This is a genomic window from Actinomycetota bacterium (genome assembly GCA_019347675.1).
Taxonomy (GTDB): domain Bacteria; phylum Actinomycetota; class Nitriliruptoria; order Nitriliruptorales; family JAHWKO01; genus JAHWKW01.
On sequence record JAHWKW010000007.1, the window covers coordinates 57,672 to 114,664 of the forward strand.

At 70.7% G+C, this 56,993-nt stretch carries 62 protein-coding genes, 1 tRNA gene and 1 pseudogene (2 of these 64 cut by a window edge); 46 read left to right on the forward strand and 18 right to left on the reverse strand.

Features of this window, described 5'->3' with window-relative positions; all coding sequences use genetic code 11:
• The 5 genes from KY462_06000 to KY462_06020 form a co-directional block, all read right to left on the reverse strand.
• A protein-coding gene (locus KY462_06000) for a hypothetical protein (GenBank protein MBW3577281.1) crosses the window boundary here: on the reverse strand, positions 1-148 show its 5' portion. The gene continues 146 nt to the left of window position 1, outside the view; only the first 148 of its 294 coding nucleotides appear in the window; it begins with the start codon at positions 146-148; its stop codon lies beyond the left edge, outside the window.
• Complete coding sequence (locus KY462_06005; protein ID MBW3577282.1) at positions 148-441, reverse strand: hypothetical protein; 294 nt, start codon at positions 439-441, stop codon at positions 148-150. The genes KY462_06000 and KY462_06005 overlap by 1 nt, the downstream gene beginning before the upstream one ends.
• Positions 441-740 carry a hypothetical protein gene (locus KY462_06010; GenBank protein ID MBW3577283.1) on the reverse strand — a complete coding sequence of 100 codons (300 nt, stop codon included), beginning with the start codon at positions 738-740 and terminating at the stop codon, positions 441-443. The genes KY462_06005 and KY462_06010 overlap by 1 nt, the downstream gene beginning before the upstream one ends.
• A gap of 1 nt (position 741) precedes the next feature.
• Positions 742-1,101, reverse strand: coding sequence for a hypothetical protein (locus KY462_06015; protein MBW3577284.1), 360 nt, complete (start codon positions 1,099-1,101; stop codon positions 742-744).
• Between the two features lie 144 nt (positions 1,102-1,245).
• A complete protein-coding gene (locus KY462_06020) occupies positions 1,246-1,755 on the reverse strand; it encodes a DUF2231 domain-containing protein (protein MBW3577285.1) in 510 nt (169 codons plus the stop codon).
• Between the two features lie 399 nt (positions 1,756-2,154).
• Between KY462_06020 and KY462_06025 the strand changes: the two genes are divergently transcribed.
• Positions 2,155-2,523, forward strand: coding sequence for a hypothetical protein (locus KY462_06025; protein MBW3577286.1), 369 nt, complete (start codon positions 2,155-2,157; stop codon positions 2,521-2,523).
• Between the two features lie 160 nt (positions 2,524-2,683).
• Here KY462_06025 and KY462_06030 read toward each other — a convergent pair whose 3' ends face one another.
• Positions 2,684-3,904, reverse strand: a complete 1,221-nt coding sequence (locus KY462_06030; GenBank protein ID MBW3577287.1) for a hypothetical protein — start codon at positions 3,902-3,904, stop codon at positions 2,684-2,686.
• Between the two features lie 143 nt (positions 3,905-4,047).
• On the opposite strand from KY462_06030, the gene KY462_06035 reads away from it, so the two are divergent.
• Entirely contained in the window at positions 4,048-5,364 is a 1,317-nt protein-coding gene (locus tag KY462_06035; protein ID MBW3577288.1) for a DUF2029 domain-containing protein, read from the forward strand.
• Here the strand turns inward: KY462_06035 and KY462_06040 are convergent.
• Positions 5,263-5,835: a hypothetical protein gene (locus KY462_06040; protein ID MBW3577289.1), complete on the reverse strand. Its 573-nt coding sequence runs from the start codon at positions 5,833-5,835 to the stop codon at positions 5,263-5,265. The genes KY462_06035 and KY462_06040 overlap by 102 nt on opposite strands.
• 143 nt (positions 5,836-5,978) lie before the next feature.
• Here KY462_06040 and KY462_06045 point away from each other — a divergent pair, with 143 nt between their 5' ends.
• Positions 5,979-6,704 carry an alanyl-tRNA editing protein gene (locus tag KY462_06045; protein MBW3577290.1) on the forward strand — a complete coding sequence of 242 codons (726 nt, stop codon included), beginning with the start codon at positions 5,979-5,981 and terminating at the stop codon, positions 6,702-6,704.
• Between the two features lie 57 nt (positions 6,705-6,761).
• Positions 6,762-6,929 carry a hypothetical protein gene (locus KY462_06050; GenBank protein MBW3577291.1) on the forward strand — a complete coding sequence of 56 codons (168 nt, stop codon included), beginning with the start codon at positions 6,762-6,764 and terminating at the stop codon, positions 6,927-6,929.
• Between the two features lie 247 nt (positions 6,930-7,176).
• Here KY462_06050 and KY462_06055 read toward each other — a convergent pair whose 3' ends face one another.
• Positions 7,177-7,422, reverse strand: coding sequence for a hypothetical protein (locus tag KY462_06055; GenBank protein ID MBW3577292.1), 246 nt, complete (start codon positions 7,420-7,422; stop codon positions 7,177-7,179).
• 83 nt (positions 7,423-7,505) lie between these two features.
• On the opposite strand from KY462_06055, the gene tyrS reads away from it, so the two are divergent.
• The 13 genes from tyrS (at position 7,506) to KY462_06120 (ending at position 21,652) form a co-directional block, all read left to right on the forward strand.
• Positions 7,506-8,792 carry a tyrosine--tRNA ligase gene (gene tyrS, locus KY462_06060; GenBank protein ID MBW3577293.1) on the forward strand — a complete coding sequence of 429 codons (1,287 nt, stop codon included), beginning with the start codon at positions 7,506-7,508 and terminating at the stop codon, positions 8,790-8,792.
• 107 nt (positions 8,793-8,899) lie between these two features.
• Entirely contained in the window at positions 8,900-9,619 is a 720-nt protein-coding gene (locus tag KY462_06065; GenBank protein ID MBW3577294.1) for a hypothetical protein, read from the forward strand.
• 153 nt (positions 9,620-9,772) lie between these two features.
• Positions 9,773-10,648 carry a hypothetical protein gene (locus tag KY462_06070; GenBank protein MBW3577295.1) on the forward strand — a complete coding sequence of 292 codons (876 nt, stop codon included), beginning with the start codon at positions 9,773-9,775 and terminating at the stop codon, positions 10,646-10,648.
• A gap of 277 nt (positions 10,649-10,925) precedes the next feature.
• Complete coding sequence (rpsF, locus tag KY462_06075; protein ID MBW3577296.1) at positions 10,926-11,255, forward strand: 30S ribosomal protein S6; 330 nt, start codon at positions 10,926-10,928, stop codon at positions 11,253-11,255.
• A 73-nt stretch (positions 11,256-11,328) separates the two neighbouring features.
• On the forward strand, positions 11,329-11,772 hold the full coding sequence (gene ssb / locus KY462_06080) for a single-stranded DNA-binding protein (GenBank protein MBW3577297.1): 444 nt from the start codon (positions 11,329-11,331) through the stop codon (positions 11,770-11,772).
• A gap of 39 nt (positions 11,773-11,811) precedes the next feature.
• A complete protein-coding gene (gene rpsR, locus KY462_06085; protein ID MBW3577298.1) occupies positions 11,812-12,033 on the forward strand; it encodes a 30S ribosomal protein S18 in 222 nt (73 codons plus the stop codon).
• 89 nt (positions 12,034-12,122) lie between these two features.
• Positions 12,123-12,764 (forward strand): 50S ribosomal protein L9, encoded by a 642-nt coding sequence (gene rplI, locus KY462_06090; GenBank protein MBW3577299.1) that lies wholly within the window; start codon positions 12,123-12,125, stop codon positions 12,762-12,764.
• A 383-nt stretch (positions 12,765-13,147) separates the two neighbouring features.
• On the forward strand, positions 13,148-14,944 hold the full coding sequence (gene dnaB, locus KY462_06095) for a replicative DNA helicase (GenBank protein MBW3577300.1): 1,797 nt from the start codon (positions 13,148-13,150) through the stop codon (positions 14,942-14,944).
• A 162-nt stretch (positions 14,945-15,106) separates the two neighbouring features.
• Complete coding sequence (gene typA, locus KY462_06100) at positions 15,107-16,954, forward strand: translational GTPase TypA (GenBank protein ID MBW3577301.1); 1,848 nt, start codon at positions 15,107-15,109, stop codon at positions 16,952-16,954.
• Positions 16,955-17,105: 151 nt separating this feature from the next.
• Positions 17,106-18,095 (forward strand): phosphofructokinase, encoded by a 990-nt coding sequence (locus tag KY462_06105; GenBank protein ID MBW3577302.1) that lies wholly within the window; start codon positions 17,106-17,108, stop codon positions 18,093-18,095.
• Between the two features lie 123 nt (positions 18,096-18,218).
• Positions 18,219-19,043: a hypothetical protein gene (locus KY462_06110; GenBank protein MBW3577303.1), complete on the forward strand. Its 825-nt coding sequence runs from the start codon at positions 18,219-18,221 to the stop codon at positions 19,041-19,043.
• Positions 19,044-19,057: 14 nt separating this feature from the next.
• A complete protein-coding gene (locus tag KY462_06115; protein MBW3577304.1) occupies positions 19,058-20,761 on the forward strand; it encodes a hypothetical protein in 1,704 nt (567 codons plus the stop codon).
• 291 nt (positions 20,762-21,052) lie between these two features.
• Positions 21,053-21,652, forward strand: a complete 600-nt coding sequence (locus KY462_06120) for a hypothetical protein (GenBank protein MBW3577305.1) — start codon at positions 21,053-21,055, stop codon at positions 21,650-21,652.
• A gap of 8 nt (positions 21,653-21,660) precedes the next feature.
• Here the strand turns inward: KY462_06120 and KY462_06125 are convergent, their stop codons facing one another.
• A complete protein-coding gene (locus KY462_06125) occupies positions 21,661-22,734 on the reverse strand; it encodes an ATP-dependent DNA ligase (GenBank protein MBW3577306.1) in 1,074 nt (357 codons plus the stop codon).
• Positions 22,735-22,877: 143 nt separating this feature from the next.
• On the opposite strand from KY462_06125, the gene KY462_06130 reads away from it, so the two are divergent.
• Positions 22,878-23,813 (forward strand): Ku protein, encoded by a 936-nt coding sequence (locus KY462_06130; GenBank protein MBW3577307.1) that lies wholly within the window; start codon positions 22,878-22,880, stop codon positions 23,811-23,813.
• A gap of 33 nt (positions 23,814-23,846) precedes the next feature.
• Here KY462_06130 and KY462_06135 read toward each other — a convergent pair whose 3' ends face one another.
• Positions 23,847-24,644, reverse strand: a complete 798-nt coding sequence (locus tag KY462_06135) for a hypothetical protein (protein MBW3577308.1) — start codon at positions 24,642-24,644, stop codon at positions 23,847-23,849.
• Positions 24,645-24,780: 136 nt separating this feature from the next.
• On the opposite strand from KY462_06135, the gene KY462_06140 reads away from it, so the two are divergent.
• The 7 genes from KY462_06140 to KY462_06170 all read left to right on the forward strand — a co-directional run bounded on the left by KY462_06140 (position 24,781) and on the right by KY462_06170 (position 29,170).
• Positions 24,781-25,332, forward strand: coding sequence for a hypothetical protein (locus tag KY462_06140; protein ID MBW3577309.1), 552 nt, complete (start codon positions 24,781-24,783; stop codon positions 25,330-25,332).
• Positions 25,333-25,334: 2 nt separating this feature from the next.
• Complete coding sequence (locus KY462_06145; protein ID MBW3577310.1) at positions 25,335-26,084, forward strand: DUF2071 domain-containing protein; 750 nt, start codon at positions 25,335-25,337, stop codon at positions 26,082-26,084.
• Between the two features lie 18 nt (positions 26,085-26,102).
• Positions 26,103-26,870: an SDR family oxidoreductase gene (locus KY462_06150; GenBank protein ID MBW3577311.1), complete on the forward strand. Its 768-nt coding sequence runs from the start codon at positions 26,103-26,105 to the stop codon at positions 26,868-26,870.
• A 10-nt stretch (positions 26,871-26,880) separates the two neighbouring features.
• Entirely contained in the window at positions 26,881-27,894 is a 1,014-nt protein-coding gene (locus tag KY462_06155) for a hypothetical protein (GenBank protein ID MBW3577312.1), read from the forward strand.
• A gap of 139 nt (positions 27,895-28,033) precedes the next feature.
• Entirely contained in the window at positions 28,034-28,474 is a 441-nt protein-coding gene (locus KY462_06160; GenBank protein ID MBW3577313.1) for a hypothetical protein, read from the forward strand.
• A gap of 3 nt (positions 28,475-28,477) precedes the next feature.
• Complete coding sequence (locus KY462_06165) at positions 28,478-28,810, forward strand: TfoX/Sxy family protein (protein MBW3577314.1); 333 nt, start codon at positions 28,478-28,480, stop codon at positions 28,808-28,810.
• A 150-nt stretch (positions 28,811-28,960) separates the two neighbouring features.
• Positions 28,961-29,170, forward strand: coding sequence for a ferredoxin (locus KY462_06170; GenBank protein MBW3577315.1), 210 nt, complete (start codon positions 28,961-28,963; stop codon positions 29,168-29,170).
• 59 nt (positions 29,171-29,229) lie between these two features.
• On the opposite strand, the gene KY462_06175 is transcribed toward KY462_06170, so the two are convergent.
• A complete protein-coding gene (locus KY462_06175; GenBank protein ID MBW3577316.1) occupies positions 29,230-29,976 on the reverse strand; it encodes a hypothetical protein in 747 nt (248 codons plus the stop codon).
• 65 nt (positions 29,977-30,041) lie between these two features.
• Positions 30,042-31,818, reverse strand: a pseudogene (locus KY462_06180) (glycosyltransferase).
• Between the two features lie 324 nt (positions 31,819-32,142).
• Here KY462_06180 and KY462_06185 point away from each other — a divergent pair.
• A complete protein-coding gene (locus KY462_06185) occupies positions 32,143-32,649 on the forward strand; it encodes a carbonic anhydrase (protein MBW3577317.1) in 507 nt (168 codons plus the stop codon).
• On the opposite strand, the gene KY462_06190 is transcribed toward KY462_06185, so the two are convergent.
• Positions 32,650-33,042, reverse strand: coding sequence for a hypothetical protein (locus KY462_06190; GenBank protein MBW3577318.1), 393 nt, complete (start codon positions 33,040-33,042; stop codon positions 32,650-32,652).
• Positions 33,043-33,273: 231 nt separating this feature from the next.
• On the opposite strand from KY462_06190, the gene KY462_06195 reads away from it, so the two are divergent.
• The gene (locus KY462_06195; protein MBW3577319.1) at positions 33,274-35,106 is read left to right on the forward strand and encodes a choice-of-anchor B family protein; all 1,833 of its coding nucleotides are present in this window, start codon (positions 33,274-33,276) and stop codon (positions 35,104-35,106) included.
• A gap of 339 nt (positions 35,107-35,445) precedes the next feature.
• On the opposite strand, the gene KY462_06200 is transcribed toward KY462_06195, so the two are convergent.
• Positions 35,446-35,516: transfer RNA gene (locus KY462_06200), tRNA-Gly, on the reverse strand.
• A 79-nt stretch (positions 35,517-35,595) separates the two neighbouring features.
• On the opposite strand from KY462_06200, the gene dcd reads away from it, so the two are divergent.
• From dcd to KY462_06230, 6 genes are all read left to right on the forward strand, one after another.
• The gene (gene dcd, locus KY462_06205) at positions 35,596-36,186 is read left to right on the forward strand and encodes a dCTP deaminase (protein MBW3577320.1); all 591 of its coding nucleotides are present in this window, start codon (positions 35,596-35,598) and stop codon (positions 36,184-36,186) included.
• Positions 36,187-36,422: 236 nt separating this feature from the next.
• Positions 36,423-36,959 (forward strand): transcriptional regulator, encoded by a 537-nt coding sequence (locus tag KY462_06210; protein ID MBW3577321.1) that lies wholly within the window; start codon positions 36,423-36,425, stop codon positions 36,957-36,959.
• Between the two features lie 166 nt (positions 36,960-37,125).
• Positions 37,126-37,593 carry a transcriptional regulator gene (locus KY462_06215; GenBank protein MBW3577322.1) on the forward strand — a complete coding sequence of 156 codons (468 nt, stop codon included), beginning with the start codon at positions 37,126-37,128 and terminating at the stop codon, positions 37,591-37,593.
• Positions 37,594-37,623: 30 nt separating this feature from the next.
• Complete coding sequence (locus tag KY462_06220) at positions 37,624-38,145, forward strand: hypothetical protein (protein MBW3577323.1); 522 nt, start codon at positions 37,624-37,626, stop codon at positions 38,143-38,145.
• Positions 38,146-38,176: 31 nt separating this feature from the next.
• Positions 38,177-39,112, forward strand: coding sequence for an HTTM domain-containing protein (locus tag KY462_06225; protein ID MBW3577324.1), 936 nt, complete (start codon positions 38,177-38,179; stop codon positions 39,110-39,112).
• A 174-nt stretch (positions 39,113-39,286) separates the two neighbouring features.
• Positions 39,287-40,348: a hypothetical protein gene (locus tag KY462_06230; GenBank protein ID MBW3577325.1), complete on the forward strand. Its 1,062-nt coding sequence runs from the start codon at positions 39,287-39,289 to the stop codon at positions 40,346-40,348.
• Positions 40,349-40,414: 66 nt separating this feature from the next.
• Here KY462_06230 and KY462_06235 read toward each other — a convergent pair whose 3' ends face one another.
• The 3 genes from KY462_06235 to KY462_06245 form a co-directional block, all read right to left on the reverse strand.
• A complete protein-coding gene (locus KY462_06235; GenBank protein ID MBW3577326.1) occupies positions 40,415-42,613 on the reverse strand; it encodes a (Fe-S)-binding protein in 2,199 nt (732 codons plus the stop codon).
• A gap of 235 nt (positions 42,614-42,848) precedes the next feature.
• Positions 42,849-43,373: a peptide deformylase gene (gene def / locus KY462_06240; GenBank protein MBW3577327.1), complete on the reverse strand. Its 525-nt coding sequence runs from the start codon at positions 43,371-43,373 to the stop codon at positions 42,849-42,851.
• A gap of 26 nt (positions 43,374-43,399) precedes the next feature.
• Complete coding sequence (locus tag KY462_06245) at positions 43,400-43,924, reverse strand: ACT domain-containing protein (protein ID MBW3577328.1); 525 nt, start codon at positions 43,922-43,924, stop codon at positions 43,400-43,402.
• 194 nt (positions 43,925-44,118) lie between these two features.
• Here KY462_06245 and KY462_06250 point away from each other — a divergent pair, with 194 nt between their 5' ends.
• From KY462_06250 to KY462_06310, 13 genes are all read left to right on the forward strand, one after another.
• On the forward strand, positions 44,119-44,652 hold the full coding sequence (locus tag KY462_06250; protein ID MBW3577329.1) for a DUF421 domain-containing protein: 534 nt from the start codon (positions 44,119-44,121) through the stop codon (positions 44,650-44,652).
• A 376-nt stretch (positions 44,653-45,028) separates the two neighbouring features.
• A complete protein-coding gene (locus KY462_06255; GenBank protein ID MBW3577330.1) occupies positions 45,029-45,550 on the forward strand; it encodes a DUF192 domain-containing protein in 522 nt (173 codons plus the stop codon).
• A gap of 688 nt (positions 45,551-46,238) precedes the next feature.
• Entirely contained in the window at positions 46,239-48,104 is a 1,866-nt protein-coding gene (gene dnaK, locus KY462_06260; protein MBW3577331.1) for a molecular chaperone DnaK, read from the forward strand.
• Positions 48,105-48,178: 74 nt separating this feature from the next.
• On the forward strand, positions 48,179-48,616 hold the full coding sequence (locus KY462_06265) for an Hsp20/alpha crystallin family protein (GenBank protein ID MBW3577332.1): 438 nt from the start codon (positions 48,179-48,181) through the stop codon (positions 48,614-48,616).
• 70 nt (positions 48,617-48,686) lie between these two features.
• Complete coding sequence (gene grpE / locus KY462_06270; protein ID MBW3577333.1) at positions 48,687-49,568, forward strand: nucleotide exchange factor GrpE; 882 nt, start codon at positions 48,687-48,689, stop codon at positions 49,566-49,568.
• A 2-nt stretch (positions 49,569-49,570) separates the two neighbouring features.
• Positions 49,571-50,728 carry a molecular chaperone DnaJ gene (gene dnaJ / locus KY462_06275; protein ID MBW3577334.1) on the forward strand — a complete coding sequence of 386 codons (1,158 nt, stop codon included), beginning with the start codon at positions 49,571-49,573 and terminating at the stop codon, positions 50,726-50,728.
• Between the two features lie 50 nt (positions 50,729-50,778).
• Positions 50,779-51,201, forward strand: coding sequence for a MerR family transcriptional regulator (locus tag KY462_06280; GenBank protein ID MBW3577335.1), 423 nt, complete (start codon positions 50,779-50,781; stop codon positions 51,199-51,201).
• Positions 51,198-53,795 (forward strand): ATP-dependent chaperone ClpB, encoded by a 2,598-nt coding sequence (gene clpB, locus KY462_06285; protein ID MBW3577336.1) that lies wholly within the window; start codon positions 51,198-51,200, stop codon positions 53,793-53,795. The genes KY462_06280 and clpB overlap by 4 nt, the downstream gene beginning before the upstream one ends.
• A gap of 55 nt (positions 53,796-53,850) precedes the next feature.
• The gene (locus KY462_06290; GenBank protein ID MBW3577337.1) at positions 53,851-54,171 is read left to right on the forward strand and encodes a cold shock domain-containing protein; all 321 of its coding nucleotides are present in this window, start codon (positions 53,851-53,853) and stop codon (positions 54,169-54,171) included.
• A gap of 117 nt (positions 54,172-54,288) precedes the next feature.
• On the forward strand, positions 54,289-54,477 hold the full coding sequence (locus tag KY462_06295; protein MBW3577338.1) for an ATP-dependent Clp protease adaptor ClpS: 189 nt from the start codon (positions 54,289-54,291) through the stop codon (positions 54,475-54,477).
• Between the two features lie 37 nt (positions 54,478-54,514).
• Positions 54,515-54,985 (forward strand): DUF2017 domain-containing protein, encoded by a 471-nt coding sequence (locus KY462_06300; protein MBW3577339.1) that lies wholly within the window; start codon positions 54,515-54,517, stop codon positions 54,983-54,985.
• A 1-nt stretch (position 54,986) separates the two neighbouring features.
• Positions 54,987-55,391: an NYN domain-containing protein gene (locus KY462_06305; protein MBW3577340.1), complete on the forward strand. Its 405-nt coding sequence runs from the start codon at positions 54,987-54,989 to the stop codon at positions 55,389-55,391.
• Positions 55,391-56,413 (forward strand): LLM class flavin-dependent oxidoreductase, encoded by a 1,023-nt coding sequence (locus KY462_06310; GenBank protein ID MBW3577341.1) that lies wholly within the window; start codon positions 55,391-55,393, stop codon positions 56,411-56,413. The genes KY462_06305 and KY462_06310 overlap by 1 nt, the downstream gene beginning before the upstream one ends.
• On the opposite strand, the gene murJ is transcribed toward KY462_06310, so the two are convergent.
• Positions 56,400-56,993, reverse strand: partial view of a murein biosynthesis integral membrane protein MurJ gene (gene murJ, locus KY462_06315; GenBank protein MBW3577342.1) — the end only. It continues 1,155 nt past the right edge of the window; the window shows 594 of its 1,749 coding nt (coding positions 1,156-1,749); its start codon lies beyond the right edge, outside the window; its stop codon occupies positions 56,400-56,402. The genes KY462_06310 and murJ overlap by 14 nt on opposite strands.

Below are 56,993 nucleotides of genomic sequence, written 5' to 3' on the forward strand. Positions count from 1 at the left end.
GCTCGACGGCGCGCACGCCCACCACGACCTTCTCGAACCAACCTCGGATGCTCTGCAGGGCTTTCACGATCAGGAGCAGGCCGGTGGCGAGGACGCCGAGCAGGGCCCAAGCGGCCAGCACCGACAGGATCATGAGCACGACGGGCATCACGACCTCCGGGCGCCGGCGGTGGGAGACAGCGACTCGACCGTGCGTTCCACAGCTGCCGCCCGGGAAGCGAGAGTGGTTGCCGCCTGCCCCAGCTCCCCGCCCACCTCCGCCACCGCTGCGAGCATCGGCTCCGCAGCGATGTTCTCGGCCAGGCCCGCCGCGGTCTGGGCGTTCAGCTCGGTGAGCCGGCGGATGTGCTTGAGCACGCGCAGCGTGATGAGCACGAGCTTCAGGACCGCGAGGATGGCGAGCCACGACCCGATCAGCCCGATCCACCACAGCGCTGCCATCACCGCCCCCCGCCGACGTCGGCTGGCTCGGTGAGCTCGGCCAGCCGGTCATCGGCCCGGCCGAGGCTGGCTCGGGCCTCCGCCAGCGCTGTGGCACAGACGGACCAGGCGCCGTGCAGGCGCTCGACGCCGCGGCTCAGGCCTGCTGCGGCGTCGGCCACCGCGGCGAGCGAGAGTCGGACCCGCTCCAGGTTGCGGGTCGTACTCACCAGAAAGACCAGGACGACGACGAGCCCGGCCACCAGGGCGGCGACGAGGACCCCGGCGGAGGCGAGGGTGAGGGTTCGGAGCAGCTGCATATCAGCCCGGTTCTCCCGGGTCGGCCCCGGCGCTCCCCACCCACTCCTTGACCTTGCGCGCGATGCCGGAGCCCTCGCCATCCTCAGCCGCGAGGGCCGCGAGCTTGCCGTTCATCGAGCCGATGGTCTGCTCCAGGGCCCGGGCCGATTCGCGCACTGCCGTGATCTCCTCGTTGGTCTGCTCCAGCAGCCAGAGCGACACCGTGTTCTCCGCGATCTGCTTCGCCTGGCTCCAGACGGCCCCGGCCCGCCGGTCGATGCTCTTGGCCACCGCGATGACCAGGCCCAGCAGGACGGCCACGACCACCACCACGGCAGAGAAGACGGCCAGCGCCAGCCACCACCGCTCGGGGTCGCTCACGGGTACACCTCCGTCGCGGTCTTCGGAGACCGAAGACAGCTCCTCTCGCGCCGCTCCTGCGGAGCGTCGCTCACGGGTACACCTCCGTCGCGGTCTTCGGAGACCGAAGACAGCTCCTCTCGCGCCGCTCCTGTGGAGCGTCGCTCACCGCCGGACCTGAGGCGCCTGGTCCTCGTGGGCGGGGCGCCCCGACAGTGAGTGGGGAGCGTCTGCGTGGGCGCCTTCGTCGATCGCGACGGCGTGCCGGTCGACCAGCTCGCCCCCCAGCCACCCGGTGAACAGGGCCAGGACGAAACCGGCGAAGGACGCAACGTAGGCGACGGCGTCGGGTGACTCGGGCGCCTCCCGTCGCAACACCCAGCTGGTGACGAACAGGACGAGCAGGACCGCGTTCCCGGCGCCGTGGAGCAGCCCGACCTTCTTGGCCCGCGTCCCGCCGGGGATGCCGAGCCAGTCCACGAACCCGGGCAGTGCGGCCGCCACGCCGCCGATGATGCCGGCCGCGATCATCCAGTACGCGACGGTGGCCAGGTCATCCGCGCCGGTGACCAGGTACAGCACGTCGAAGATCACGGCGGTCGCGAGCAGCGCGAAGGGGAACGGGATCAGTTGCTGGTGCAGGGCGTGTCCGAGGAACTTCACCCGGCTCTCCACCGGGCGAGTCTCGACGGCACCGTCGGTCGTCGCTCGATCTGCCGGGGCGGCCGAACCGGGGTTTGCCCACTCTGGCGGCTGTCCAGCCATCTCCGCTCCTTGAGCTCCGTGTGCGACGGCCCCCGGATCGGAGGTCTTGAGGTGGATGGTAGTAACCGGGTCGGCTCCCAACTGACTGCCTCGAAGGACGCCCGGTCACAGTCCGTTCGCACCGCGTCGCCCGTCCGACGCGCCCTCGTCTTCGGGTCAGGGACAGGTGAACCCGACCGATCGCCGTCGCGGACACGGTGATGGGACCAGGATGCGACCACTGGCGGTGGCATCCCTGCCAGGTGGCATGTATGGGGGACCGAGGGGTCGCGACTCGGGGCTCGCGACCAGTGAGCGGAGGGAGAACGGATGGAGTTCCAGTTCTGGCCCGCGGTGGTGGCGGGCGTGGTCGGTGGCGCGGCCATGTCGATGCTCGACTGGATGATGAAGCCCATGGGGATGAGGATGGACCCACACCAGATGTGGGGCACCATGATGAAGCTCCACGGTGGCCTCGGGTACGCGATCGGCTTCGTGGTGCACGTGGTCCTGAGTGCTGCGATCGCGCTGCTGTACGCGCTGTTCTTCGACGTCGTCGGCGTGGAGGCGAATCTGTGGGCCTGGGGGCTGGTCGGAGGTGCACTCCACTGGGCGATCGCCGGGGGGATGGTCTGCCCATGGTCCCGGCGATGCATCCTGAGATCCCGGATCGGCAGCCCGCGCCGGGGATGTTCGTGAAGAACGACGGCGCGCTTGACGCAACCGGCTTCCTGATGAGCCACCTCGTCTACGGGCTGGTCGTCGGGGTCGTCTACGGGATGTCGACGTAGCTGACTGCGTCCCGCGCCAGCGCGGCGTACCAGACGTCCTCACCCGGGCACTTGCGGCGTCATGCGGGTCAGAACACGAAGTACCAGTGGATGAACAGCAGGAACATCACGCCGAGTAGGGCGCTCGACGACGCTCGCCACACCGCACCGACCCACCACGACCGGGTCCACGCGCCGAACGCCCACGGGAGCGGGGCGATCGCCAGGGCGAACCGGTAGGCCGACATCAGTGGCCGCCCGGGGAAGGGATAGGTCAGCCACACCAACACGTGCGCTGCCGCGTACACGCCGTACGGCAGCGGTGTGCGGACGAGGAGCCACACGACCGCCAAAGCCACCGCGACGAAGACGATCAGGTCCACGGAGTGGTATCCGGCCGGGTACTGGCCGGCGAACTGCGTGCCGAACCGCCAGGAGTCGGCCAGGGAGATGGTCGGGAGCGTCCACTGGCGTTCCCATCCCACCTGCGCGTCAACCGGCGCGAACGGCGTGCCGTAACGGACCAGCGCGAACGCTGCCACCGCCGCCAGGCCGGCCGGGGCGCCGGCCACGGCCGCCGCCCACGACCGGATGCCGAGACGGCGACCTGCGCGGTGCTGGCGCCACGCCTCCAACACCATCGGCAGGATCAGTAGGACCCCGACGTTGCGGGTGATGCTCGCGGTGGCAGCGAGCGCCGCCGCCCATCCCCAACGGCCGCGGCGGGCCCACACCAGCGCCCACGCCGACGCGGCCAGGAACATCGCTTCGCTGAACGGCGCGACGAGGAAGAACGCTGCGGGGAAGACCGCCAACGCGACGAGGCTCCGTCCCGCGAGCCGCTCGTCGTCGGTCTCCTCCTCGATCAGGCGGTGCACCCCCGCCAGGGCCGCCACGGCGAAGGCCACCGCGGCCAGGCTGCCCGCCAGGTAGAAGCGGCTGTCCAGCAGCCGTCCCAGTACCGCAACCACCAGCGGGAAACCGGGGAAGAACGCCGCCGCCGACGGGGTCTGGTCCAGGCGGAACGGCAACGGATAGCCGTCACGGGCGATCGCCAGGTACCACAACGCGTCGAAGCGCTCGAGGCTCGCGCCGAGCAGTCCCGTCCCCTGCTCTTCTGCGGAGGCTCCTGCCCAGCCCCGGAACCCCATGCCGTACATCGGCTCAACGTCGACCGCGTCGTTACCTTCCAGGAGACCGCCGAAGGCGAAGCCGAACACGGCCAACACGACCCGCAGCGCGAGGACGGCGATCACCGCCCTCCGCCACGCGGTGGGCAGCCGCGCGAGCGGTGCGGCCAGTGCCGCCAACTGCCCGGTCCACGTCGCGCGCGTGTCGGACGGGCGGGTTCGCGGGGAGCGCTCGGACGATTCTGCATCGACGGCCATCCGGCCGAGGATAACCGCGCGCGACGGGTCGCCGTCGTCGGCGAGCGCCCCGCTACGGTGCCGCCGTGATCGCCGTGCCTGGTCGCGACCGCGCCGCCTTTTGGGTGTCGCTGGCCGTGCTCGCCGGCACGTTCCTACTGGCCTACGGTGGCAAGGCCGTGTGCCTCGACGGGGAGCCGGGGTTCTGGGGCGTCACCCGCTACTGCTACTCGGACGTGCGGGTGCTGTGGGGGTACCGCGGCTTCGATGTGGACGCGCTTCCCTACGCCGGCGTGCCGCCGGGCTACCCCGTGGACTACACGTTCGAGTACCCCCCGGGGCTGGCGTTCCCCGCGTGGCTGATCGCGCTCGCCACCGACTCCCGCGCCGCGTTCTTCAACCTGCACGCGGTGACGTTCGCCGCAGCGGCGGTCACGACCCTGTGGCAGCTCGACCGCGCCCTGGCCGACCTCGCCAGGGCAGGGCGACCACGATCGCGCTGGCGGCTCCTGGGCTTCGCGCTGTCGCCGGGGCTTGTGCTGTTCGGCATGCAGAACTGGGACCTGTGGGCGGTCGTGCTGGTGGCTGCCGGGCTGGCGGCCGCGGCACGGCGACGCCCGACGCAGGCGGCGGTGTGGTTCGGGCTGGGCGCAGCGGTCAAGTGGTGGCCGGCGTTGCTGGTGGTGACGCTGCTGGTCGGTCCGTGGGCGCCGCGGGACCGGCGACGCCGCCTGCCCGTGCGACCCGCTGCGGTGGCGGCCGGGGTGTGGGCGTTGGCGCAGCTCCCGGCGGTGGTGATCAGCCCGACGGCGTGGGCTCGATCGCTCGCGTTCCACCTCGAGCGCGGCGCCAACCTCGATTCCGCCGTGTCGGCGCTGGGATCTGTGGGGGCGGAGCTGCTCCCCGGCCGGTTCTGGGGCGGGCCGTTGACGACGCTGGCCACGGTGGTGTCGCTGGCGTTGCTGCTGGTGGGCGCGGCGTACATCAGCTGGCGTCTGGAACGTGGCAGCCTGGATCCCGGCGATGCCGCACTGGCACTGGTCGCTCTGTTCCTGTTCACCAGCAAGGTGTTCTCGCCGCAGTTCGTGCTGTGGCTGCTCCCGGTCGCCGTGCTGTCGACCGTGGCGTGGACGCCCGTCCTCGCCGTCGAGTCGAGCAACGCGGGGGTGTGGTTGCTGTACGGCCCGTGGATGGCGCTGGGAGCCGAACCGCGGTTTGCCGGCTTCCTGCGGGCCGCACAGGGCATGGCGGTCGTTCGCGCGGCGACGGTCGGGTGGCTGGTGGCCGCTGCTCTGCGTCGATCAGCGGGGCGTGAACACGCCGACGAGCACCAGGGCGACGGCCAGCACGGCCGCAAGGAACCGCAGCTCGCCGTCGCCCACGTACCAGGCGAAGAGGCCTAGCAGCAGCCCGATGGTCACCAGACCAGGACCCACGTACCGCCCTTCGTCGTCCGCGGCCTCGTCCTCGGTGCTGTCGGCCACCCGGAGCCGTCCGTCGCGGTCCACCCACGCCCCGTTCGGCGCGTCGAACCAACCCGGGAGGGTCCCGCCGAGCGCCTGCACCGCATCCCGCTCGCCGTCTTCGAGGCTGCCCACGACCGCCGCCCAGTCCATCACCAGTTGGGCACGGAACACGTCGCGGCTGGCCGGGTCGACCAGGACGACGTCGCCGTGGTCGTGGGGCCGGACCCGTGCGTCGAGCCCCCGACGCGCGGCGAGTTGGGCGACGTGGCGAGCCACCGCGGGGTGGAAGCGGCCCACCGGGGCGCCGGTCGGGCGCAGCGGCGCACCCTCGGGGACGAGCGCGACCTCGCAGGCCGGGCACACCGCCAGGCCCGCGACGTACTCGTCACCGCACGAGGAACACCGCATCCCGCGATAGTACGGCCGGCTGGGCGGTTGCGACGTTCACGCGCTGGCGAAGGTCAGCGACGCGACGGCGCTCGAGCCACGGACGCCGCCGTCCGATCCGACCGCGGCCGCCGGTACCCTGCGCCAACCCCAGGAGCAGCCCCGTGACGGAACGCATCTACTCCACCGACGCGTACGCCGCTGAGGTGGTCGCGACGGTCGTGGACGTCGACCGCGGTGATGGCCGCGTGCTCCTCGATCGCACCGTGTTCTATCCGGGAGGTGGAGGACAACCGCCCGACACCGGATCGCTGTGGATCGGCGACGACCGCTTGGACGTCGAACGGGTCGCCACCGATCCCCGCGGGCTCTGGCACTGGGTCAACGGAGGGCCGCCCGCGGTCGGGACGGTCGTGCGGGGCGTCGTTGACTGGGAGCGCCGGTACCGACTGATGCGCACGCACACCGCGATGCACGCATTGTGCGGTGTCGTCTGGGAACGGTTCCGCAGCCCGGTCACCGGCGGGCAGATGGCGCCCGGTGAGGGACGCCTGGACTTCGAGCTTCCCGACTGGGACCCCGACGCCCGTGAACCGCTCGAGGCCGCACTCAACCGAGAGTTGGCCGCCGCCCGCCCCGTCCACGTCGACTTCCTGCCGCGTGACGAGGCCGACCGCGATCCCAGCCTGATCCGGACCAAGGTGTCGCTCCTGCCCGACGATCTGCGGATGGTCCGTGTCGTGGACATCGTCGGCCTGGACCGCCAAGCCGATGGCGGCACGCACGTGCGGTCCACCGCCGAGGTTGGTCGCGCCCGGATCGCGAAGGTTGAGTCGAAGGGACGCGGCTACCGCCGCATCCGCATTGCTCTCGACGAGCCGGACGCGTAAGGACGTGCGCGGACAGGCGCAGGTCCAACCCCAGACCGGCCTTTGGGGGCCGGTCCCATGGGCCGTGTCGATCGAGTCGCCTCGCCCTTCGGCTCGTCTCCCAAGCAGCGCTTAAGGGGACCGGCCTCCAAGGCCCTGCGGGCCGTCGACACCGCCCCGACCGTCGATGCCGCCGAGCGCCAGATCGAGGAGTTCAAGACCGCCTGGGGCGGGCAGTCCCGATGATCACCGGACCTGACGAGGCCGCCTGGGAGCAGTCCACGCTGGAGACGTGTGTCGCGGTCGTCCACAAGATCTTCTCGTGGGCGCCGGTCACCGCAGGCGTTGTGCCCGCAGCATGGTGTCGTGGGTGTGGTGGCTGCGATACATCTCATCCCAGAGCTGTGTGTCCATTTTGTTGTCAGCGATCATCTCCCGGCTCTGGTGTCGCGGCGGACGTCGTCGTCCAGCGGGTGACCGCCGAACAGGGGGACTACCAGGGGGCGGCGTCACCCTCCTCGCCGAGTTCACGCAGCAGCCGTTGCAGGGCGGGTTCCTCCGCGGCGGGCAGCTCCATGCGCGGCACCGTCCGCGCCCCGTCATCGGGGCAGCGCCTGACCCACGCGGGCAGTTCCTGGCGGCACACCACGCACACGCGGGGCTCGGTCTCCACCACCGGGCCGCTGTCGACGCCGCCCGACTCTTCTTCGTCGTCGCGGCGCCGCTCCAGTGGGCTCACCACGGCTCCTCGCCCGGTCCCGTGCCTGTGAGAGTACGGGTCATCCCCGGCGACGAGCCAGCCGGCCGGTAGCGTCGCAGGGGATGACCGAGACGAACGCGTTCGACGTCCTCAAGGCCCGCGGCTACGTCCAGGACGTGACCGATGAGGGCGCCGTCCGTGACCTGCTGGCCACCGAGGACGTCACCTTCTACGTCGGCTTCGATCCCACCGCTCCGTCGTTGCACGTCGGCAATCTGGTGGCGATCATGGCGATGGCGTGGCTGCAGCGGCTGGGTCACCGCCCCGTGGCGATCGCCGGAGGTGCCACCGGCCGGATCGGTGATCCCTCCGGCCGTGACACCGAGCGGGAGCTCCTCGACGACGAGGTCATCGCCGCGAACCTCAGCACGATCCAGGCACAGCTGTCGCGCTTCTTGGACCTGTCCAGCCCCGACCGTGGCCTGCTCCTGGACAACCACGAGTGGCTCGGGAGCTTCACGTACCTGGCGTTCCTCCGCGACGTCGGGAAGCACTTCTCGGTGAACCAGATGATCGCCCGCGAGTCCGTCAGGCGCCGGCTGGAGTCACGGGAGCAAGGCATCTCCTACACGGAGTTCAGCTACCAGCTGCTCCAGGCGTACGACTTCGCCCACCTGTACGCCACCTACGGGTGCCGTTTGCAGGGCGGTGGATCCGACCAGTGGGGCAACATCGTCGCCGGCATCGACCTGACCCGCCGACTGCACGGCGCGGAGGCGTTCGGGATCGTGTGGCCGCTCATCGAAGGTGCGGGCGGGCAGAAGTTCTCCAAGTCCGCCGGGAACGCACCGTGGCTGGCGGCGGACCTGACGTCCCCGTACGCCTACTACCAGTGGTGGTTGGACACCCACGACGACGACGTCGTGCGGTTCCTGCGGCTGTTCACCTTCCTACCCGATGAGCAGATCGACGAGCTCGCCCGTGACCACGCCGCCGAACCCGCGGCGCGGACGGCACACCGGCGCCTGGCGGAGGAGACCACCCGGTTGCTGCACGGCGACGCCGAGCTGGCCGACGCGGAACGCGCCAGCGAGATCCTGTTCGGCCAGGAGCCGTTCGCCGGACTCGACGACCGGGTGCTGTCGGACGCCTTCGATGCGGCGCCCTCGCTCGAGCTGCCGCGCGGCCGGCTCGACGACGGCATGGGCGTGCTCGAGCTGATGGTCGAGGTCGGTGCGGCGTCGTCCAACAGCCAGGCCCGCCGCCTGGTCGAGCAGGGTGGGGTTTCGCTGAACAACGTCCGCGTCGACGACCCCGCACGTCGCATCGCGCCCGAGGACCTGGCCAGCGCCACCACGCTGGTGCTGCGCGTTGGACGGAAGCGCTACTACCTCGCCCGGTTCACCTGAACGTGGTCACAGCACCGCTGCGACGTCCGCGGCCGCCACTGGCCAGACGTGCAGCGCCGGTCTAAGGTACGTCACACCCCGTGATGGACGGTCGCCAGGAGGGCAAGATGTTGGCCCCGATCCGCCGGACGGCGACGACCCTGGCCAGTGCCCTGGTCAGTGCCCTGGCCGTCGCTGTACTCCTCGCCGGCCCTGTCGGAGCCGACGAGGCGCCGTTGAGCGAGTCGCCGCCGGCTGATCCGCCCGCGCCCCGGACCGAGGTCACCGAAACCGACGCCACGCAGGCCGCGGCCGACGCCGTGGAGCAGGCCGTCACGGCCGCCCAGCCAGAAGCGGTCGACACGATCCTGGACGCGGCCGAGGCGGTCGCTGATCAGGCCCCGGCTCCGGTCGGCGACGCCGTTCGCACGGTGACCGCGATGGCACGCGAGGCGGCAGCACCGACCACGCCGCCACCGGCTCCTGTTCCTGCCGACCGTGACGACACCCGGGCGACCGGCGGGCCGGTCACCGATCTCGGCGCGGTCACCGTCCCTGCAGCCGTCCGCCCGGCCTCGAGTGTGCCGATCGGCGCGACCTCGCTGACCGGTCTCCGACTCGATCAAGCGCAGATCCGGGTGGCCGAGGCGGACCTGGCCGCGTTCACCTCGCCGGATCCGGCCCTGGCTGCTCCCATCACGGGCACCTCCGCGCCGCTGCCGTCGGTCCCGATCGACCGGGCGCATCGGATCCTGGCCGAGATCCTGTTCGGTGCCGCCCTACTGGTCGTGGCCACAGCGGCCCTGGTCGGTGAACTCGGCCCCGACCGCCGGTCCGCTGCCGCGTGACCCACTGACCCACCCGGCGTGCCTCCGGTTGCCTTGACGCGGCCGGGAGCCGCGGACGTGTCGGCACGCGGGGTGGCGCGAACGGACCCCGCGAACGGACCCCGCGAACCGCGACCCTCGCAGCCGGTCGGGTGCCGCGCTAGCGTGCAACCCATGCGGTTGAGCCTGCTCGTCTCGGCGGCGGCGCTACTCGGTTCGGCGTTGACCGTCGTTGTGGCCTCTCCCGCGGCGGCCGCGCGGACCGTCCAGGTCGTGGTCGCCGACGGCGGCTACAACGACGGCGACGCCGACGGAAACGGGTCAGCGTGGAGCACGGTCGTGCACGTGGGCGACACGGTGCGGTGGGTGTGGCACTCGGCCAACAAGGCCCCACATACGGTCACGGCGCTGGGACTGGACGTGTCGTTCGACTCCGACCGCCCCTGCACCGAGGATCCCGCCCGGGACGTGTCGGCCTGCCGCATGCCGCCGTACGCCTACCAGTTCACGTTCACCGCTGAGGGCAGCTACCGCTACCGGTCGCAGACCGACGTCGCCCCACCGGTCATCGGCGCGATCGAGGTGCTGCCTGCGCCACCCGCGCCGCCGCCACCGCCGCCCGAAGCTGGCCCGGCCGACGAGGCGCCACAACCGGCCGCGGACGGACAACAACAGGGCGGACAGGGTGCGGCGGCTGCAGGGTCGGCCCCCGCGCCGTCGCCCGCGCGCACCGCTGCGGCTTCGCAGTCAGGGCGGATCCGGGCCCGTGCCTGGCTGCCCCGTGTCGGGGTCGCCCCCGCACCCCCCGAGACGGGCGGGATGGTCGACGTGGCACCGGCGGTCGCGCCAGGGCGTGCCCTTGACGGGTCGTTGGGTTCTCCGCCCAGCGCCGCGCCGACCCAGACCGTCACCGCGGAGCTGGCCGCCGATGTGCCCGACTGGCGTCAGATCTCCCCCGAGGTGGCCCTGACCGCCGTGGCCGTCGCGCTGCTGGTCCTCACCGCCGGGGCGTTCGGTCGCCTGATCCTGTTCGGACCGCCCTGGACGTGACCGGTGACGTGACCGGTGACGTGACCGGTGACGTGACTGGTCGATCCGACCGGTGGTCGTCCACAGCCGCGGGTCGGGAACGGTTGAGCCGGCGGTGACCGTCGGGTACGGTCGCCGCGTTCCGGGCCCGCTTCCCCGGCCGGTCGCCGGTGGCGACCAGACCCCGGGCCTACCCGACGACCGGTCGGGACCCGGAGGACGGGCCCTCCGGCACCCCTGCTCCCAACGGCGGCACAGGCCGCGCCCGTGGGGGCCGTCAGCCCGAAGGGAGTGCGCTGTGCGCCACTACGAGATGATGCTCATCCTCCGCGACGACCTCGACGAGGAGGCCGTCGCCCAACAGGTCGAGCGCATCCAGTCAACGATCACCGACTCCAGCGGTCAGGTCATCCAAACCGAACACTGGGGCAGGCGGCCGTTCGCCTACGAGATCAACCACCGCCGTTCCGGCTACTACATCGTCCTCGACTTCGAGGCCGAAGCCCACGCGGTGGACGAACTCGAGCGGCAGCTGAAGATCAACGACGATGTGGTCCGGTTCAAGACGATCCGGCCCGAAGTCCGCGTCCACAAGCCCGGTGACCCGCGCCGGCGGACGCCGGTGTGAGCCCCGGTCGCCGGAGCACGGCGCTCCGGCGACGCCCGCCCCAACGGGGTGGCACGAGCGAAGGAGCGAACGGATGGCGTTCGAGAGCAACATCATCACGATCATCGGCAACCTCACCGACGACCCCGAATTGCGCTTCACCGGCGCGGGCGTGGCGGTCTGCAGCATCCGGGTCGCCACCAACCGCCGTTGGACCGGCCGTGACGGTCGCGAGCAGGAGGAGACGACCTTCGTCACCGCGAACGCCTGGCGTGACCTGGCCGAGAACGTCGCCAACAGCCTGCACAAGGGCGACCGTGCCGTCGTGATCGGGCGGCTCCGGATCCGATCGTACGACGACCGGGACGGCCAGACCCGCTGGGTGACGGAGATCGAAGCGGACGAGATCGCCCCGAGCCTGCGCTGGGCCGTTGCAAGGCCCGAGAAGACCCGCGGGCCGTCGGCGTCACGCAGCGACGAGTCGGGCGACTGGAGCGCTGCGAGCACCACACCGGAGATGGAAGACGTACCGTTCTGAGCGACGGTTCGCTTCAGTGAACGATCCAGGAGGACTCGGATGGCGTATCGCCAGGCCAAGCCCAAGGTCTGCCAGTTCTGCCGCGAGCGGGTCGAGTACATCGACTACAAGGACCTGCAGACGCTGAAGAGCTACCTCAACGAGCGCGGCAAGATCAAGGCGCGTCGCTCGTCGGGGGCGTGCCCCCAGCACCAGCGGCAACTCGCTCAGGCGGTGAAGAACGCCCGCGAGATGGCGCTGATGCCCTACGCCGTGCGCTAGAACACCACGGGTCGCCACGCGGACGCCGCCTGCCGCTGGTTGGCGTCCGCGTTGGCGGCCTTCGCCGGCGAGCAGCCCAGGAGGCTGACGTGAAGATCATCTTGAAGCAGGAGGTCGACAACCTCGGCCTGGCCGGGGACGTCGTCGACGTCGCCGACGGCTACGGGCGGAACTTCCTGATCCCTCGCGGCCTGGCCATCAAGGCGACCAAGGGCGCCCTGAGGGAGGCCGAGCACCTCACCCGGGCCCGGAAGGCGCACGAGGCCAGGACGCTCGGCGCGGCGCAGGAGTTCAAACGGCTGCTCGAAGCCCGCACGCTCCGCGTCCCGATGCGTGTGGACAACAAGGGCAACCTGTACGGGTCGGTCGGCGCCTCGGAGGTCCAGAAGATCCTCAAGGAACGCGGCCACGACATCGAACGTCGTCACGTCCACCTCGACCGGCCGATCAAGGAGATCGGTGACTACATCGCGGAGATCCATCTCCACCCACAGGTCGCCGCCGAGGTTCCGATCGAGGTCGTCGACCTCGAAGGGCAGGTCACCCCCGAGACGGTCGCGGCGCAGCGCAAGGTCGAAGCCGGCGAGGCCGCCACGCTGGAGGAGGCCGCGCTGGCAGCTGCCGCCGAGATCGAACAACCCGACGAGACCGGGCAGACCGACGAGGCCGCGGCTGCTTCCACGGCCGCGAATGACGCCCAGAGCGGGGAGCCGGCGCACAGCCGGCGATGATCACGCGCCGCGCGCCGGACGAGTGATCGAGCAGGCCGTGCGGCCAACGTCCGCGACTGTGCGGTCGCCCCGCGGCCGTTGCTGTCCACAGCATGTGGAACCCGAAGACCGGCGCTGACAGACCCCAAGCCAGCGACCGGCGCAGTCACGCCCCAGCGCGGATCGGCGTTTCCACCGCCCTTCCACACGCATCCCACGGGATGCGCAGCTGCTTCCACCGCTTCCCCACAGGACCGTCCCCAACCCCGGGCGCCCGTGTCACAGCCGGTGCCTAGCGTGCAGCAATCAGGGCAGCGGCGGTGCTCGACAGCGGTGCTCGACAAGGGTGCTCGACAAGGGGCGGGACGGTGGTGGTCGATCAGCGCACCGGGAACGGCAGTGCGGTGGCGGCGAGGACATCGGCCGCGTTCGACCGCACGCCCCCGCAGCACATCGACGCCGAGGTGGCGGTTCTGGGCGCGGCGCTGTTGTCACGGCCCGCTCTGGCCGAGGTGGTCGAGATCGTCCGCGCGGACGACTTCTACCGGTCGGTGCACCGGATGGTGTTCGAGGCGATCCAGGACCTGTTCAGCCGGGGAGAGGTCGTCGACCCGATCACGGTCGTGGATCGCCTCGGCCGTGACGGGTCGCTCGACGAGGTCGGCGGGGCGTCCGCGATCCACGATCTGGTCGCGGCCGTTCCCACCGCCGCCAACGCCGTGTACTACGCGCGGATCGTCCGTGAGAAGGCGATGCTGCGTCGGCTGATCGAGGCCGGTACGCAGGTGGTGCAGCTGGGCTACGAGGGTCACGACGACGTGAACGTCGCCCTCGACCGTGCCGAGCAGCTGATCTACGAGGTCGGTCAACGGCGCATGGCATCGGAGTACTCGCCGCTGAAGGAGCTGCTGTCGGAGGGCTTCGAGCGGATCGAGCAGCGTTACGAGAACCGCTCGGAGGTGACCGGCCTGCCGACGGGGTTCAACGACCTCGACCGGCTCACCGCCGGGCTGCAGAAGCAGAACCTGGTGATCATCGCTGCGCGCCCGTCGATGGGGAAGTCCAGCCTGGCGCTGGGGATCGCCCAGTACGTGACGGTCGAGCTGCGGCGGCCGGCGATCCTGTTCAGCTTGGAGATGAGCAAGTCCGAGATCGTCGACCGGATCCTGTCGTCCGAGGCGCGCATCGACTCATTCAAGATCCGCAACGGTCGCCTCGACGACTCCGACTGGGCGTCGCTGTCGGACGCCATGGGACGTCTGGCCGACGCTCCCCTGTACATCGACGACACCCCCTCGATCACCTTGATGGAGATCCGGTCCAAGAGCCGTCGGCTGGCCCAGCGCCACGGCCTGGACCTGGCGATCGTGGACTACCTGCAGCTGATGCAGTCCCACCGCCGCGTCGAGAACCGCCAGCAGGAGGTCTCGGAGATCTCCCGGGGCCTGAAGATGCTGGCCAAGGAGCTCGACGTCCCGGTCATCGCGCTGTCGCAACTGTCGCGCCAGCCCGAGACCCGCGGCGACAAGCGCCCGCAGCTGTCGGATCTGCGCGAGTCGGGTTGCCTGACCGCCGAGACACGCGTGCTGCGTGCCGACGACGGGCGTTGGGTCGCGCTCGGCGAGCTGTACACGACCGGGGAACGCGACATCCCGGTGTGGACGGTGAACCGCGACTGCAGCCTCGTTCCGGGCAGGATGACGCACGTCTTCTCCAGCGGACGCAAACCCGTTTTCCGCCTGCGCCTGCGCTGCGGGCGGTCGGTGGACGCCACCGCCAACCACCCGTTCCTGGCCGCCGACGGGTGGCGGCGGCTGGACGACATCCGCGTCGGTCAACCGCTCGCCGTGCCGCGAGCCGCGCCGGAGCGGGCGCATGGTCTCCAGATCGCCTCGTCCGACGTTGTCTGGGACGAGGTGGCCGACATCCAGGTGGTCGGAGAGCGCGAGGTGTTCGACGCGACCGTCCCGGGGACGCACAACTTCGTGGCCGAGGGGATCGTCGCCCACAACTCGATCGAGCAGGACTCCGACGTGGTGGGGTTCATCTACCGTGACCAGGTCTACGACCCGGACTCGCCTGACCGCGGCATCGCTGAGCTGATCATCTCCAAGCACCGCAACGGACCGATCGGCGTGGTCAAGCTCGCGTTCCTCGACCACCTGACCAAGTTCGCGAACCTCGCCCGGACCAGCGTGTGACTGGTCGGTCCCGCGGTTCGCGGCCGGGACGGTCCGCGCCGGTACGCTGGGCGACGAGGCTCGTCCGCGCGGTCCATCTTTCGTCGGGTACCGGCGGGCTGTTGCGCCTCGCGGCCTCGCCGCTCCGCCCCTCTACCGCCCCCCGCTCTCGAAGGTGCCCCCGTGGCCACCGCATCCCGCGACGACCTCCGCAACGTCGCGATCATCGCCCACGTCGACCACGGCAAGACCACGCTGGTCGACGCGATGCTGTGGCAGTCGGGGGCGTTCCGCGAGAACCAGGACGTCGCCGAACGTGTCCTGGATTCCAACGACCTCGAACGGGAGAAGGGCATCACCATCCTCGCCAAGAACACGGCGGTGCGGAAGGACGGGCTCACCATCAACGTGGTCGACACCCCGGGCCACGCGGACTTCGGAGGTGAGGTGGAGCGGGCGCTGGCGATGGTTGACGGCGCGCTCCTGCTCGTCGACGCCAGCGAGGGCCCGCTTCCCCAGACCCGCTTCGTGCTGCGCAAGGCGCTGGCGCAGCGCCTCCCGATCGTCCTCGTCGTCAACAAGATCGACCGCGTCGACGCCCGCCCCGACGAGGTCGTCAACGAAGTCTTCGATCTCTTCATCGACCTGGACGCGGACGACGACCAGATCGACATCCCCATCCTCTACACGAACGCCAAGGCCGGCACGGCGACGCTCGATCCCGGCCAGCCCGGGACCGACCTGACACCGCTGTTCGACACGATCCTCACCAGCATCCCGGCTCCGTCCTACGACGACGAGCACCCGCTCCAGGCGCTGGTGACCAACCTCGACGCGTCGCCGTACATGGGTCGGCTCGCGCTCTGCCGGATCCAGCACGGCTGGATACACAAGGGCCAGACCGTCGCGTGGTGCCGATCCGACGGGTCGACGGAGCACCTCAAGCTCACCGAGCTCTACCTCACCGAGAACCTCGATCGGGTCCCGGTCGCCGAGGCGGGGCCGGGTGACCTGATCGCCGTCGCCGGCCTCGACGCGGTCACCATCGGCGAGACGCTGGCCGACGCCCAGGACCCGCGGCCGCTGCCCGCCCTGAGCGTGGACGAGCCCACCCTGGGGATGACGATCAGCGTCAACACCTCGCCGCTGGCCGGCCACGACGGCGACAAGCTCACGGCCCGCCTGATCGACAGCCGCCTCGGCCAGGAGCTGGTCGGCAACGTCTCGCTGCGGGTACTGGCGACCGACCGCCCCGACGCGTGGGAGGTTCAGGGCCGTGGTGAGCTCCAGCTCGCCGTGCTCGTCGAGACGATGCGGCGGGAGGGGTTCGAGCTGACCGTGGGCAAACCCCGGGTCGTCACCAGGGACGTCGACGGCACGGTGCACGAACCCTTCGAGCGCCTGTCCATCGACGTGCCCGGCGAGTTCGTGGGGGTCGTCACCCAGCTGCTCGGCCTGCGCAAGGCCCGTATGGAGAGCATGGTCAACCACGGCACCGGCTGGGCCCGTCTGGAGTTCCGGGTCCCGGCCCGCGGACTCATCGGGTTCCGCACCGAGTTCCTCACCGAGACCCGCGGCACCGGCATCCTCCACCACGTCTTCGACGGCTACGGAGCCTGGGTCGGCGAGATCCGCACCCGCCCGAACGGGTCGCTGGTCGCCGATCGTGGCGGTCAGGCGACGACGTACGCGCTGCTCAACCTCCAGGGACGGGGGGTGTTGTTCATCGACCCCGGAACCGATGTGTACGAGGGCATGGTCGTGGGTGAGAACGCCCGCGCCGAGGACATGGACGTCAACCCCACCAAGGAGAAGAAGCTCACGAACGTCCGCTCATCGACCGCGGACGAGCTGGTGCGGCTGGCCCCGGCCATGAGGCTGTCACTCGAGCAGGCCCTGGAGTTCATCCGCGAGGATGAGGCGGTGGAGGTCACGCCCGCATCGGTGCGGCTCCGGAAGGCCGAGCTCGACCAGACCGTCCGCAGCCGGATGGCCAAGCGCGCCAAGCACGGCGAGGCCTCCACGGGTTAGCACCGTGTAGGGGAAGCGACGACTTCTCCGTCGGCCCTTCCGGTTCCTCCCACACCCGGCCTTCAGGCCAGGACGGTCGCACGGGCCTCCCCTCCTATGCTCGATCGGGGCCTCCAAGCCCGTCGCTCGCAGCGCTGGACGTCAGGGACCGATGAGTCAACAGCCGGATCCAGAGGCGGATCCAGAGGCGGATCCAGAGGCGGATCCAGGCGAGATCTGCGTGTTCGCCCCCGCCCCGCTGCTGACCGTCACGGTCGAGGAAGCCACCAACGGCGAGCCCGAGCTGCACGTGCACTGTGGGGGGCAAGGGTTCTGGGTCGCACGGATGATCCAGACGCTGGAGGCATCCTTGGCGCTGTGTGCCTCGTTCGGAGGAGAGACGGGCTCGGTGGCGCGCCACCTGGTCGAGGAGGCACGCATGTCCCTTCGAGGGACGTCGACCGGCAGCGCGAACCCCGCGTACGTCCAGGACCGTCGTAGCGGCGAGCGGGAAGAGATCGTCAACGTTCCCGGCGGTCCACTGACTCGACATGAGCTCGACGACCTGTACAGCGCGACGCTGACGGCGTCGCTGGGAGCGAAAGTGTGCGTGCTGACCGGCACGCAAGACCCCGAGATCCTGTCGGCGACGGTCTTCCGCCGGCTCTCGACCGACCTGGGGGCCAACGGCGTGATGGTGGTGGCAGATCTGTCCGGCGAGCAGCTGCGCCAAGCGCTTCAAGGCGGGCTGCGGATGCTGAAGACCAGCGATGACGAGCTGCTCGACGGCGGGTGGGCCGCCAGCGACGATGAGGCGGGAGTGATCGAAGGTCTGAAGAAGCTGCACGAGGCCGGCGCTCAGGAGGTGGTCGTGTCACGCGGTGCCAGGCCCGCCATGGCGCTGGTTGGCGACACGCTGCTGGCCGTGGAGCCGCCGAGCCTGGAGCCCGTCGATACGCGCGGGTCAGGCGACTCGATGACGGCAGCGCTGGCCGTCGCGCTCAGCCGCGACTTCGACCCTCCCGCGACACTGAAGTTCGCGGCTGCCGCGGCCGCCTTGAACATCACCCGCAGAGGATCGGGCAGCGGACAGCGCACCGACATCGAGCACCTCGGCGATCGCATCGAGCTGCGCCCGCTCGACGATCCCGCCGGGTCATGAACGACGACCCGCCGAGAGCGCGGAGAGCCAGGCGTCGGCACCGGAACGGTCATCTTCGTTCGGAACCTCCGCGACATGTACGTTCGCAACGCCCGCCGTGGTCAGCGGCCCGAAGACGGAGACGTGGCGCAGATCCGCAACACCATCCCAGACTTCCAGCGGTTCGCCGGTCGGGCGCTGTCGGTCGAGCAACGCACCCGAGAGCAGCTGTGGGATGAGCTGTACCGCTCGTTGCACCCGGACGTCTTCGAGCGGTTCTTCGACGGGCAGGGGTCACGGGAGGGGATCCCTGCGTTGGTCCACCGCATCCGCGCGCTCCGGGCCCGCGTGCAGAAGGCGGTTGCGGTCATGCCGGACATCATCGAAGGCGTCGAGCCCGCCGTGCGTTCCACCCTCGACGTGCCCGACGCACCCGAGCCCCTGCACGTCCTGATGGTCGGAAGCTTCTCCGCGAACGCGTTCGTGGACAGGCTCGACGGCGACGTCGCGGTGTTCCACTGCCTGGAGTGGTTCGCCGGCCGGGACCCGGCTCGTGTGCTGGTGGCCCACGAGGACACCCACGCCTGGCACCAGCTGGCCCAAGGACCCGGCCCCGGCGACGATCCGGCCTGGAGCGCCTTCTCCGAAGGGCTGGCGATCAGCGTGTCGCGGACGGTGGTGCCCGACCGCCCCGAGGACGAGTACTTCTGGTACGGGCTCGGCGGGTTCGAGGAGTGGCTGCCGTGGTGTCGGGAGCACCGCGACGAACTGCGTGAGCGGTTCCGCGAACGCCTCGATGACCCCGAGGCGGTCGAGGCATTCTTCGGTGGCGGCTTTGTCGAGGACCACTGGCGGGTCGGCTTCTTCATCGCCGACGAACTCGTGCGTGACCTCGGCGTTCCACCCCCGCAGCTCGTCCGCATGAGCGTGGAGGACGCCGGCCGAGCCATCCGCGACGCGCTTCGCTAGGGGTCGTGGTGCGCATGCGAGCTCTGCTGCTCGCCGTCACGACCACCGTGGCGGTCACGGGCGTCCCGTCCGGGGCCCAACAGGGTCCGCTCCGGTCGGATCAGGTCGTGTCGTCCTTCGACGGGACGCCGCTGTCGACGCACCTGTTCCTCCCGCCGGGGGCGACCGACGCCGCGCCCGTGCCCCTGGTGCTCCGCACCCACGGCTGGGCAGGGACCGCCGAGAGCACGCCGCACGGCACGGTCTCCCCGCTGCTCGACGCCGGCTACGCGGTGATGACCTGGGACTCGCGCGGCTTCGGCGACTCCGGAGGCCAGGTCCAGCTCAACAAGCCCGACCTGGAAGGCAGAGACGTCAGCGCCCTGATCGACTGGGCGGTCGACAACGCCCCGATCGCCGCCGACACCGACGGAGACCCCGTCGTCGGGCTCACCGGGGCATCGTACGCGGGGGGCGTCCAGACCGCGGCTGCCGCGATCGACGACCGCATCGACGCGATCGCGCCCGAGATCTCCTGGTCGGACCTGCGCTACTCGCTGTACCAGGGTGGAGTCGTGAACTCCAGCTGGGGATCGATGCTGTACGCGGCGGGCGTGCAGGCAGCGCGCACCGACGGGATCGATTCGCCGTCGGGGCCACAGACCGGAGGGTTGGCGCCGGAACTGCACCGCGCCTACGCCGAGTTCGTCGCCACCAATCAGCTCTCCGACGAGGCGCTGACGTTCCTGGCCGACAGCAGCCTCGCGCGGTACGGACACGATCGGGTGGTCGACGTCCCGACGTTGGTGATGAACGGCAGCGTCGACACCCTGTTCGACCTGACCGACGGCAACGGGATCTTCCAGCACGTCCGCGCCCAGGGCGCCCCGGCCAAGTACGTCGTCTTCTGCGGCGGCCACGTGCAGTGTCCCTACCCGGACGCCGACGACCGACAGCACCTCGACCGAGCCATCCTGACCTGGTTCGCCCGCTACCTCGACGGCCGGGACGTCGACACGGGAGCGGCGGTCGAGTACCGCACCAACGAGGCGGTGTGGCGTGCCGCAGACGACTTCCCGCCCTCGTCCGCCGTCGTCGTCACCGCCGAAGGACACGGGACGGTGATCCAGCCCGGCGCGCCCGCCGTCGACGGCCCGCCGAGGGGGCCGACGACCGGACCGCACACCACCGCCGTCCCGAACCCGCCTGGCGACCCGGCGGCGTTCACCGTCGAGGTCGCGGCTGCTGCGGGAGGTCCGCTGGAGCTCGTCGGGGTGCCGCGAGCGACCGTGACGGTGACCGGCGAGGGGCCGGTGGCGCACCTGTTCGTCAAGCTGGTGCACCGCGAGGCCGGTCACGTCGTCCACCACCAGGAGGCGTCGCTGCGCGCCGAGGACCTGTCGTCCGACCCGCAGCAGTTCGAACTGGCCCTGCCCGGCGTGGCCTACACCGTTCCTGAGGGACACCACCTCGACGTGCAGGTCGCGACGTCGAGCACCGTCCATGCGCTCGCCCGTCACCCGGCGCGGGCGGCGGTGCGGGTAGAGGTCACCGTCCCGGTGATCGGCCCCACCGCGGAGATCGGGGGGGATGGCGAGGTCCAGACCCCCGGGCCGGGCGGGGACCGTCGCGCCCCCAGCCCGCCGTCCGACCGGGGGCGGTGGAGGCTCGCGGCCACCGCGGCCGGTGTCGCGTTCGCCGCGTTCGCCGCGGGGGTGGTCGCCGTCCGACGCGGCTGATGCCCGGACGCCCTGGCCGCCGAACGGGTTGCTGCGGTGGATCTGGTCGGTGGCGACGGGATCGCGCGGGCGTCCTGTAGAACCGCGCCCGGCCGGCCGATAACTAGCCTAGGCGGACCGATCCGCCGGCCGTTTCCGCAACGTTGCGTGTGGACACGACCACGGAGAGTATATATACTCCGTCATGTAACTAGTCCGCCGGTACGACTGCGAGGTGACACCGTTAGCCGTTCAGACCGCCAGCGACGCGGCGGCCCCTCGGGCCGTCTGCCTCTGCTGGTCGCCGCGGCGTTGATCATCCTGGCCCAGACCGGGGTGGTCTACCTCGCCGTGGATCACCTCGGGGAGCGGGGCCTGCGGTCGACGAGCCGGCCCGCGGTGACCGGCACGCCGTCCCACGAGGTGACGGACCCTCTCCGCGTCGACGCCCCGCAGCGGTCGTCACCACCGCCCGTCGCGGTCACGGCCGATGGAGTCGCCGGAGGCGGAGAGCAGGTGTCGGGCGCGACGTCGGACGCCACCACGCCGGGCCGGGCATCCGCCGGTCAGCGCAGCCAGCCCAAGAAGAACGCTGACCGTGGCCGTCCCGGCACCCAGCCCAAGAAGAACGCTGACCGTGGCCGTCCCGGCACCCAGCCCCAGGCCCCCGCCGCCCCACAGGCGCCACCTCGACAGCAGCCGCCCGCGGCGCCCGCGCCTGCCCCGGCCCCGCCGCCACCGGCGCCTGAACAGCCGACCTGCGAGGCCGACAAGCCCTCCGAGCGCGCCGGCGACCCCGCCTGCCGTGGGAACACCGCGGACCCCGGCCCGGGCCGCGCCAACCCACCCGCCCCCGCCGGCAAGTCCGACGACGCCGGCGGTTCCCGGGGCGCACCACCCGGGAAGCGCTGAGCCAGCCGTCAGGCGGCGACGACCACCCAATCCTCGGAGGCCTCCCCCGGGTGGTAGGGGGCGTCGACGCGCTTGGCCAGCAGGCCGGGCAGCTGCCGGGCGCGGGCAGCGTCGAGCAGTGCGGTCCCGTGACCGACGTGGTGGCGGGGCGCCTGCCACGCGGAACCGGCCAGGTCCAGGTCGTGCAGCAGGGCTCGGCGCTCGCGGTACGCAAGCTCGGTGGTCGGGTGGCCCTCGAGCCACAGCAGGTCGACGAACAGTGCCGCCACCGGCCGGTCGCCCGCCAGGCGCCGAGCGCGCGCGTCATCACCGGCGGTGAGCCGCCGCTCGACCACGGCGCGGTCGTTGGTCGGCTGCCCGTCCCGGTCGACCGCGACGATCACCGCGTCCAGGATCGTCTCGACGGCGGCCAGGCGGCGCCCGACGCGGCGCACCTCCGGGAAGCTGACGGAGACGTCGCCGCCGTCGCCGTCGGTGATGGTGACGTGGCCGGCGTCGTTGGCCATCAGCACCCGTTCGCCGACCCAGCGGATCTCGAAGGCCCATCCCGGCCCGTGGGGGAGGTCTCCCGCCACCGCCCGCATCGGCCGCAGGTCGGCGGGGATGGGCCGCCGATCGGGGTCCTGCGGCGGGTCCATGCGGTGGATCATCCAGTCACGGTCGCCGAGCGGGAACAGGGCGTAGGTGCCGCGGACCCGCTGACCGTGCAGCGTGACCACGACCTTGTCGTCGCGGAAGGTCCGCTCCTGGTAGGTGCCCCGGTCCCAGATGTCCATGCGGCCCGCGCCGTACTCGCCGGCGGGGATCTGTCCGTGGAAGTCCAGGTAGTCCAGCGGGTGGTCCTCGGTGTGGACGGCGAGCCGGTTGTCGGCGGGGCGCCAGGGGATCCCCTGCGGCAGCGCCCACGACGCCAGCACGCCGTCGCGCTCGAGCCGCAGATCCCAGTGCAACCGGGTCGCGTCGTGCTCCTGGATCACGAACCGCCGCTCCCCGCTCGGTGGGAGCGGGAGCGCATCCCCGGCCGGCTCTGGGGTCGTGGCGAAGTCTCGGAGCTGGCGGTAGTGCGCGAGCCGGTCGGACACCCCACCAGGCTGCCGCTCCGGTCCCCTGCGGCGCCACCTCCACGGTCCGTCCGCGCGGCCACAGGCGACCCGACGTTCGGTCGTCGGTCCGTCCCCGCCGGCGCCCCACACAGCGGCAACATGGCCGACGAGGAGGATGGACCATGGCGAGGGCAACCTGGTCGGGCTACATCAGCTTCGGGCTGGTGACCGTCCCCGTGAAGCTGTACTCGGCGGTGCGCAGCCACGATGTCCACTTCCGGCAGCTGCACGAGACCACCCACGCGCGGGTACGCCGCCGCCGGGTCGACGAGCAGACCGGCGAGGAGGTGCCCTACGACGAGATCGTGAAGGGCTACCCGGTCGACAGTGACGAGTACGTCGTCGTCGACCCCGAGGAGCTCGAGCAGCTCGACCCTGAGGCGCGTCGGACGGTCGACATCCAGGACTTCGTCGAGCTGGCCGAGATCGACCCGATCTACTACAACAGCCCGTACTACCTGGCCCCGGCCGACGAGAGCGCCTTCAAGCCCTACGACCTGCTGGTCGAAGCGATGCAGCGCTCCGAGAAGGTCGGCATCGCCAAGTTCGTGATGCGCAACAAGGAGTACCTCGCCGCGATCCGGGCCCGCGACCACGTCCTGCTGCTGTCGACCATGAACTACGCCGACGAGGTCGCCGACCCAGCCGAGATCGAGGGCGTCGAGGACCGCCCACGCGAGATCCGCGAGCGGGAGGTCACGATGGCTGAGCAGCTGATCGAGTCGTTGACCACCGAGTTCGACCCGGCCCGCTACCACGACGAGTACCAGCAGCGGCTGGTCGAGTACCTGGAGGCCAAGGCAGAGGGTGAGAAGGTCACGGTCACCGCGCCGCCGGAGGAACCCGGCGGGGTGGTCGACCTGATGCAGGCCCTCGAGGCCAGCCTCGGCCGTGACCGCGACCGCTCCGCCGGTGAGGACCGTTACGCCGACCTCACCCGCGACGAGCTGTACGAGCTCGCGCAGGAGCGCGACATCCCCGGCCGGTCGAAGATGAGCAAGGACGAGCTCGCCGGTGCGCTCCGCGACGCCGACCGCGAGCAGCGCGCCGCCAGTTGACGACCAGCCGGCACCACCCGGTCGCCGAGGCGGTCACCCGCCGAGACGTTCCAGTCGCTGCTCGACGTCGCGGACCTCCGCACGCGCCGCGTCGCGCTCGTCCGCCAGTTCGCTGGCGCGTCGGCGTTCCTCGCGGGCCTCGGATCTGGCCTGCTGTGCCTGGCGCCGCAGCCGCTGCGCGCGCGCGTCGGCGTCCGCCGCCCGCCGCTCCTGGCGTTCGACCGCGCGCTCCAGGTCGCCCAGCCGGCTGTGGACCTCACGCAGGCGCCGCCGCAGCGCCGAGCGTTCAGCGGCCGATTCAGCGGGCGTGTCGTCCTCCGCCCCGTCGGAGGGAAGCGCCGCGAGACCCGCGAGCGTCCCGAACCCCGGCGACGTGGTCGCCCGGACCAGGCGGCCGCGGGCGACCGCGTCGCGGACCTCGTCGTCGACCGCGGCGGCGTGCAGGGTGGCGGTGACGTCGTCACGGTGGGTTGCGGGAGAGCTGCCGAGCTCCTGGATCAGGTCGGCTGCGGCGGCGGTGAGGCGGTCGACCACGTCGCGCAGGTCGTCGACCGCCCCGCGCAGCTGGCCATCGCGGCCGCTCAGCGCCCGCCTTTGCGCCCGACGGACACGGTCGGCCGCGGCGAGCAGCTGTCGGACGTCGTCGGGGTGGCGGCGGGTGAGCTGGTTGACCGCCCAGGCGGCGATGGTGGGCCTGCGCCGAGAGGACAGCTGCTCGGCGGCATCCCGATCTCCTGCGTCGCGGAAGCGGCCGACGAGTTCGTCGCGGGTCGCGACGAACTCGTCAGGTGGGACGGCGTACACCTGATCGATGGCCTGCTCGACGTCCACCGATCCCCCTGTGTCGGCCGTTTCGGCGACGCCACTTAAACAGGCGGCGCGGTCGTGGCCACCGACGCGGGAACGGCGTCACGCCCCGTCCGGGCAGCCGGGACTGTGGACCCGGCGCCCCCTACGGTCGGAAGCCGTGGAACAGGAGGACACGGTGGCCTTCCCGCGGATCCGGCTGCGTGCCGCGCCGCCGCAGACTCTCCTGCAGATCTACCTCAGCGACCACCTGGCCGCTGCCGTCGGGGGAGTGGAGCTGGCCAAGCGTGCGTGGCGCAACAACCGGGACGGCGACCTGGAGCCGTTCCTGCGGGCGCTCGCCGCCGACCTCCAGCAGGATCGACGTGACCTCGAACGCATCATGCGCCACCTCGACGTCGCTGGCTCCCGCCCGAAGCAGGCCGCGGCGGTGGCGCTGGAGCGGGTCGGCCGCGCCAAGCTCAACGGTCAGCTGATGGGTTACTCGCCGCTCAGTCGCCTGGTGGAGATCGACGCGCTCGTGGTCGCCGTCGCGACCAAGCTCAACCTGTGGCGGAACCTCGATGCAGCGCTTCCGACGACCGCGCTGCCCGCCGACGTCGACCTCGACCGTCTGATCCGGCGTGGCGACGATCAGCACCGGGCGCTGCAGGAGCGGCGCGTCGACGTCGCTCGTCACGCGTTCGCCGGTGCGGTCGCGTCCGGACGCTGACCGTGGCCGGTTGGCACCCTGACCATCGCGTGCGGTGGCCGGTCATCCACCAGCGCTGGCGCGATCTGACGTTCCTGCACTGGCGCTATCCGCCGCAGACCCTCCAGGCGCAGCTGCCCCCCGGGTTGCAGGTCGACACGTTCGACGGCAGCGCCTGGGTCGGGATCACACCGTTCAGCTTGACCTCGCGGGCGCTCCCGGTCGTCCCCACACCACACTTCAGCGCCGATGAGGTCAACGTGCGCACGTACGTGCGTCGCACGGACGGAACCGACGGGCTGTGGTTCTTCAGCCTCGACTTCAACCGGACGGCGGTCGTGGTGGCCGCGAGGGTCACGCTCGGGTTGCCGTACCGGCGCGCGTCGATCTCGGTGCAGCGCGACGGCAGCCGTGTCCGGTACCTGGCCCGTCGCGCTGGCCGCCAGGGACCGCACCTGCGGCTCGACCTCGACGTCGTCGACGACCTGATCCGGGACCACGTCAGCGAGCTCGAGGTGTTCCTGGTGGGGCGCTGGCAGCTGTTCACCCGGATGTTCGCCACGTTGCTGACCGTCCCGGTCGAGCACCAGCCATGGCCGTTACAGGACGCACGCGTCGCCGACCTGTCCGAGGATCTGCTGGTCGCCGCCGGGCTCACGCCGCCCGACGGCGCCCCGCACGTGCTGTTCTCCCCGGGGGTGGACGCCAGAGTGGGTGCGCCACGGCCGGATGCGATGACCAGCAGCCCTGCAGCACGCAGCCGCTACCGGTAAGAGGGAAGGGGCGTCGACGTGGCGCGGACCGCGATCATCACGGGGGCCAGCTCGGGCATCGGGAAGGCCACCGCCGTCGCGCTGGCCGAGAGTGGCTACGACGTGGGCGTCACGTGGCACGAGGACGAGGCCGGCCTGAACGGCACCGTCGAGGAGGTCCGCGCCGCCGGGCGCCGCGTGGCGGTCCGCCACCTCGACCTGGTCGATCCCGGCGCGGGCCCTGCGGTCGTGGACGAGCTCACCGACGAACTCGGCCGCCTCGACGTGCTGGTCAACAACGCCGGATGCGGGCACTCGGCTCCGTTCCTGGATCACGACGCTGACGCCTGGAGACACGTCCTCGATGTGGACCTGACCGGGGCGTTCCTGTGCATGCAGGCGGCCGCTCGCCGCATGACGCGCAACCGCGACGGCGGGCGCATCATCGCCGTGACGTCCGTGCACGAGCACGTCCCCCTGGCCGGGTCGGTCGCCTACTGCGCGGCCAAGGGGGGCCTGGGCCTCGTCGTCAAGGTGGCGGCGCTGGAACTCGCTGAGCACGGCATCACCGTCAACGCCGTCGCTCCCGGCGAGGTCTCCACCAAGATGACCGGTCAGCAGGACCAGGACCCGGCCGACAACCCACGACCCGGGATCCCGCTGGGCCGCCCCGGCCACGCCGGCGAGATCGCGCACGCCATCCGCTGGCTGGCATCACCCGAGGCGTCGTACGTGACCGGGGAGTCGTTCGTCGTGGACGGTGGCCTCCTGCTCATGGCGGCGCAGGCCAACAGCATGCTGGTGTGAGTGGCGCGACGTGAAGGCACTGCTGCTGGTCGCCGGATCCGTCCTGATCGTCGTCGGCATCACCGATCTGGTGTGGACCACGATCGCGGTGGCCGGCGGGCGTGGGCCGGTCACCGACGTGATGGCACACCGCATGTGGCGGCCGGTGGTCCGCGGTGACCGCAGCCACCGCACCCTGCAGCTCGCCGGGTACGCCATCACGCTGAGCGTCCCGGTGGCGTGGGTGGTCCTGGTCTGGGGCGGGTGGTCGCTGGTGTTCCTGTCCAGCCACGGTTCGGTGGTGGACGCGGCGACGCAGCAGCCCGCCCCCGCCGTCGCCAAGGTCGCCTACGCGGCGGGAGCGTTGTCAGGAGCCGGCGCCGGGTACACCGCCGGAGCACCGGTGTGGCAGCTGGCCAACAACGTGGCTGCGCTACTGGGCCTGGCGATGTTCACGCTCGCCGTCACCTACATCTTCCAGGTCGTGACCGCCGTGTCGAGGGCGCGGGCGCTCGCCTCACGCATCGACGGGCTGGGGAATTCGCCGGCCGACGCCGTCGCCGCCGCGCTCGGCGAGCGGCAGCTCGGTGACCTGCCCAGCCACATCGTCACGATCACCGACGGTCTGGCCCTGATCGGGCACGACCACCTGTCGCTGCCCGTCCTGTACTACTTCCACGTCGGGCGGCGGGGCGCGTCGATCCCGCGCAACGTCGCCATGTTCGACGAGCTGATCACGATCGTCGAGTACGCGCTCGACGATCCCCATCCCACCGTGGTGCGCCCGGCCCGGGAGGCCGTCGACCAGTTCATGGACACGCTGCGGCTGTCGGTCGAGATCCCGCCACCACCGCCACCGCCTGACCTGTCGTCGCTGCGCCGGATCAGCGACCAACTCGTCGACGACGACGCGTTCGTGTCCGCGGTGGACGATCTCGCCGACCGCCGAGCGCGTCTGCGGGCGCTGGTCAACCAGTACTCCTGGGAGTGGTCGACCGACGTGGACCCGTCCATCGCGGGTGGACGCCCAGCGGACGCCGGGTGACCGGTCGGCGACGGACGGGGCCTTGCGCGAACGGCCGGTGCGCCGCTCGGGCGGGGGGCGTCCGGCCACGGTGACCGCAGCCTGAGGCCACCACAGCTCGGCACCGTGGGACGACTTTGTCGAGGGCGGGGAGACGACCGTGGATGCCATCGAGTTCCTGACCCGACAGCACCGTCAGGTCGAGGACTTCGAGGAGCACCACGCCGTCGAGCTGCTCCTGCAGGAGGTGACCGACGCCGACCCCTCCGACGAGCGCTTCGACGCAAAGATCAGCGTCATCCAGGAACAGGTCCAACACCACGTCCAGGAGGAGGAGCAGGAGCTGTTCCCGCAGGTCCGCGACGGGCTGGGCGACGATGCGCTGCAGGAGCTGGGCGATCAGATGCGGCAGGCCGCCGAGCGGGGCGGGCAGAAGCCCACAAGGACGACCTGTACCAGGAGGCACAGGAGCTCGACGTCGAGGGCTGCTCGAAGATGGACAAGGACGAGCTCGCTGAGGCCGTCGAGGAGCAACGGTAACGGCCGGCGGCCTGCGTTCGGCGCGGTGTCGCAGAGACTCGGCCGGCTGTCGGTGAGGTGAGGCGTGGCCTACAACGAGGACGTCGCACACCGAGTTCGGGAAGCGTTCGCGAACGCCGACGTGGTCCCGATCGAGCGGCGGATGTTCGGTGGTGTCGCGTTCATGGTGCACGGACACATGACCGTTGGGATCGTCGGTGATGATCTCATGGTCCGGGTCGGGAAGGAGGCGTACGGGGACGCTCTCGCGCGACCGCACGCCCGTCCGATGGACTTCACGGGCAAGCCGATGACGGGCATGGTGTATGTGGCAGCGGAAGGCTTCGCTGACGCGGCGGATCTGCGCGATTGGATCCAGAGGGGTCTGGCTTTCACGGGATCGCTGCCACCGAAGTAACGACAGGCAGCGTCGACGGGCTCAGGGTCGTCGGCCGGACAGGCGCGTACCGCCACGTCGCTGTCCGCGACGAGAACGCCGGTGAGCGCGTGACCGCGGTCGTGCCGCACGTTTACGCTTGAACCCGGCCGACCACGGGTGGCTCGAGGGATGCCATTGGACGTCCGCGTCAATCGCGGTCTCTGCATCGGTTCGGGGGTGTGCGCGCGGATCGCTCCCGGCACCTTCGAACTCGACGACGAGGGTGTCGCGGTCGTCGTCGATCCGCGAGCCGACTCCAGGACCGCGGTCGTTGCGGCCGCCGAAACCTGCCCGACCGACGCGATCGCCGTGTTCGACTGCGGTCGACGGATCGCCTGACTTCCCGCCGCGTCGACGCAGGGTCGACGCGTGTCTCCCCGGCCGGATCGAACCGCCGTTCAGCGCTCCCGCTTGGGTCCGGTCTCTTCGGTCGCGGCCCTCTCGGCGCGCGATTCGATGAAGAACGCGCCCAGTGCGGCAGCCATGGACGCGAACACCACCACGGCGTAGGTGGACAGCAGCAGCGACAGGACCCTCCCCGGCACGGTCACAGGCTCGAACACCAGCGTGGACGTGACCGCGAGGTTGGACGACCACCACAGCGCCTCCCCGAGGGAGGTGACCGCTCCGGCCGCGCCCTGTTCGAGGACGAAGAGCAGTTGTCCGCCCGACAGGATCACCACGCCGGTCGTGGCAGCCAGGAACGTCAGGCGCCCGTGGAGGAGGCCCTGCGCCGTGCCCACGGCGCGGTACGACGATCCCAGGACACGAGCGGTGGGCAGGACCCGGGCCAGGCGAGCGGCGGGGACCAGGCGCAGGATGCGCAAGGCGGGGAGCGCCAGGAAGATGGCCGAGGGCCAGCGTCGCTGCAGGAACCTCACCGGCCGGCCGGACACCCCGAGCTTGACCACGAACTCCGCGACGAACACCACCCAGATCACCGTGGAGACGAACGACAGCTCGTTGCGCTGGTCGCTGGGCGCGATCAGCTCGTAAGCGACCAGACCGGTCCACACGATCGCCAGTGCCGCCATGACCGGATCGAGCCGACGTTCGACGATCCCTGCCAGACGTTCGCGATGACTGGTTTCGCGTTCCGGATCCGGGTCGAGCGTGTCGGCGATCCCGTGGTCCTGGTTGCCCATCCCCGTCCTTCCGACGTCGACCGGGACAGCATGGCCGTCGTCGTGTGCAACATCGAACGTGGCGACTACCGAATCACCGATCGGAAGATGCGCAGCAGCCGGTCGACGTGCGCCTCGAAGGTGAAGTCGAGCGCTTGGGTTGCGACCGCGCCGCGGCACCGGCTCATCTGCTCCGTGTCGTGCAGCTTCGCCGCCAGATCATCGACGTCGTCGTAGAGGATCCCGATCCCGCGTTCCGCGACGAGGTCCTGAACCGCCACGGCTGAGCCGGGGCTCGCCTGCTGCAGGACCGGGACACCGGCCGCCACCAGAACGGACAGGCGCGCGGGCGCGTTCAGGTCGTTCCACGTCGCGCAGGTGAGGTCCCCGCGGTTGCTGCTGGCGACCCGGTGCATCCAACCGGCGTCGTACTGCGCCAGCTCGGCCGCCCAGCTGCGCTGGTCGACGTGCGGGTGGATGTGCAGGTGGTCGGGGGCGGCCGCGACCGCGTCGTCGATCCAGGTCGCCCACGCCCCTTTCGGGCCCGGGCCCCGGACCAGCCCGTAGAGGTGCATGTGGATGCGGTGGGCGGCGAGCTGCCCGACGAGCGCGGCGTCGAGTCCCACCGGGCGCCCAAGCGCCACGGTGTGGATCTCGCCGTCGACGTCCGAGAGTCGGGGGCGGGGCGCTCCGTCGAACCAGTCGCACTTGGGCAGGTCGCCGTCGACGACGTGCGTGGTGGTGGGGTCGCGTGCCCCCGGCAGGGCGGCCTCGAACCAGTCGCGTTCGAGGGCGGTGGAGTAGATCACAGCGTCCGCGTGGCGGTGCAGGTCCGCGAGCAGCGGCCAGGTTCCCCGCACGAGGCAGCGCTGTGGCGCCTCCTTGAAGTGCCACACCAGCGGCACGCCGAGGTCAGCGTCGAGGATCGCGTGGACGAGCGGAACGGCCCGCCAGTTCAGCAGGCCGTAAATCACGTCGGGTCGCAAGTCGCGGATGGCCTCGCGCCACCCGCTGTCCGGGAGGTCACGGACGTGGCCGAACGGGAGCGGCCCCACGGTCTGGTCGGCTAGGGGGTCTTCGATCCACAGGCCGTGCAGCTGGTGGCCGCGCTCTTCGAACGCCAGGACGCGCTCTGGGTTGAACGCCAACTCCCCGGCCAGGACGATCCGCAACCCGTCGGGGTCGGGGTGGTGGCGGCGGCCACGGAACCGCGCGTACAACCCGTGTTCGTCGATCGGCCAGCTGTCACGGGACTCGAACCGCAGTGGCGTCGCGATGCGGTACCGGCGGCGGAAGGTGTTCAGGCCGCCGTCGTGCGTCTCGCGCAACGTACGGTGACGCTGACCGGGGTGGCGGACCCATTCGCACGTGACTCGTCCGGTGCTGATCGTCCTTCCGCGGCCACGCAACCGGCGCCAGAACAACCGGTCGAGATCATCGCTCTCCACCTCGTCGCGTTCGGTCCAGCGGTCGGTGCCTGCCCGGTGCATCACCTGCACCAGTTGGAGGCCGTCGGTGGCGGCGCCCCGCGCCGGGGACCAACGCCAGGACGACCTCGGGATCGTCGAAGCAGACCGCCAGCGTGGACAGGTGCTCGGCGTCGATCACGTCGTCGGACGGGAGGTAGGCGATCAGCGGCGCTCGTGCGAGATCGAGGCCGACGTTGCATGCGGTCCCCAGCCCGTGGTTGGTCGCGAGCCGGACGTGATGGATGCGCTGATCGGCCGCAAGACCCGCGATGGTCTGCGGCGTGGCGTCGAGGGAGCCGTCGTCGACGATCACCAGCTCCCATTCGGTGAGGGTCTGACGGCGCAGGCTCGCGACCGCACGCGGCAGGAACGCCGCCTGCCCGTACGTGGGCATCACCACAGAGACGGCGGGACGAGGCGCCGCCACGCCGCCACCGGATTCGTCTCGCCGGCCGTCTGGCGGCCGGGCCCCCGCCGCGATCGCCGTTCTCCGATCGGTCACCGACCGCCGACCGTAGCTCCACGCCGCGCCGTGTTCGTACAGTGCGGGTCGCCGTGGTCGAAGCGGGCCTCGCCCTCGACGGATGCCGCGAGGACTGCCCCGAGCCCGACCGCGTCGAGGGTGTCGCCTGCTGTCTCAAGCCACGCTGACGTCGCCGCAACCACATGGAACCATGCGGTGTGCTAGGCGTATCGCAATATCCGAGGAGGCCGGAAGATGAGTCGTGGGGTGATCGACGAGGTGGTGGAGGCCAACCGGCGGGTGGCCGCAGGTGTTGCAACCAGCCTGTCGTCCCGACCGGCGCGCGCATTGGCGATCGTCGTCTGCATGGATGCGCGGATCGATCCCCTCGTGGACTTCGGCCTCGCCCGAGGCGACGTCCACGTCATCCGCAACGCCGGTGGGCGGGTCACCGAGGACGTCTTGCGTTCGCTCGCGGCGTCGTGGTACTTCCTCGACAGCGGCGCGGTCATGGTGGTGCACCATACGGACTGTGGGATGTTCACCTCGGATCCCGACGAGCCGCGCCGCCAGCTGGAGCGGATGGCGGGTTCGGACCTCGGCGACGTCGATCTCCTGGCGTTCACCGACGAGGACGGGTCGGTGCGTGAGGATGTCGACAAGATCCGCTCCTGGTCGCTCACTCCACAGGACACCGAAGTACGCGGGTTCGTCTACGACCTGGGGAGCGGCCTCCTGCGCGAGGTGGCCGGCGATACGTGATCAGGGCCGGCCGAAGGCCTCACGCCCCGCTGGAGTGAGCAGCACAACGAGCGCGGCGGCGCTCACGGCCATCACGACCGCGCTGATCCATCCGCGGAACGGGAACGCCGCCGACAGGAACGCCAGACCGTTGACGACGAGGCCCGCCCACCACGCCCACCGGGCGACGACGAGCGCGCCCGCGGCGACGACCGCGTAGAGCAACGCACCGACGGCGAACCCGATCGCCACGGGCAGGATCATCCGGCCCGGGCCCAGATCCTCGATGACCGGGATCCCGAGGCCGAGGTGGGCCAGCATCATCACCGCCGACCCGACGACCCCCAGAAGGGCCAGAACGGCAACGGCCGTGGCGGCAGGAGGTCGCGTCGAGGACGGGGTGTGAGTCGCCATGGGATCCGAGGTTACCGACCGACACCCGACTGGGAGAACCGTGCAGACGCGCGTCGGCCCTCCACGATCGCCTCGACCGACGCCCCACGGTCGAGGTCACCACACCGACCGCGAATCGTCCGGCGTTGAAGTAACGTTTCGACGGCCTCGATCCGGCTGTTGCTCGATCCGCCCTCCGAGCGGATCGCGGGCGGGACGAGACCAGGACAAGCGGCACGAGAGGTCATGGGCATGGCAACCACCACTATCCGACGTCGTTGCGTGGTGGCGGGCTCGGCGATCGCCTTGCTTCTCGCCTGGGTGGTGGCGCCCTCCGGGGCGGCCGCGCACCCGGGAGCACACCCCGGGGGCGAGCAACACAACGACGGGTTGGGGGTCCGGGTCAACTCACCTCAGGACCTGGCCGGCTTCTTCCCCGCCGTCCAGTGGGGCGGCACCGCACCGGTTGACGATCAGACCGCCGACGTGGTCTACGCCGGCACCGGTTGCACGCCGGCGAGCTACTCGCCGGTCTTGGACAACATCCGGGGCAACATCGCTCTCGTCGACTCCAGGGTGAGCGCCACGAACTCCGCGGACGAGTGCCCGACCTACACCTTCCTCCAGAAGGTGCAGTCCGCCCAGCAGGCGGGCGCCATCGGGTTCGTCCAGATCCCTGGCGAGGGCGAGGATCCCACGAGCAACGCCACCGCGGTCTCCGCCGACATCCCTGCGCTCGAGGTTGATCGCACCGCCGAGGTACTCGCCGTGCGCGATGCGGTCATCGCGTGGACGCAGGGCACCGAGGGAGCGACGGCGGTCAACGTCACGTTCACGAAGCCAGCGCCGTTGGAAGCGATGGCGAACGTCCCGTGTGACAACGGCAAGGCTGGGCCGTTCGAGTGCGACGGCATCGACCTGCTGTCGTTCGTGCCGCAGGAGGAGTTCAACGGCGCGGGCATCAGCGACCTCTGGGGGTGGACCGATCCTGAGAGCGGTGACGAGTACGTCATCATCGGCAAGACCAACGGCGTCGGCTTCTTCCGGGTGACCGACCCGACCGCGCCCGTCTACCTCGGTGAGCTGCCGAACCCGGCGCTCCTCCACGCGACGTGGCACGACATCAAGGTGTACGCGGATCACGCGTTCATCGTGAGCGAGTCGGAGCCGCACGGCATGACGGTGTTCGACCTCACCCGGCTGCGCGATGTGATGGAGCCCCAGGAGTGGGACCCGGATGCCCACTACCGGCTCAACGACGCGGCGCACAACGTCGTGATCAACGAGGACACGGGCTACGCGTACATCGTCGGCGGCAACGAGGGGAGCGTCGTGCCCGACCAGTGCCTGTCGGGTCTGCACATGGTCGACGTCCGAGAGCCGAAGAACCCCACGTTCGCCGGTTGCTACATAGAAGAGGGCGGTCCCGGGACGGCCGCTCGGTCCGTTGGGGGACCGGTCGAGGAGAACTCACCGGCCGCGTACGTCCACGACGCGCAGTGCGTGATCTACAACGGTCCCGACGACCGCTACTTCGGCCGTGAGATCTGCTTCAACTCGGCGGAGAACAAGGTCGTCATCGTCGACGTGACCGACAAGCTGCTGCCGGTGACGTTGGGCGTGACCGACTACCCGATGGTCGGCTACACCCACCAGGGCTGGCTCACCGAGGACCACGCCTACCTGCTCGTCAACGACGAGCTCGACGAGGTGACCTACGAGGAGATCGAGAACACCCGGACGGTCGTGTTCGACGTGACCGACCTGGAGAACCCGAAGGTCCACTTCGAGCACTTCCACGAGACGACGTCGATCGACCACAACAACTACGTCCACAACGGGTTCGTGTACCAGTCGAACTACACGGCCGGACTGCGGGTGCTCGACACGTCCGGTGTGGCGGAGCAGACCCTGCGCGAGATCGGCTTCTTCGACACCTACCCGACGCACAACAATCCGACGTTCGACGGGACGTGGTCCAACTACCCGTTCTTCGGGTCCGGCACGATCGCGGTGAGCGGCATCGAAGAGGGCCTGTTCCTGCTGAGGCTCGCCGAGGACGTGCCCAAGGGCGGGCCCTCGTAGCCGGACCCAGCCGGTCGCGGCGGGCCGCCAGGACGAGACGGCCACGAGGACTGAAACAGGGGTAGCTCGTCGGGGCGCTTCGCTGCGTCGACCCACCCGGGGACGCTCAGCGTGACCGGACCGGCTGCCGCGTCGCCGTCCCTACTGCCAGGTGTCCGACCGGCGCGACGCGTCGCAGACTTGTTCGCATCGGCCAGCTCGCGCGCAGCCTGACCCGGCCGGTGCGATGCCAAGTCGCGCCAGTCGATACGGACGGCGTGTGTCGGAACACCCCCGCGACGCCGCTGCCACGTGCGAGTTCGGGATCCGAAACACGCCTCGGAGCAGGGCCTTCTCGGGAGCGGGTGAGGGGAATCGAACCCCCGTTCCGAGCTTGGGAAGCTCGTGTTCTACCATTGAACTACACCCGCGAGAGCGCTGAGGGTACCCGGGGCGCGCTCCAGACGGCAACAGTCGTTGCGTGGCGCCCCGTCGAAGGAAGGTCGCCGCGTGATCCTCTCGGACCGGACCCTGCGCGAGGCGCTCAGCACGGGGCGGATCGCGGTCGATCCGCTGTCCGACGACGCGATCCAGCCGTCCAGCGTGGACGTGCGACTCGACGACACGTTCCGCGTCTTCCACAACCACCGGTACCCGTTCATCGACGTCCGCGCCGACCAACCCGACCTGACCGAGGTGGTGAAGGTCCCCGGCGACGAGCCGTTCGTCCTGCATCCTGGCGAGTTCGTCCTCGGCGCGACGCTCGAGCAGGTCCGTCTCCCCGACGACCTGGTCGCCCGCCTGGAGGGCAAGTCGTCGCTTGGTCGCCTGGGACTGTTGATCCACTCCACCGCCGGGTTCGTCGATGCCGGCTTCGAGGGGTACCTCACCCTGGAGCTGTCGAATGTCGCCACCTTGCCGATCGCGATCTACCCGGGCATGAAGGTCGGGCAGTTGGCCTTCTTCCAACTCGACCGCCCCGCCGAGCACCCCTACGGCTCGCGCGAGGTCGGTTCCAAGTACCAGGGCCAGCGCGGTCCGACCGCCAGCCGGTTCCACCTCAACTTCCTCGACGGCGAGCGCTTTCCAGACGGCCTCTGAACACGGCCACGCACGACCCCGATGCTGCCCGGCACGCCCGTTCTCGACGCCCCGGATCCGCGCTCGGCACGCCCCCGCGCCCGCGCACCCTGCGCGCTACGCACGCGAACCCGTGTGCGCGCCCCGCGCACGTCGCGCTAAGTACTATTGACGCTACTGTGCGTAGGTCCGATGCTTCGCGGCCAGCGCTGCTCCGCAGCGAGTCAGGCGCCCGTCGCCACGAACCGGCGGGCGCGATGGACGGTACGGATGGGAGGCGGGGCGTGGGTGAGGCAACCGGCGGGTACCAGGCACGGCTGGGGCAGCGGCTCCGTTCGATCCGTCGCCAGCAGGCGCTGAGCCTGCAACAGGTCGAGCAGCGCAGCGGCGGACGCTGGAAGGCGGTTGTGGTCGGCGCCTACGAGCGAGGTGATCGCGCCATTTCGACAGCCAAGCTGGCGGAGCTCGCGGGCTTCTACGGGGTCCCACCTTCTGAACTGGTCGCTCAGCCACCGACACGCTCGGCTGCTGACCAGCCGTCTGGCCGCGGCCGGATGGTGATCGACCTCACCCGGCTCTCGGATGAGCGGCTCGGCGACGATTACGGGGCGATCTCACGCTACGCCTCGACCATCCAGCTGCGGCGCGGCGACTACAACGGCCGGGTGCTGACCATGCGTGACGGTGACGTGTGGTCCCTGGCCGCCATGATGGGAGTCTCCTCCGGGGAGCTGCTCCAAAGACTCACCGAGGACGGGGTGCTCCCTCCACGTGAGGATCCCGTCGGGGCCTGACGCACGGCTGATCGCCCGGCAGCATGCTGCATCGACCACCGTCCGTTTGGCGTAGTCTGGGAAGCGCGGCGCGGGGCCAGCGACTCAGGACGTGCACGCGCGTCATCGCGTCGACGGCCGTGCCGCGCTACCGGGAGCCAGCAGCGTGGACGCAGAGCACTACCAGATCGAACTCGGCAAGCGGCTACGCGCGATCCGTCAGCAGCAGGATCTCACGCTTCAGCAGGTCGAGGATCGCAGCGAGGGCAAGTGGAAGGCGGTGGTGGTCGGCGCCTACGAGCGCGGCGACCGGGCCATCTCCGCCGCCAAGCTCGCCAACCTCGCCGACTTCTACGGCGTGCCGGTGGCCGAACTGCTCCCCGAGGCGCCGACCGAGCAGGTCAGCGCCGGCGACGTTCCCCGCGGCCGTCGGGTCGTCCTCGACCTCACCCGGCTGTCGGACCAGGACGTCGACCCGTCACTGCGCCCCGTGACCCGGTACGCGACCACCATCCAGCTGCAACGCGGTGACTACAACGGTCGGGTGCTGACGCTCCGTGAAGACGACGTCCGGGCGCTGGCGGTCGCCTTGGGGCTGACCGCAGAAGGACTCATCGCACGCCTCGGTGAGCAGGACATCCTCGCCCGTACGTGAACCCACACCGGGTCCGCAGGAGCTTGCGTCGTGCAGCAGCGGATCGAGTCCTCCCCTGCCGGCCGCGTCGTGCTGTCGGCGTTCCTGGTGCTCGTCGTGGCTGCCGTGGTCGTCACCGGCGTCCCGGGGTCCGTCGTGCCCCAGGGCGAGCGCTGGGCCCGACCGGTCGTCGAGGTCACCGGCCTCGACCAGAACTGGGAGGTCTTCGCCCCTGATCCGCGTCGTGTGACCGTGGCCTTCGAGGCGCGGATCGAGTACGCCGATGGCACCACGACCGTGTGGCGACCACCCGACGACGGACCGGCGCTGGGCACCTACCGGCGCTACCGGTGGCGGAAGTGGGTCGAGAACGTCCGTGCCGACGCCTTCGCCGGGGTGCTGTGGGAGCCGACTGCCCGGTGGCTGATGCGGATGCACGACGCTCCGCAGCGCCCGGTGCGGCGGGTGACGCTGGTCCGACGGTGGGTCGCGATCACACGACCCGGCACCGCGAGCCCCGAGCCCTCGTGGAAGGAGGAGGGCTTCTACGTCATGGAGTCGAGCGAGGTGTGAGCGGTTGCCCGGGAGCCGCCGGAGCCGGGACGTGAGCGGTCGCCTGGGAGCCGCGTGGGGCACGTGGACACGGTTCTGGTTCGAACCGGTCTCCACCTCCACGCTCGCGCTGGTCCGTGTGGGGTTCGGCCTGGTCCTGACCGGGTGGACGCTGTCGCTGGCCGCGGACCTGCGCGCCTTCTTCGGGCCCGGCGGATCGCTCGCTGCGCCCCCGTCCGCACCGTGGCGTTGGGGGCTGCTCCACGTCGCCAACACCGATGCCGCGGTCGTCGCCCTGTGGACGCTCCTGCTCGTCTCGGCGGTGGCGCTCACGGGCGGGGCGGGCACACGGGTCGCCGCCGTCGTCGCGTGGGTCGCGGTCCTGTCGTTGCAGCGGCGCAATCCCTACGTCTTCAACTCCGGCGACGTGCTCGTCCGCCAACTCAGCTTCCTCCTCGCGTTGGCTCCGGCCGGGGCGGCACTGTCGGTCGATCGCTTCGTGCGACACCGCGACCGGTTCCTCGACCATCCCCGGCGGGCAGCCTGGCCTGTTCGCCTGATCCAGCTCAACCTCGCGTTCGGCTACGTCGTGTCGGTGTCGGCCAAGCTGAGCGGTGAGACGTGGACGGGCGGGACCGCCGTCGGGTACGTCTTGCGGATCGGCGACCTGCAGCGCTTCGCCGTCCCTGACCTGCTCCTCGACCAGCCCGTCGTGGTGACCCTGCTGACGTGGGGTGCGCTCGCGACGGAACTGGCGGTCGCGGTTCTGGTGTGGAACCGGCGGCTGCGCCCCGTGGTCCTGCTCCTCGGCGCGGTGATGCACGTCGCGATCGATCTGACGATCGAGGTCGGTTTCTTCAGCTACGCGGTGCTGGTGAGCTACCTCGCGTTCGTCCCGCCGGAGGCCGCCGACCGGGCCATCGCCTGGGTGTCCGACCGGTTCCGACGATCGGCCACGTCCGTCCGGGCGGCTACGGACTGTACTTGAGTTCATCCGCTGCGTGACATGTGGACTAGTCCGTGTTACACTCCGTATCAGGGAAGTGACGACGTGCGGTCCGCAACCTGGTCGCCTGGACCGACACCGAGCGAGTGGCGAACCCGACCCCGTGGCGGAGCCAGCCGGCACCGCCCAGCGACGGTCGTCAACTCGAGGTGCAAAGTGATCCCCACACCGAAGCGGTCGGTCACCGCCGGACGGCTCGCACTGGTCGCCTTCCTCGCCGTCGCTCTGGCGGCTTTCCTCCTGCAGCCAGCCGCGGCTGCTTCCAAGGACCGGGCGACGGGCCAGGACAAGGCGCAACGCGCGCAGGTGACGGAGGACAACGACGACGACGGTTTCCCCAACTGCCCGGATCCGCTCGGTGACGCTGACAACCGCCACCCGTCGGGGAAGGACAAGCACTGCGAGAGTGGCAGGTCCGGGAACCAGGGCGGCGCGGCGCACGATCCCGACGACGACGGGCGCGGTCCCGACCGCGGCACGGGCGGACGTGACCAGCCGGGCGGCACCGGCGGTGTGGACCTGCTCGACCAGGATGGCAACAACGGGTGCGGCAACGACGACGACTTCGAGGACGACAACGAAGGCTGGTGCGGTCGCAACCCGGCACGGCAGGATCAGCGGGCCAAGGACGAGCGCAAGCAGCCTGCGGTGAAGCAGCCGGCGAAGAAGCAGCCTGCCGTGAAGCAGCCGGCGAAGAAGCAGCCGGCGAAGAAGCGGCCTGCCGTGGAGCAGCCGGCGAAGAAGCGGCCTGCCGTGGAGCAGCCGGCGAAGAAGCAGCCGGCGAAGAAGCAGCTGCCCGCGGAGCAGGAGAGGCAGGAGCAGGTCACGCCGCCGACCCAGCAACCGCAACACGACGTCCAACCTCCACAGTCCCCGGTCGAGGACAAGGTGCAGGCCACGCAGCAATCTGCCGGCGCCGCACCGCAGACCGCCGTGCTCGGATTGCGGATCGAGGGCCCCGCCGGTCGGACCAACGTGGAGGCGGCTCTCCCTGGGGCCTCCGACGAGGTTCAGGTGCTCGGCGTGACGCTGCGGCGCGTCCCGGCTGCCGCGGACATCGGGCAGATCCAGGCCGCCGAGACCTCCGGGCACGTCCATGCCGCCGCGGCGCCGGGGGCTCTGGCTCGCACCGGCGCTGACGTCCCGTTCGTCCTGGTCCTCGGGTTGGTCCTCGTCCTGGTCGGGGCCGGCGCGGTCGGGTTCGCGCAGCGGTACTGACCAGCGGAGCCGCTAGCCGCTACGGGAGGTCCCGCCCCGGACCGCACACCGTTCGCACGTCGCCGGCTACCCGACGCCCGGACCCGACGACATCACCCCGTCCGGACCGCCCGGTGACGAGGCTGGTTCCTCGGCAGCCACGCGCGGGAGCAGACCACGCTGCAGGACCTCGGCCACGTCGAGCACCTGCACCCGACCGTCTTCCAGCGCGCGATCCTGGACCTTCTGGGCCACCGCGTCCTCCAGCATCGTCGTGCAGAACGGGCACGCGGTGGAGATGATGTCGGGTTCGGTGGCCAAGGCCTCCTCGATCCGCTCGATGTTGACCCGCTTGCCGATGCGCTCGTCCATCCACATGCGTGAACCACCGGCGCCGCAGCAGAAGCCGTTGGAGCGGCAGCGGGGCATCTCGACGGGGGTCAGGCCCGGGACGGCGTCGACGACGCGGCGGGGCGCCGAGTAGACCTCGTTGTGCCGCCCGAGGTAGCACGGGTCGTGGTAGGTGACGGTGAGGTCGAGGGCGTGGGCCGGCACAAGCACTCCGTCGTTGACCAGCTCCGCCAGCAGCTGGCTGTGGTGGACGACGTCGAAGTGGCCGTCGAGATCGGGGTACTCGTTGCGCAGGGTGTTGAAGCAGTGCGGGCACCAGGCGACGATCCGTCGCGTCCCGATCGAGTTCAGCGTCTCGACGTTCTGCTGGGCCACCATCTGGAACAGGTACTCCATGCCCATCCGCCGGGCGGGATCGCCGGTGCAGGTCTCGGCTGAACCCAGGACCGCATAGCGGACCCCGGCCCGGTTGAGCAGCTCGGCGATGGCACGTGTGATCCGCTTGGCGCGGTCGTCGACGGCGCCGGCGCATCCGACCCAGAACACGTACTGCACGTCGTCGGGCAGAGGCGTGCCCGGGGTGGCGCGGACAGGTTGCGGATCCAGGCCGTCGAACCATTCCTCACGCTGCTGCGCTCCGATGCCCCACGGGTTGCCGGAGTTCTCGACGTTGCGCAGCATCGCCGCGGCTTCTTGCGGGAACGACGACTCCATCATGGTCTTGTACCGGCGCATCTCCATGATCATGTCGACGTGCTGGATGTCGACCGGGCACTCCTCGACGCAGGCGCCGCAGGTGGTGCACGTCCACAGCACGTCGAAATCGATCACCGCATCGGGCTGACCGGGCGTGTCGCCGACCAGCTGCTGTCCGAGCACATCGGCGGCTTCGGCCTCGGTCTGCTTGCCCAGCAGGTAGGGGCCCTTGGCGTACAGGTGGTCGCGCAGGTCCATCACCAGCAGCTTGGGGTTGAGCGGCTTGCCGGTGTTCCACGCCGGACACTGCGACTGGCAGCGGCCGCACTCGGTGCAGGTGTACAGGTCCAGCAGGTACGGCCAGCGCAGATCCTCGACCTTGCCGACGCCGAGGACGGTGTCCTCGGTCATCGTGTCGACGTCGATGGGCAGGTTGGGCAGCCCCCCGAGGGCCTTGGGCTGCCGCGACACCAGCTCTTTGGGGAAGATCGTCAGCACGTGCAGGTGCTTGGAGTTCAGCGTGAACACCAGGAACCACCCCACGATGCCCAGGTGGAAGACCGCCATCAGGCCGGCGGTCCACTCCAGGGCCAGCGGCGACATGCCGTCGAGGAAGCCGGCGGCCAAGCGCGACAGGAACGCCGACTCGAAGTGCTGGTTGGCCTCCCCTCCGATCGCCCAGCGCGAGGCGTGGATCAACAGCAAGGTGTAGGTCACGCCGAACTCGCCCATCAGCACCCAGTAGCCCTGGTCGAGGTTGGAGCCGGCGAAGCGCGACCGGCGTCCCAGGCGGCGCGGGTGCTGGGCGAAGCGGATGGCGAGGAAGCCGGCGATGGCCACGAGCGCCAGGGCGATGAACAGGTCCTGCATGAAGACGATCACGTCCAGGCCGGTCAGCCCCGAGCCCGGGACCCCCAGCCGCCCCGCCAGCGGGATCTTGAACTCCGGATCGAAGATCTCCCCGAAGATCTCGATGATGGTGGCCTGCACGATCAGGAAGCTCCAGAACACCCATGCGTGCAGTACCCCGGGCAGCGACCAGCGCAGCAGCTTCTCCTGACCGAGCACCTTGGAGAACTGGTAGCGGATGTTGCCCCGGATCGCCGCCCACGTGGCTCGGTCCGGGTCCGGCTGCGCGTTGCGCAGCAACCCGTACAGGAACAGGATCCGCCGCCCCGCGACCGCGGCGGTGATCGCGACCACCGCGATGCCGCCCACGATCCGGACGACGTTCAGCAGCTGATGCGGGTCCACGCGGGGCGGCCTCTCGCTCGCGGGAGGCCGCAGTGTAGGAGCGCCAGCTGAACGGCTACATCGGTGGTGGCGGCGCCAGGCGCGACGTCGGTGTGCGCACCTGTTCCCGCCCGTGGGATCAGCTGGGGGTAGGGCGTCAGGCGCTACGTCGGTGTGCGCACCTGTTCCCGCCCGTGGGAGCAACCCTGGACGTCAAACCAGACCCGGTGAACCGGTGACCTCACGTGAGGCGTTTGCCGGGGCGGGCGTACCGCTTGCGGCGGAAGACGTCGGTGCGGGGAGAGGCCACGCGGTCGAGGATCAGCAGACCGTCGAGGTGGTCGACTTCGTGCTGCACGGCGCGGGCTTCGAACCCTTCGGTCTCGAGCGCCCGCACGTCGCCGTCGGGGGTCGTGCCGCGCACGACGACCCCGGTCGCACGGCGCACGTCGCACGTGTAGTGCGGGACGGACAGGCACCCCTCGCGGCGCACGTCGGACCCTTCGGCGTGCAGCAGTTCCGGGTCGAACAGGACGATCAGCCCGTGGTTGGGATGCGGACGGCGCATCACCGAGATGTCGAGTGCGAAGGCACGCACGGGCACCGCGATCTGGGGGGCTGCGACCCCCACGCATCCGGGCGACCCGCGCATCGTGTCGACGAGGTCGACCGCCAGCTGCCGTTCGGCGGGACCGATCTCGCCGACCGGCTCGGCCGTTGTCTTGAGGATGCGCGACGGGTAGCTGATGACCGCCCGGACCGTCACCGGACGTCGCCCCGCCGTTGGCGCACCTAGTACGTCTCCGTCTCGAGCGGGCGCAGGGTGTGATCAACCCCGACCTGGTCGTCGACCTCCCGGAGAGCCGCCTCGACCTCGACGTCGTCGAGCTCGTCCGGCACCGATATCTCGAGCGCCATCGCGTACACCGGCTTGTCCTCGGGGGGGAGCATGCGGGTGGAGAGGTCGGTGATGTTGATGCCCAGGTCGGCCAGCGTGCGGGCCACCGCTGCCAGGATCCCCGGCTTGTCGGTGCCGTACACCGACAGGATGTGGGTGGCGTCGGCGCTGTCGCGTCCTTCCTCGACCGGCGTGACGGTGAGCTCCAGGTCCAGCGGGGCGACGGCCTGGTCCAACGCCGCGCGCAGGTCCTCGGCTGTGTCGTCGGTCGCCACCAGCAGCATGATGGCGAACTGACCGCCCAGGATCGTCATGGCGGAGTCCTCGACGTTCCCGCCGCGGTCGCGGAGCACCTCGGCGACCGCGGCCACGATGCCGGGGCGGTCGGCTCCGATCGCGGTGAGGGCGAGTTGTGGCACGGCTGGCTCCTATCGCCCCGCGCCAGCAGGCTAGACCGGCTCGGTGGCGTGTTGCTGCAGGCTGCAGCCACGCCCACCCTGGCACGCGCCCGAGCGCGACGCCCGCACGCCCGGTTGGGACGAAGGTCGTTCCGGCCAGGGTCGGTCACGCGACGACGCTGGCAGGCTGGCGCGCTGAAGCGTTGGGAGGAATCATGTTCGACAAGTGGCTGGGTACGAGCTGGACCGAACTTGGACTCGTCGTCGTTTCCACGGTCGGCATCTTCCTCGCGGTCGTTGTCTACACCCGGTTGGCGGGGTTGCGCAGCTTCTCGAAGATGTCCACCTTCGACTTCGCCATCACCGTCGCCTTCGGATCGATGATGGGCAGCGTGGCCGCGTCGCCCGCAGTCACACTGCCAAACGGCGTGGTGGCGCTGGGCGTGCTCTACGGCATGCAGGCCTTGATCGCGGTGGGGCGGCGGCGCCTCACCATCAGCAAGGCCGTCGACAACGAGCCGATCCTGCTCATGGCCGGCGACCGCATAATCGAGCGCAACCTCCGCCGAGGGAAGGTCACCGAAGCCGACATCCGCGGAAAGCTCCGCGAGGCCAACTGCCTCGACTACGGCGATGTTCGCGCCGTCGTCCTGGAGACCACGGGCGACGTCAGCGTGCTCCACGGCAGCGGCGACCTCGACCTCGACATCCTCCGCGGCGTCATCGGCCACGAGGAACTGGTGGAGTAGCCGAACGACGGGGTGGCGCGCCGGAGCTCCGCCAGCGCCAGCGCCGTTCCGCGAGCGCCTCCAGGAAGCGCGCAACGGTGTCGCGTCGATCAGTTGCCGCGTTTGAGTCCGCACGTCGCGGGCCGATCGCTGGGGGAGGAAGATGAGCCGTCGCCGTCGCCGTCGCCGTGGCCGTCGCCGTCGCCGTGGACGTTGCCGTTGCGCGCTGCGCTGGCCGGACCGCGGGGGAGACCACGGGGGAGACCGCGGGGGAGACCGCGGGGGAGACCGCGGGGGAGACCACGGGGGAGACCACGGGGGAGGCCACGGGGGAGACCGCGGGGGAGGCCACGGGGGAGACCACGGGGGGTCCCGGTCGGCACTGGTCGCCGCGTTGGTGGCTGCCGCCGTCGCTGCCGGGCTCACCGCAGCCTGCGGCGGTGACCAGCCCGGGCAGACACCAGCGACCGCAACGGCGTCGGTGCCGGTGCCCTCACTGCACCCGTCGGTGGACGGCTACCCCGACACCGCCGTGTCCCTGGCCGGTCCGGGCAGCCGCCGCGTCGCGGTGGCGGTCAAGGTCGCCAACACCCCGGCGCGGCGAGCACACGGCCTGATGGAGGTCGCGTCTCTGCCCCCCGCCGTCGGCATGTTGTTCACGTTCCCCGACGACACCGCCGGCGGGTTCTGGATGAAGAACACGCTGGTCCCGCTCGACATCGCCTACGCGGACGCCGGTGGCGACATCCACACGATCCTGCAGATGGAGCCGTGTCCCGCCGGCCACGACTGCCCGCTGTACCCGCCGTCGCAGCCGTACCGCTACGCGCTGGAGGTCGCCGCCGGCTGGTTCGACGCGGCGGGGGTCAGCGACGAGTGGCGCTTGGAGCTCCCCGACGACCTGCCACCGTCGAGCTGAGGTCGTCGAGCCCGCCGGACCCGGAAAGCCCATCGTCGAGCCCGTCCGACCCGGAAAGCCCATCGCCGAGCCCGCCCGACCCGGAAAGCCCATCGCCGAGCCCGCCCGACCCGGAAAGCCCATCGCCGAGCCGCCGGACCCGGAAAGCCCATCGTCGAGCCCGTCCGACCCGGAAAGCCCATCGTCGAGCCCGTCCGACCCGGAAAGCCCATCGCCGAGCCCGCCCGACCCGGAAAGCCCATCGTCGAGCCGCCGGACCCGGAAAGCCCATCGTCGAGCCCGTCCGCCGGTGCCGGTGCACCGTGCTCCGTAGGCTGCGATCGGCGGAAGGAGACGCGTGGAGGCGTGGCAGTACGTCCTCGCGGCCGCCTTCGTGCTCCTCCCTGTCGTGCTGATGCTCGCCATCTGGGGCCAGGAGCGGCTGACGTCACGGGGTCGCCCCGTTCGGCGTTCCTGGCCCCGCCACGTCCGCCGGCGAGGACTCGATCAGGACGCCGCGCACGGCTGGCGACCCGGACAGCTTCCCGGCACGGCACCGGCAAGCGGAACCGAGGATCAGGCCGCACCACCTGATCGATCGGCCGGGGCGCAGGATAGTTGATAAGACTGCGCTCAGGTTCTATCATGGCAACCGACTAAGGAGGCGGCCGGCCTGCCGGCCGACAGTCGTGACACGAGGAGTGACAGCATGGCGAAGGCCGTAGGCATCGATCTGGGGACGACCAACTCGGTCGTCTCGGTGTTGGAGGGTGGCGAACCGACCGTCATCCCCAACGCAGAGGGCGCGCGCACGACCCCGTCGGTGGTCGCGTTCTCCAAGGCCGGCGAGGTGCTCGTCGGCGAGGTCGCCAAACGGCAGGCGATCACCAACCCCGACCGCACCGTCCGCTCGGTGAAGCGCCACATGGGCGGCGACTGGTCGGTGGACATCGACGGCAAGAAGTACACGCCGCAGGAGATCTCCGCACGCATCCTGATGAAGCTCAAGCGCGACGCGGAGGCGTACCTGGGGGACACCGTGATCCAGGCGGTCATCACCGTCCCCGCGTACTTCGACGACGCCCAGCGACAGGCCACCAAGGAAGCTGGTCAGATCGCTGGCCTGGAGGTCCTGCGGCTCGTCGCCGAGCCGACCGCCGCATCGTTGGCCTACGGGCTGGACAAGGAGGATGAGCAGACCATCCTCGTGTTCGACCTCGGCGGCGGGACCTACGACGTGTCGATCCTGGAGATCGCCGAAGGAGTCTTCGACGTCAAGGCTACCCACGGCGACAGCCACCTCGGAGGTGACGACTGGGACCAGGCCGTCATGGACTGGCTGGTCAAGTCCTTCAAGGACAAGCACGGCGTCGACCTCTCCAAGGACAAGATGGCGCTCCAGCGCCTGAAGGAGGCTGCCGAGAAGGCCAAGATCGACCTCTCGCAGGCGACCGAGACCACGATCAACCTGCCGTTCGTCACCGCAACCGACGCGGGGCCGCTCCACCTGGAGGAGACGCTCACCCGCGCGACGTTCAACGAGTTGACCAGCGACCTGATCGACAAGCTGCGTGGCCCGTTCCAGCAGGCGATCAAGGACGCCGGGGTGGCCCTCGGCGACATCGACCACGTCATCCTGGTCGGCGGGTCGACGCGGATGCCGGCCGTCAAGGAGCTGGTCCGCGGCCTCACCGGTGGGAAGGAGCCGCACCAGGGCGTCAACCCCGACGAGGTGGTGGCGATCGGTGCGGCGCTGCAGGCCGGCGTGCTGAAGGGCGAGGTCAAGGACGTCCTGCTGCTGGACGTCACGCCCCTGTCGCTCGGGATCGAGACCAAGGGGGGGGTGATGACCAGGCTGATCGAGCGCAACACCACCATCCCCACCAAGCGCTCCGAGGTGTTCACCACGGCCGAGGACAACCAGCCGTCTGTGGAGATCCACGTGCTGCAGGGCGAGCGTGAGATGGCCGCGGGCAACAAGACGCTGGGCAAGTTCATGCTCACCGACATCCCGCCGGCGCCCCGCGGCGTGCCGCAGATCGAGGTCACCTTCGACATCGACGCCAACGGCATCGTGCACGTCAGCGCCAAGGACCTCGGGACGGGGAAGGAACAGTCGATGACCATCACCGGCGGTTCCGCCCTGCCCAGGGACGACATCGACCGCATGGTCCGCGACGCCGATCAGTACGCCGAAGAGGACCGTCGCCGTCGCGAAGCGGCCGAGGCGCGCAACGCCGGCGACCAGCTCGTCTACCAGACCGAGAAGCTGCTGCGTGAACACGGCGACAAGGTCCCGGCCGACGCCAAGGCCCGGGCCGAGTCGGCCATCGGTGAGCTGCGCGAGGCGCTCAAGGGCGACGACACCGGAGCGATCCGGTCCAAGACCGAGGCCCTCGCGCAGGCCTCGCAGCAGCTGGGCCAGGCGATCTACGAGGCGTCGGGTGCCGAGGCTGGAGCCGCGGCAGGTGGCGCTACCGGTGGCGCCGCGGGTGGCCCGGCCGGCGCCGGCCCCGAGGACGTGGTCGAGGCCGAGGTCGTCGACGAGGGCGACGACCAGGAAGCCGCAAGCTGACCCACGCGGGGCGGCGCTCCAGCGCCGCCCCGGACCATCCCCACAACCGCACGCACACACGACAAGGAGGAGACATGAGCGCACTGAGCCGTTACCACGGGCGTGACCTCGCAGGCCTCCAAGACGAGGTCGAGCGGATGTTCCGCAGCTTCTTCGGTGAGGAACGGCCGTCGACCGCAGGAGCCTGGAGCCCCGCGCTCGACGTCGAGGAGAACGAGGACAGCTTCGTCCTGCACGTCGAGCTGCCCGGCCTGGACGCAGACGACGTCGAGATCACCCTCGAGGAGAACGTCCTCACGGTCTCCGGCGAGCGACGCTTCTACGACGAGAGCGAGGCGGAGGGCTTCCGCCGCGTCGAGCGACGCTTCGGCCGGTTCCACCGTGCCGTGCGTCTCCCGGACCGGGTGGATTCCGACAACGTCGAGGCCAACTTCCGCAACGGGATGCTGACGATCACGGTTCCCAAGGCCGAGGAGGCCAAGCCGCGCCGGATCGAGGTCCGTCCCAGCTGACCGACCGACTCGGGGCCGGTGCCGGGCGCACAGCGCTCACGCCGGCCCCAGCCGATCTGACAGGACCGACATGACCAACACCAGCGACGAGCACCGAGACGACGCCGTGGCCGACCCGCGTGCGCACCTCGACGACGTCGCCGAGCGTGGCGGCGTGCAGGGCGTCGACGACGGCGCCGAGCGTGGCGGCGTGCAGGGCGTCGACGACGGCGGGACGGCGGCGCACGCCCAAGACGACGTCGCCGATCAGGTCGCGGCCGCCGACGCCCACGAGGACCTTGGCGAGGCGTCGATGCCACAGCCGGACGTGGACCGAAGCGACGTCGGTGGTGACCTGTCGCGGGGCGACGTGCCGACCGTCGACCCGGCCGACCAGCGGCCACGAGTCAAGCCCACGCCCGAAGACCAGCCCACGCCCGAAGACCAGCCCACGCCCGAAGACCAGCCCACGCCCGAAGACCAGCCCACGCCCGAAGACCAGCGCTCGCGCGAGGAGCTGCGCGCCGCCCTGGAGGCGGCCGAGTCCAAGCGCGACGAGTACCTCGACCACCTCAAGCGCACCCAGGCCGAGTTCCAGAACTTCCGGAAGCGGACGATGCGCGAAGGTGCCACCCAGCGGGATCAGGGCATGGTGGACGTCCTCGGGCGGTTGATCGACGTCCTCGACGACTTCGAGCTCGCCGTGCTCGCCGCGGAGTCCGCCACGGACGTCGCCAGCCTCCGCAAGGGCGTGGAGATGGTCTACGGCAAGCTCGTCGACGCGCTGCGCGCGTTCGGTCTCGAGCGGATCGGCCGTGAGGGCGTGGCCTTCGATCCCCAGCTGCACGAAGCCGTGCAGCACGGGCACGATGGCGAGGATCGTGATCACCCGGTGGTCGCCGAGGTGCTGCGGCCCGGCTACATGGTCGGGGATCGGGTGCTGCGCGCCGCGATGGTCAGGGTCGTGGAGTAGCGATGGCACCCCAGCGTGACTGGCTCGACAAGGACTTCTACGAGGTCCTCGGCGTCTCGTCGGACGCCTCACAGGCCGACATCAAGAAGGCCTACCGCAAGCTGGCCCAGAAGCTGCACCCAGACGCCAACCCCGACGACCCCAGCGCCGAGCAGCGCTTCAAGGAGGTCAGCGAGGCGTACTCGGTCCTGGGCGACGAGGACAGGCGCAAGGAGTACGACGAGGTCCGTCGCCTGGCAGCGTCCGGCGCGTTCGCTGGCGGTGGCTTCCCTGGCGGCGGACGCGGCTTCACCTTCACCGAGGGCGACATCGGGGATCTCGGCAACCTCGGTGACCTGTTCAGTGGTCTGTTCGGCGGCGGTGGCATGCGGTTCGGGCCGTCCGGCCGCGTCCGCCGCCAGCGGAAGGGCCAGGACCTCCAGGCCAACGTCAACCTGTCGTTCGAGGACGCGCTCACGGGGGTCACCACGACCCTGCGGGTCACCGGCGACGGGCCGTGCGAGACGTGTCACGGGACGGGCGCGCGGCCCGGGACCAGCCCGCGGACCTGCCCGCGCTGTCAGGGGACCGGGACCGTCGCGGTGGACCAGGGCCCGTTCTCGATCGCCCAGCCGTGCCCGCAGTGCGGCGGACGCGGCCAGGTGATCGACTCGCCGTGCCAGACCTGTGGCGGGAGCGGCCGGCAGACCGAACCGCGGGAGATCCGGGTCCGCATCCCGGCGGGCGTGAAGGACGGCGCCCGCATCCGCGTCCCCGGACGCGGAGGTCCGGGCGAGAACGGCGGCCCACCCGGCGACCTGTACGTCAACGTCTCGGTAGCGCCCCACCCGGTTTTCGGTCGGCGTGGCGACGACATCACCGTGGAGGTCCCGATCACGTTCAGCGAGGCAGCGCTCGGCACCGACCTGCGGGTGCCGCTCCCCAGCGTGAACGGCACAGCCGGTACCACCACCATCCGCATCCCGCCCGGCACCGCCAGCGGACGGACCTTCCGCGTCCGCGGCAAGGGCGCCCCGACCCGCGACGGCCGCGGTGATCTGCTGGTGACGGTCCGGGTGGACGTCCCCCGGAAGCTGTCGCGACGGCAGAAGGACCTGCTGCGCGAGCTCCGCGAGCTGGACGACACGAGCGACCGCGATCGACTCCTGGAGCAGGTATGAGCCCGACGACAACCTGGTTGGCGGCGTCAGCTGCGCGGAGGTGATCGCGCGTGGCTGACGATCATGGCGACAGGCGCCGCGGACGCGACGGGGCGGTGTACGTGATCTCCGTGGCGGCCGAGCTCGCCGGCATGCACCCGCAGACGTTGCGCGCCTACGAACGCAGCGGCCTGGTCTCGCCGGAGCGCTCGTCGGGGAACGTCCGCCGGTACTCCGACGCCGACGTGGAGCGTCTGCACCAGATCCAGGACCTGACCAGCCAAGGGCTCAACCTGATCGGCGTCAAGATGGTGCTCGAGCTGCGGGGACGGCTGGCGGCGGCACAGCAGCGCATCGCTCGGCTCGAGTCGGAGCTGGAACGGATGGCCGACCGCCTCCGCGACGAGGTTGCAGCTGCCCACCGTGAACACCGCCACGAGCTGGTCCCGGTCTCGCGCGGCGCGATCGAGATCTGGAGGAAGTACGACAGATGAACCCGGACAAGCTGACCCTCAAGTCGTCCGAGGCGTTGCAGAACGCCGTCGCGATGGCGCGACAGTCACACCATCCCGAGGCTCTGCCTGCGCACCTGATGCTGGTGTTGCTGGGCCAGCCCGACAGCGTGGTGCTCCCGGTCGTGCAGCGGCTCGGCGTGACGCCCACGCAACTGCGCGGTCGGGTCAACGAGGTGCTGGAGGGGGTTTCGCGGGCGTACGGCGCCAGCGGTGAGGTCCGTGTCTCGCCGCGACTCGCGGCGGTGCTCGACGAGGCCGAGCGGGAAGCGTTGCAGCTGACCGACGAGTACGTCTCGACCGAGCACCTGCTCCTGGCGCTGACCACCGAGGACGGAGCGGTGGGTCGCGTGCTCCGCGACGCCGGCGTCAGCCACGACGCGATCCTGGGTGTGCTCAAGGACGTGCGGGGCACCCAGCGGGTGATCAGCCCCACCCCCGAGTCGACCTACGAGGCGCTGGACAAGTACGCCCGAGATCTCACACAGATGGCCCGCGAGGGCAAGCTCGACCCGGTGATCGGCCGTGACGACGAGATCCGTCGTGTCATCCAGGTCCTGGTGCGCCGAACCAAGAACAACCCGGTCCTGATCGGCGAACCGGGGGTCGGCAAGACCGCGATCGTCGAGGGGCTGGCCCGCCGCATCGTCGAGGGCGACGTCCCGGCGACGCTCCAGGACCGCCGGCTGATCCAGCTCGATCTCGCGTCGATGGTCGCCGGCGCCAAGTACCGCGGCGAGTTCGAGGAGCGGCTCAAGGCCGTTCTGGCCGAGATCGAGGCCTCGGAGGGCCAGATCGTCACGTTCATCGACGAGCTGCACACGGTGGTCGGGGCGGGGGCCGCCGAGGGGGCGATGGACGCGTCGAACATGCTCAAGCCGATGCTGGCACGCGGTCAGTTGCGCATGATCGGGGCGACCACGCTCGACGAGTACCGCAAGCACGTCGAGAAGGACGCGGCGCTGGAGCGCCGCTTCCAGCCGGTGTTCGTCGGTCAACCCTCCGCCGCAGACACGATCGCGATCCTGCGTGGGCTCAAGGAACGCTACGAGGTCCACCACGGCGTGCGGATCACCGACGACGCGATCGTGGCCGCCGCGACGCTGTCGGACCGCTACATCACCGACCGCTTCCTGCCCGACAAGGCCATCGACCTGCTCGACGAGGCGGCGGCGCGACTGCGGATCGCGATCGACTCGCTCCCGCCCGAGATCGACGAGGTCGACCGGCGGGTGCGTCAGCTGGAGATCGAACGTGCTGCGCTGGCCAACGAGGAGACCGACACCGCCCGCCAGCGGCTGGCCGACCTCGAGCGGGAGCTCGCCGACCTCCGCGAGGTGCTGGCCAGTCTCCACGCGCGCTGGCGGTCCGAGAAGGAAGCGATCGAGCGGTTGCAGGCGCTCAAGGAGGACCAGGAACGGGTCCGCGACGAAGCCGACCGCGCCGAGCGCGACGGTGATCTGCAGCGCGCCGCGGAACTGCGCTACGGGCGGCTACCCGAACTGCAACGCGAGGTCGCGGACGCCACCGCGCGCATCGACGAGCTCCGCGCCGACGGGGGCGGACTGCTCGAGGAGGAGGTCACCGCCGAGGAGATCGCCGAGGTCGTGTCTGGATGGACCGGGATCCCGGTGTCGAAGCTGATGTCGTCGGAGATGGAGAAGCTCGCGACGCTCGAGACCTACCTGCACCAGCGGGTGGTCGGCCAAGACGACGCGGTCACCGCGGTGGCCAACGCCGTGCGCCGTGCCCGCTCCGGGCTCGCCGACCCCGATCGTCCGCTGGGTTCGTTCCTGTTCCTGGGTCCCACCGGGGTCGGGAAGACCGAGCTGGCCCGCACCCTGGCGGCGGAGCTGTTCGACGACGAGCGGGCTCTGATCCGTCTCGACATGGGCGAGTACCAGGAGAAGCACACGGTCGCCCGGCTGATCGGCGCCCCGCCCGGGTACGTCGGGTACGAGGAGGGCGGTCAGCTCACCGAGCAGGTCCGCCGCCGCCCATACTCGGTCGTCCTGCTCGACGAGGTCGAGAAGGCCCACGCCGACGTCTTCAACGTGCTCTTGCAGGTCCTCGACGATGGGCGCCTCACCGACGGTCAGGGACGCACGGTGGACTTCCGCAACGTGGTCCTGACCATGACCTCCAACCTGGGCAGCCAGTTCATCCTGGACCCCGCCGCCACCGAGGAGCAGCTGCACGAGAAGGTCATGGCGGAGGTCCGCGGCCACTTCCGGCCGGAGTTCCTCAACCGCGTCGACGAGATCGTGATCTTCGGCAGGCTCACCCGTGAGCAGATCGCCGCGATCGTCGACATTCAGCTGGAGCGGCTGCGCCGCCGCCTGGCGGACCGTGACTTGACGCTGGAGGTCAGCGACGCCGCCCGCCAGTGGCTCGCCGACCGCGGTTACGACCCGGTGTACGGGGCGCGGCCCCTGAAGCGCGTCATCCGCAAGGAACTGGAGGACCGCATCGCGCTGGCGCTGCTCAGCGGTGGCCTCGAGGACGGCCACACGGTGGTGGTGGACGTGTCCGGCGACGATCTGGTCGTCGAGGGGCGCACTCCCGTCGCGGCCTGACGCCAGGAGACGTACGCTTCACGCGAGCCCCCTGGACGCAGGAAGGTAAACCCCCATGCCCACCGGTCGCGTGAAGGTCTTCGACGAGGAACGGAACTTCGGCTTCGTTCAGCCCATCGAGGGCGGCGAGGACGTGTACGTCCACGCCTCCACGCTCGAGGGGACCGTGCTCCGATCGGGTGACGTGATCGAATACGACGTGCAGGAGGGCGACGACGGCCCGCAGGCCACCAGCGTGCGGATCGCCGAACGCGCACCGGAGGACAACCCGGCCGGACGGGTCGTCGTCGGCGGCCCCCCGCCGACGTGGGACGAACTGGAGCAGATCGAGCGCGAGAAGCGTCAACGGCGTCGCCAGCGTCGGCGCCGCCGCTGAGAGGAGGCCCACGTGGCGGGGCCTGCGACCGCCCCGGTCCGCGAGGCGGACACCGGCACGGACGTCACCGCTGACCGTCCCTGGGACGTGATCGTCTGGGACGATCCGGTGAACCTCATGTCGTACGTGGTGTACGTGTTCCGCAAGATCTTCGGGTTCACGGAGGCGGTCGCGCGCAAGCTGATGCTCGATGTCCACCACAAGGGGAAGGCGCTCGTGGCCAGCGAACCGCGGGAGACGGCCGAGATGCACGTCCGCCAGCTGCACGCTCACGGCCTGCAGGCGACGATGCAGCGATCGAGCTGAGATGGTCCGCGCCCGCCTCCGGCCGGGGGGACAAGCGGTGCGGTTAGAGCTCGAACCCTTCGAGGTCGAGCTGCTGCGGGCGCTGGCACCGGGACTTCGTCAACTGCTGGAGGACCCCGACCCCGATGACCCGGCGGTCGCCAGGCTCTTCCCCGCGACGATCGCCGACGATGACGAGGCCGACGCCGAACTCCGCCGGTTGATCTTCGACGACCTGCTCGAGGAGCGGCTGGCCGGCCTGGCCGCCCTGGAGGAGATCCTCGATCGTGGGGTCGCTCACCGCAGTCGCCTCCGGGTGGATCTGGTCGAGGACGAACCCGCTCTGGTCCTGGGCGTGTTGAACGACGTCCGACTGACGCTGGGGGCGCGCATCGGGATCGAACAGCTGGACCGCGACGAGATCGACGTCGACCACCCGGCCGCCGCGACCGTGGCGATGATGGATCATCTGGGCTGGTTCCAGGAACAGCTGCTGAGCGTGGTCGATCCGCCCAGCGTCGGATCCTGACGTGGCGGAGCGGTGGATCATCGACGCGATGAACGTGATCGGGTCACGCCCCGACGGTTGGTGGCACGACCGCCCCGGCGCGATGCGCGACCTGCTGCACCGCCTGATCGCCGACCACGCCACCACGGGGCGCCGGTACACGCTGGTCGTGGAGGGTCCCGTCCCCGACGACCTCACCGAGCGCGTCGCCGCTGGTGTCGATGTCGTCGACGCCGGTGACGGCGGGCGCGACGCGGCCGACGACCGCATCGTGTCGCTGGTCGCCGACGCGTCGCAGCCCGCGGACGTCACCGTCGTGACCTCCGACAAGGAACTGGTCAGCCGGGTGCGGGGGCTGCGGGCCGACGTCGTCGGCGCCGGGACGTTCCGCAACGAGCTGGAGGAGTCGTCGCGGGGGAGGGCCTGATGCACGTCGCGATCGGTGTCAGCGAGGATCTGCCGTCGTCGACGCAGCAGGAGCTGGCCCGTGACGTGGAACAGGCCGGTCTCGCGTCGCTGTGGACCAACGAGGCGCGTGGGCGTGACGCTCTGCTGGTGTGCCAGTCGTGGGCGTCCGCCACGACCGACCTGCAGGTCGGGGTCGGGATCGCGCCGATCTGGACCCGCAGCGTGGCCCAGCTGGCGATGGCGGCGGCCACGGTGCAAGACGCGTCGGGGGGGCGGCTGCTGCTGGGCCTGGGTGTGAGTCACGCCCCGACCATGCAGGCGTGGCACGGAGTCACGCCCCGCGCCCCGATCACCGCCGCCCGCGAAACCCTGTCTGCCCTGCGCACCATCCTCGCCGGGGACGAAAGCGACCTCGACGGCGAGGTGATCCGCACCCGCCGTTTTCGGCTGGACATCGAACCGCTCCCGTCACCACCACCGCTGTACCTGGCCGCGATGGGCCCGCAGATGCTCGAGGTCGCGGGACGGTCCGCCGACGGTGCCCTGTTGAACTGGTCGACACCGGAGGAGGTCGGCCGGGCCGTGGCCGCCGTCCGCGGGGCGGCTGCCGGCTCCGAAGGAGGACGGACGCCTGGCGAGGTGGAGATCGCCGCGTACGTCCGCGTCGCGATCGATCCCGACCGCGACGCCGCCCGCGCCGCATTGGGACGCGAGCTCGGCCGGTACCTGGCCCTGCCCAACTACGTGCGCCACCTCGAACGGCAGGGGTTCGCCGATGACGTCGAGGCGATCCGGGCCGGGTACCGCGACGGCGGATCCGACGCGGCCGTCGCCGCCATGCCCGAGGGGATGCTGCGCAGCCTCGGCTGGTACGGCACACCCGATGATCCGGCTGGGCCGATGCTCAGCCGGTACGCCTCAGCCGGTCTCGACCACCTGATCGCCCGGATCGTGCCGGTCGGAGGTGACGTCGCGCGGAGCGTGCGCACGGCGGTCGGGGCGCTCGCGCAGGCGCCGCTCGCGCAGGTCAACGCCGGATGATGCGGGTCACACGCCTTATCAGCTTCCGCACCTCGGGGATCCCGAGCGCGTGCGCGGCGGCGAGGTAGGTCACCCCGGTCGCGGCCACGGCGATCGGCCCGGCGACCAGCAGCGGCAGGCCCGCCACCACCGGCCGGATCGCCAGCGCCACGACCAGCCCGCCGGCGGCGGCGGCGAGCGTCGCACGCAGCTGCCCTCCCGCCAGGCGGACATCGCCGATGCGGTCACGGATCGCGCGGCGCAGCAGCCGCCACTCCAGCCAGGCGGTCATCCCGGCGGCCAGCGACAGGCCCGCCGCCCCGAGTCGAGCCACCTGTTCGGAGGCCCCGGGCTGGCGGACCTCGTCGGGGACCGGCCCGAACGCCGGGAGGTCGCCGACCACGCTGAGTTGCCCCGCGGCGATGCTGACGCGGTCCAGCTGGAACATCAACCCGACCCCCAGCGCAACCGAAGCGACCACGCGCAACACCGCGACCTTGGCGGGGGTTCGCGGGTCACCGATCCCATACAGCGCCGACTGCAGCAACCGCGAGGAGCTGCTGGCGACCAGACCGACCGAATACCCGACCAGCACGACCCA

Excerpts from the sequence above, each read along its gene's own strand:
- KY462_06005 (MBW3577282.1), bottom strand. The coding sequence starts at position 441 with ATGGCAGCGCTGTGGTGGATCGGGCTGATCGGGTCGTGGCTCGCCATC.
- KY462_06010 (MBW3577283.1), bottom strand. The coding sequence starts at position 740 with ATGCAGCTGCTCCGAACCCTCACCCTCGCCTCCGCCGGGGTCCTCGTC.
- KY462_06025 (MBW3577286.1), top strand. The coding sequence starts at position 2,155 with ATGGAGTTCCAGTTCTGGCCCGCGGTGGTGGCGGGCGTGGTCGGTGGC.
- KY462_06040 (MBW3577289.1), bottom strand. The coding sequence starts at position 5,835 with ATGCGGTGTTCCTCGTGCGGTGACGAGTACGTCGCGGGCCTGGCGGTG.
- KY462_06050 (MBW3577291.1), top strand. The coding sequence starts at position 6,762 with ATGGGCCGTGTCGATCGAGTCGCCTCGCCCTTCGGCTCGTCTCCCAAG.
- tyrS (MBW3577293.1), top strand. The coding sequence starts at position 7,506 with ATGACCGAGACGAACGCGTTCGACGTCCTCAAGGCCCGCGGCTACGTC.
- KY462_06065 (MBW3577294.1), top strand. The coding sequence starts at position 8,900 with ATGTTGGCCCCGATCCGCCGGACGGCGACGACCCTGGCCAGTGCCCTG.
- KY462_06070 (MBW3577295.1), top strand. The coding sequence starts at position 9,773 with ATGCGGTTGAGCCTGCTCGTCTCGGCGGCGGCGCTACTCGGTTCGGCG.
- ssb (MBW3577297.1), top strand. The coding sequence starts at position 11,329 with ATGGCGTTCGAGAGCAACATCATCACGATCATCGGCAACCTCACCGAC.
- rpsR (MBW3577298.1), top strand. The coding sequence starts at position 11,812 with ATGGCGTATCGCCAGGCCAAGCCCAAGGTCTGCCAGTTCTGCCGCGAG.
- KY462_06105 (MBW3577302.1), top strand. The coding sequence starts at position 17,106 with ATGAGTCAACAGCCGGATCCAGAGGCGGATCCAGAGGCGGATCCAGAG.
- KY462_06115 (MBW3577304.1), top strand. The coding sequence starts at position 19,058 with ATGCGAGCTCTGCTGCTCGCCGTCACGACCACCGTGGCGGTCACGGGC.
- KY462_06130 (MBW3577307.1), top strand. The coding sequence starts at position 22,878 with ATGGCGAGGGCAACCTGGTCGGGCTACATCAGCTTCGGGCTGGTGACC.
- KY462_06170 (MBW3577315.1), top strand. The coding sequence starts at position 28,961 with ATGCCATTGGACGTCCGCGTCAATCGCGGTCTCTGCATCGGTTCGGGG.
- KY462_06175 (MBW3577316.1), bottom strand. The coding sequence starts at position 29,976 with ATGGGCAACCAGGACCACGGGATCGCCGACACGCTCGACCCGGATCCG.
- KY462_06185 (MBW3577317.1), top strand. The coding sequence starts at position 32,143 with ATGAGTCGTGGGGTGATCGACGAGGTGGTGGAGGCCAACCGGCGGGTG.
- KY462_06190 (MBW3577318.1), bottom strand. The coding sequence starts at position 33,042 with ATGGCGACTCACACCCCGTCCTCGACGCGACCTCCTGCCGCCACGGCC.
- KY462_06195 (MBW3577319.1), top strand. The coding sequence starts at position 33,274 with ATGGCAACCACCACTATCCGACGTCGTTGCGTGGTGGCGGGCTCGGCG.
- KY462_06210 (MBW3577321.1), top strand. The coding sequence starts at position 36,423 with ATGGACGGTACGGATGGGAGGCGGGGCGTGGGTGAGGCAACCGGCGGG.
- KY462_06250 (MBW3577329.1), top strand. The coding sequence starts at position 44,119 with ATGTTCGACAAGTGGCTGGGTACGAGCTGGACCGAACTTGGACTCGTC.
- dnaK (MBW3577331.1), top strand. The coding sequence starts at position 46,239 with ATGGCGAAGGCCGTAGGCATCGATCTGGGGACGACCAACTCGGTCGTC.
- KY462_06265 (MBW3577332.1), top strand. The coding sequence starts at position 48,179 with ATGAGCGCACTGAGCCGTTACCACGGGCGTGACCTCGCAGGCCTCCAA.
- grpE (MBW3577333.1), top strand. The coding sequence starts at position 48,687 with ATGACCAACACCAGCGACGAGCACCGAGACGACGCCGTGGCCGACCCG.
- dnaJ (MBW3577334.1), top strand. The coding sequence starts at position 49,571 with ATGGCACCCCAGCGTGACTGGCTCGACAAGGACTTCTACGAGGTCCTC.
- clpB (MBW3577336.1), top strand. The coding sequence starts at position 51,198 with ATGAACCCGGACAAGCTGACCCTCAAGTCGTCCGAGGCGTTGCAGAAC.
- KY462_06290 (MBW3577337.1), top strand. The coding sequence starts at position 53,851 with ATGCCCACCGGTCGCGTGAAGGTCTTCGACGAGGAACGGAACTTCGGC.
- KY462_06295 (MBW3577338.1), top strand. The coding sequence starts at position 54,289 with ATGTCGTACGTGGTGTACGTGTTCCGCAAGATCTTCGGGTTCACGGAG.
- KY462_06310 (MBW3577341.1), top strand. The coding sequence starts at position 55,391 with ATGCACGTCGCGATCGGTGTCAGCGAGGATCTGCCGTCGTCGACGCAG.